Source organism: Bacillus sp. VA13 (assembly GCF_055710085.1).
This window is the reverse complement of sequence record NZ_JBVQPP010000004.1, coordinates 403,701-461,371: the sequence shown is the minus strand read 5'-3', so window position 1 is coordinate 461,371 and position 57,671 is coordinate 403,701. Positions and strand designations below refer to the sequence as shown.

Sequence of the window (57,671 nt, the reverse complement as noted above, 5' to 3'; positions counted from 1 at the left end):
TACTTTGATGTGAAACCGAGTATGATGACTGTCGCGAAAGGGTTGGGCGGCACGGGATTCCAGGTTGCAGCCACCCTGACAGAGGAAAAATACACGGGATTAGCCGGCCACAATCACTCATTTACTTATGGCTCGAATGTGATGGCTTCTGCAGCTGCTTGTAAGACAATCGAAATTATGCAGAGGCCGGGCTTCTTAGAAAATGTAACAATTGTCGGGAAGTACATTATGGATTCCTTAGAGCATATGAAGAAAGAATTTACATTTATTGCTGACGTCAGAGGCGTAGGTTTGATGATCGGTGTTGAAATTGTAAAAGAGAATAATGAGCCTGATGTAGAGCTGACCAATTATATTGCCAAGCGGGCTATGGATTATGGATTAATTTTACGGACTTCCCGTTACGGATTCGGAAATGTATTTAAAATCCGTCCGCCTCTCACGATTACGCTAAGTGAGGCTGAGGTGCTTTGTTTTAAACTTCGTAAGCTATTGGAGGATATCAAGTGAAAGAATATATTATAGAGCTCGGAAAATTTGTTTATGAAGAAGTGAAGGGACAGAAAGGAACACTGAAAAACCGGTTAGTTAATGGATATTCCCCCGGTGGTGATGCACAGTTTAACATTGATGCCGCTGCTGAGAACGCTGTACTGGAATATGTGAAAAGCAAAGAGGAGTCAGTCGCGTTTTATACTGAAGATGGCGGTCTGAAGATATTTGGAGACAACCCTCAATATATTTTGATCGTTGATCCGATTGATGGCACCCGTCCGGCAGCTGCGGGACTTGAAATGTCTTGTATTTCTATCGCATTAGCAGGATACAAGCCTGATGCAAAAATTAAGGATATTGAATTTGCTTTTCTGCTGGAGCTGAAAACAGGTGCCTATATGTACGCGGATGTTTATTCTGAGGGAATCTATTATGAGGGCTATCGCGGCACCCTGCCGAATCTAAGCAAAGTAAGAGACATTAAACATATGTTCTGGAGCCTTGAGTTTAATGGGCACCCCGCGCACCTGATGATTAATGCGTACGGTCATTTGATTGATCAGTCAGCCAATAATGGCGGCGTATTTGTTTTCAATAGCGCTTCTTATTCTATCTCCAGAATTATTACAGGGCAGATGGATGCCTATGTGGATATCGGTAATCGTTTATTAAAGGATGATCCTGCACTGCTGAAAGATTTTCAGGATGTGGGGAATGGACAGGTTCTGCATCTGTTTCCTTATGATATTGCCGCAAGTGTGTTTTTGGCGAAAAAAGCAGGAGTTGTCATTACTGATGCGTATGGAAAGTCCTTGGATGATACACTTCTGACGGATCTTAGCTACAATAACCAGCAGTCATGCATTGCTGCGTCAACGAAGGAGTTGCATCAAAAACTGCTGGATCAAATTCGCTGGGACAGAAAGGAAGAGACATATGAAAGCGTTGGTCTGGACTCCTAATGATCGGCTTGAATTGCAAGAAGTAGAAGAACCTCAAATCAAAAAAATGAACGATGTGAAAGTTAGAATATACGGGACAGGCATCTGCGGAACGGATTTAAATGTTCTAAAAGGAAAGATGCATGCGACTCACAATATGATCCTGGGTCACGAATCTGTTGGAGTAGTGACAGAAACGGGGCCTGAGGTTAAAAACGTTAAGCCTGGTGATCGCGTGGTGATCGATCCGACTCAGTTTTGTGGGAAGTGTTATTATTGCCGGAAAGGTTTAACTTGTTATTGTGAGACGTTTGAAGACTGGCAGCTGGGATTAGGGTCGCATGGCACTTTTGCCGATTATTACGTAGGCGAGGACCGTTTTATGTATAAAATCCCGGACGATATGGAATGGGAGCGAGCCACTTTAATTGAGCCGCTTTCCTGTGTATTAAATGTGATAGAGCGGGCTGCAATAAAACCTGACGATTCTGTATTGGTGTTAGGGTCGGGGCCGATCGGGCTGCTTGTTCAAATGATGGTGAAAAAACTATCAAGGCTGACCGTTGCGACTGAGGTTGGTGATTACCGAACTGAAGCAGCAGGCCTGATATCCGATTATGTTTATCATCCGCAGGATTTAACGGTGGACGAGGTCAGACGCATTAATCAAGGGAGAAAATTTGATGTGGTTTTTGACGCGATCGGCAATCAGCTTGATTGGGCGTATCCATTAATAGACAAGGGCGGAAGGCTTGTGCCCATGGGATTTGATGATACGTATGAGATGAAAATCAGGCCTTTTCAGCTGCTTTCTAATGGCGTAACGATCGTTGGAACCGGAGAGGCTCGCCAAATTATGGAGGATGCGGTATCATGTGCCGCGGACATGCCTCAGCTTTCTGAACTGATTACGGTGAAAGCCCCGCTTGAGAACTATGAGGCTGCCATCCAGGAATTGATGGGCATAGATCCGTTGTCAAATGAGAGAAAAGATATTACTGCAGTTAAAACGATTCTTGTTTCTCATCCGGATATGATATAATGTAGCGATGGCTCAAACTTAGTTTGAGCCATTATTTTCTTCAACATTCATCTTGCGTATTTGATCAAAATTTAATATGATACTCTTTGTATAATAACTCCTTGCCTCAATACAATATACTCAACGTTTCCCCTTTTTCTCCGATCGTTTTCCTTTTCATTTTCTCCCATAAAATAAAGATAGCTCCCAATACATCAGATACGGTGCGGATTTATTTTTTAAAAAGGAGTCGTTATATTTGAATAATAGTTTTACATTAAAGCAGCAATGGTTCGGGAATATCCGAAAAGACATTCTTGCTGGCATTTTAGTTGCGTTAGCATTAATACCTGAAGCAATTGGCTTTTCTATTATAGCCGGTGTTGATCCGATGGTCGGTCTTTATGCGTCATTTTGTATAGCCATTATTATTTCTATTTTTGGCGGCAGACCAGGCATGATTTCAGCTGCGACTGGCTCAATGGCGGTCGTTATGGTGTCGCTGGTTGCTGATCATGGGCTTCAGTATTTATTTGCGGCTACGATTTTGACAGGAATTATTCAGGTGATTTTAGGTATCAGTAAAATTGCAAGATTAATGAAATTCATCCCGCGTTCTGTGATGATCGGGTTTGTGAATGCGCTGGCGATCCTTATCTTCTCTGCGCAGCTTCCTCAGTTTGAAGGTGCTTCTTGGAGCATGTATGCGATGCTTGCCGGGTCGTTGGTTATTATTTATGTGCTGCCGAGGTTTACGACTGCGGTTCCGTCTCCGCTTGTCGCGATTATTGTGATGACGATTATTGCGGTCACTTTCCATGTGGATGTGCGGACGGTCGGGGATATGGGCAATATCTCTAGTTCATTGCCTCATTTCTTAATCCCTGATGTTCCGTTTACCTTTGAAACGCTGCAAATCATTTTTCCTTATTCGATTGCTTTAGCGTTTGTTGGATTGCTGGAATCTTTGCTGACAGCACAGATTATTGATGAAATGACGGATACAGACAGTGACAAAAATAAAGAGAGCCGCGGGCAGGGAATTGCGAATATCGTGACTGGGTTCTTTGGCGGTATGGCTGGCTGCGCTATGATTGGACAATCTGTCATTAATACAAAAGCGGGCGGACGCGGACGCTTGTCAGCATTTGTTGCCGGTGCTTTTCTGATGTTTTTAATTGCGGTGTTAAGTCATGTCGTAGTGAAGATTCCGATGGCTGCGTTAGTGGCTGTTATGGTTATGGTTTCTGTCGGCACATTTGATTGGACTTCTTTAAAAGGCCTCAAAAAAGCGCCGCTCACAGACTCGATTGTCATGGTTGTGACTGTGATGACGGTTGTTGTAACGGATGATTTATCTAAAGGCGTATTCGTCGGAGTTCTCTTAAGTGCCGTGTTCTTTGTGGCAAAAATCTCTAAGTTGAAAATTGTTTCTCATGCAGAGGATCAAAAGCTGAGAACGTATCAAGTGAAGGGACAAATCTTTTTTGCGTCAGTGACTGATCTTATGAATGCATTTATTTATCAAGAGGATATTGAGCGAGTCGTGATTGACTTAACTGAGGCCCACGTATGGGATGATTCAGGAGCGGCAGCGCTTGATAAGATTGTTGCGAAGTTTAAAGAACAGGGCATTGAAGCTGAATTAAAAGGTTTAAACAATGCGAGTAAATCTCTTATGAAACAGATGGCATAGTAGAGAAGCCCAGATTAACGTGATCTGGGCTTTTTTATATAACATACGGTTGAACAGCATTGATATAATAGAGAGAACAGAATTTTTAAATAGGGGACTTGCATATGATGCTTCAGAAGCTGAACCGTATATTGGGGAGGGTGATGCCGCTTTTAACGCCAACTAGTGTGGTGCTGGGTGTGCTGCTGTCTCAGTTTTTAAATGGATATGAAAGCGCTGTGCCTTGGATCTTTGCTTTTATTACGTTTGCAGGCAGTTTGAGCGCTAACTTTCAATCTTTGAGACATGCATTGTCTCATCCTCTCCCTATGATTCTTGCATTATTTGTTCTTCATATTTTTATGCCGCTTTTTGCTTGGGGCAGCGGCCACCTTATCTTTAAAGGCGATCCTTTGACTATCACTGGCCTAACATTGGCTGTTGTGATTCCTACTGGGATTACAAGCTTGATTTGGGCAGCGATGTACAAAGGGAATGTGGGTTTGACGCTTTCGATTATTTTAGTTGATACGGTGCTGTCGCCGTTGATCGTTCCGCTGAGCCTTTCATTGCTCGCCGGCGCTCAGGTTCATATGGATGTGTGGGGAATGATGAAGGGGCTGATTGTGATGGTTGTGATTCCTTCTTTCCTGGGTATGCTGTTTAACCAGATGTCATCTCCAGAAAGAACTGCATCTGTGAGTAGTGCGCTGTCTCCTTTTTCAAAGCTTTGCCTGATGGCAGTGATTGCAATTAACAGTTCTGCGATTGCCCCTTATTTCAAAGCCGTTGATTTGAGATTCGTAGGAATAGCGGCGACGGTTTTCTTTATCGCGTTAACAGGCTATGCCGCTGCTTGGCTGATCGGAAAAATGATGAAAAGGCGCCAGGAGGAAATTGTATCTCTTATTTTTACAGGAGGCATGAGAAATATCAGTGCCGGCGCAGTTCTTGCCGTTACGTTCTTTCCGTCTCAGGTTGCCGTTCCGGTAGTGATCGGCATGCTGTTTCAGCAGATACTGGCTGCTTTGTTTGGCTATATGCTGAATCGTTTTGAATTAAAACCTGTATTGCAGAAAGCATGAAAAAACCGCTCAATTCTATGAGCGGTTTTTTCCGTATAGCCATTCGAGCGCGATGATGAACTGTTGGCAGAAGTACTTGCGGTGGTGCACCGCCCCTTTTTCAATTGAAAGACATAGCTGATCTTCAGTGAAGCCTTTTTCTTTTAAGCTTTGATGCACTTGCTTTGTATTCTGCAGCATATGTCGCTGAATGGATTGTTTTTCACGGCCTTCTTCACTGCCGACAGACATAAAAACACATGCAGTGCTGGGCTCTAAAGAAGATAAATGAATGGTTTCCAGTGCGTTCTCATACCAGTAGGAGCCTGAGATAGAGCCTATTTTTCCAAAAACAGACGGATACTTTAATAAGGAAAACAATGAAATGAGGCCGCCTAATGAGGCACCTATCATTCCTCTTAATTGCGGTTCCCTGGTGACGTTCCAATTTTCTTCGATAAACGGAATGAACCGGTTTGTTATGTCAGACAGATAGTCATATCCTATGCCTCCGAAGTCCGGGAACCGATCACTGAGTGATGCAGCCGGCCAAGGGGTGTATTCATCCAGCCGGTTTTCGGATTCTATACCAATCAGTACGAGCTCAGGGAGCCTTCGCTGTTGGAATGTGCTTTCTAATAATTCGATTTGGTCTTGAAACAAAGAACTGCCATCTTGCACGTAAACAGCAGGAAATCTCCTGCTGTCTGGGCTGTAGGAAGGAGGGAGGTACAGCGTGAACTTCCTTTTGCCGGCTTTATGCTCTGAAAGAGATCCGTTCAAGCATTCTCCCCCTTTTTTTGCTTGAAAAGCAGATATAAGAAATAAGGAACACCGAGGATCGCTAATATGATGCCTGCGGGCACTTCCGCGGGCTGGAAAAACAGTTTTCCGGCAAAGTCTGCGCTTATCACAAGCAGCATGCCGATTAAACCGCTCAGTGGCAGGATGTCACGGTGTTCGACACCAGCCAGTCTCCGTGAAATATGGGGAGCGATTAAGCCGACAAACGCCATGCTGCCTGCTACGGAGACACATGCGCTGATGATTGCTACGCAAGCGACGAGCAGGATGGTTTTTTCTTTATTTGATGAAATACCCAGGCTTCTGACTGTATCTTCATCAAAACGAATGGTGTCGAGCAAGCGGGATTTTGCGATAAGAATGGGTATAAACAGCAGCATCCATGGGAGAACGGCTGTGATATACGTCCAGTTGGCAGACCAGATGCTTCCGTTTTTCCACACCATGGCCATTTGATAGTCTTGCGGGTCCATTTTTAATGATAAAAACAAAGACAGGGCGCTGAATCCTGAATTGATTGCGATTCCTACCAGAATAATTCTTCCTGAATCTAAATTGCCTCTGTGCCATGCAAATATGTATATCAGGATCGCCGCAATCAGTCCGCCTATCAATCCGAAGATCGGCATTCCCATCGCCGCAGCTATGGATGTTACTTCTTTCTGGCCTTGGAACAATAGCATAAACGCGACAATCCCGGCTCCCGCTCCTGCGTTAATTCCGAGAATTCCCGGGTCCGCAAGTCCGTTACGTGTGATGGCTTGGATGACGGCGCCTGCAATGCCAAGACCGAGTCCGATAATAGCCGCCATGACAACCCGCGGCAGTCTTAAATCGAACAGCAAAATTTCATACTGCGGATTCGGATCAATCTGAAAAAGAGTGGAGAGCAGCTCAGCCGGACGAACAGAAAATGATCCGCTCGTTAAGCTGAAATAGCTGACAACGAGAATCAAAGCGATGAACACGGCATATTTTTTAGCCATTTTGCTCCCCTCCTTTTCGTTTGATCAAATAAAGGAAGAAAGGCACGCCGATAATGGATGTCACGACTTCAATCGGTGTTTCAAACGGGTAATTGATAAATCTGCTTGCCAGATCACAAAGGGTTAAAAAGACTCCGCCCAAGATGCAGGAACACGGAATCAGCCTGCTGTAATCAGAGCCGACGAGAAATCGCGTGATATGCGGAACAACCAATCCGACAAACGCAATTTTTCCGGCCAGCGCTACTGCACTGCCGGTTAAAATGATGACTGAAAGCATCGCCATGATTTTAATGGTCTTTTTCTTTTGCCCCAGACTTTTAGAAATGTCGTCGCCTAATGATACAGCGGTCACCTTTTTGCTGAGAGAAATGGCCATTACAATGCCAATTAGGAAAAACGGAGCGGCTAGCTTCAGGAAATCCGGACTCATTTGGTGAAGTCTGGCGCTGTACCAGAAACTGAGATCCTGTGAAATTTGAAAATATATCGACATGGCCGCTGATAAACTGCTGAGCAGCATGCTTGTGACTGTGCCGATGATGGCAAGCTGTACGGGGGAAAACCCGTTAGGCATCATGGCGGCAAGGCTGAATACTAACACAGCTCCTAATGCTGAGCCGATAAAAGAGTAAATGATCATTTCAAACGAAGACGATTGCGGGAGCAGAACCATACAAAGCGTGATGATAAACGCGGAACCATCCGAAACGCCCATAATGGAGGGCGAAGCTAAATAATTGCGCGTAATGCCTTGCATAAGCGCTCCAGAAACAGCAAGGGCTGCCCCTATGAGCAGAGCGCCGGCAGCCCTTGGAATCCGGGAATGCCATATAATTTGATGGTCTGTGTTTCCCGGATCAAAATGAATAAGAGATGTAAAAACAATATCTGTGCTTAGATGCTTTGCGCCATATAGGATCGAAAGCAGCAGCGACAGTGCAATAGCAAATGGAGAAGTAATCAATATGATACGTGTCCACTGTTTTGAATACATACAAAAACCTACTCTGAATTAGTTTTGTGTCAATTTTTCAGCAGCCGCTTTCAGGAAGCGGACTTTGCTCCAAGCTGTGCCGCCTTGTGCGAGAGGATCCACTGAGTTGACGTACACATGATCTTCCTTGACTGCTTTAAGGCTTTTCCAGATTGGATTTTTCTCTAAATCTTTTAAGGCATCAGGTTTGTCTGCATTTTCATCATCAGAAAATTGGACAAAGATATGGTCCGGATTCATTTCACTTAATTTTTCTAATGAAATCAGCTCTTGTGCTTTTGCAGCTTTTACTTCGTCCGGCGCTTTAAGGCCTAAATCACCATATAGTGTGGAGTTGAAGTACACCTGTTCAGGGTAAATGTAAATGTTGCCTTGTCTGATTCTGATGACAAGCGCTTTTGAATCTTTTGCTTTTTCGTTGATTTTTGTTTTTGTTTCTTTTAGATCCTGTTCATAGTCTGCAATGATTTTTTTCGCCTTTTTCTCTTTTCCAGTCAGCTGCGCAAGCAGCATCATGTTTTCCTTCCAGTTTGAAGAGATATGAGAAACTGGGATTGTCGTGCCGGCTGTGCTGATTTTTTGCAGCGTTTTTTCCGGAAACTTTGTTGAAGCAAGGATTACATCTGGCTTCATTTCAAGAATCTTTTCAATGTTTGGCTCCATTTTTTCTCCGGTTGCTTCGGCTTTATCAGTGATGTCTTTGAACATATCAGGGAATTTGCCGGAGAATGAAATCGCGCCTTGCGGATGAACGTCAAGCAGTTTCGCGTCTTCCATTGATTCTACGCTTCCCGTAATGGCAATTTTGTCTGTCGGTACAGTTACTTCATATGTTTTATCCAGGTATTCAATTTTCTTCTTCTCAGACGCTGTGCCGCTTGCCTTGCTGGCAGTCGAATCATTTTTGCTGCCGCAAGCTGCCGCCGTCAGCGCAAGAAGCAAGATTAATAAGGTAAGAGATATCTTTTTCATCTATAGAGCCTCCTGTTCAATTGATAACTATTATCAATTGGAATTATAGAGAATGAACAGATATAACACCATGGACAAATTCCAAATTTATCATGGACAATCACCGGATAGTAAAGAAATGGTTTGCTGAACGATCCGTTCGTGCCCGCAAGCTGAGTATTCATTCCAAGGGTCAAGGGATAGAAGATAAACACGGTTATTCCGTACCGCGCTTAGGTTTTGCCACGCCTCTGTCTGTAGCAATTGCTGGTAATAAGCAATGGTTTCAGGCTCTTTAAATAGAAAAAGCATTATGCAGTCAGCTTGGTAATTTGCGATATTTTCTAACGAAATGGCTTGATCTGAAGACGTGTCTTCCGTTTTTGCCGAACAAAATCCTAAATCTCCGAAGAAGACTTCTTGGACGCTTCGAGTATGTGCCAGATAGAAGTTTTGCTTATGCAGCCTCAGAAAGAGAAAACGCCGCTCTTGGGTGTGCTGAAGTGTTTTTTTGGCGGCCGCCGCCTGCTGGTCATAAGCTGTGAGCCACTTTTCTGCTTCAGACTCTTCCTTTAAGAATGAGGCAGTTTGCAGAAAGTGAGTTCTCCAGCTTTCTTCTGAAGGAAGGTAAATGACTTCTGCGATGCGATTCAGGCCATTTTGTTCTTCTGGTGAAATAGAATCCATGCTGAAAATCACATCTGGTTCAGTCTGAGATAACGTGTTCAGGTTTTCTTCCCACTTTTCATTAAACCGGTATGCGCTGAGCTGGACGGGTATATCTGTCGAATAATGCTGATAGTAGTAGGACGTCCATTTTGGATGCAGCGCGGCCGCAAACGGTATGTGATTCAGAGGGATGAGATGGCCCATTGTGCCCCTTCCGTATGCAGCAATTTTTTTTCGGCGTTTTTTCATATAGCTTGTAGGTGAACAGCCTGTATGCTTTTTAAAGATTCTGCTGAAATAAAATTCATCTTGATAGCCTGTTTGGTGGGCAATTTCCTTCAATTTGCAGTTAGATCTTGCCATGAGCCGTTTTGCTCGGGTGATTCGCGTTTTTGTGATGAACTCTGTTACGCTCTGACCTGTCCATTTTTTAAAACTTTCGCTGTAGTGTTTAGCGCTGATTCCTGCCATTTGCGACAGCTGAGCAAGTGTAATTTTTGTATCGGCATGGGTTTCGATGTATTGTTTTGTTTTTTCGATTGCTGAATGTGTATCCGTCTGTTCAGATAAACTGGCAGTAAAGAGGTCATAAATCAGGCTTTGTACTTCAATCACACATTTTAGCTGAGAAAGTTGAGACGATTCATTCCATAGCACTGCAAGCTCTTGAAGCCGGACTGCAAGATTTTCTATATGTGAAATATTCACAAGCTTCAGTTTGGCTAATTCCGTTTCTGTACAAGGTGTTAAGATATCTTGCCCGGTTTCCTTGACATAGCTTTGAAGCCTGATCAGACAGGCATCTATATGATGACCTTCGGCTGCAGGCGTAAAGCCAAAGGTCTCGTTAGGCGGACAAACATAAAGTGTCTTTTTTTGCAGAGGGCTGATGTTTGTTCCGATTGAAATATGGCCGTTTCCTTTTAAATGAAAGATCAGCACGAATGAATCGGCTAATTGCTGCTCTGAGAAGAGATCACTTGATTTTTTTAGATATTCAATTTGTATGGGATGATAAATCACTGTATGTTGCAAGAGTAGACCACCTTTTCAGAAACATTTAATTGATAATCATTTTCAATAAAATTGTACCAAATAAATGAAAGTTTTCCTATATAAAGCGGGTGGGTTTTTGTCATGAAAAAAACCCTTACTCAGATATAAAAGTAAGGGTCTTTTGTTCGGTAAGAAAATGTTACACGTGTAACATACGATGCTTACGTCTTAATAGATAAGATATTTCTTTCTTGTTTTGCTGAATTGTTGGAGTGGTTTTTCATAGCTATCTATGATGTCTTCAATAGATGTACCGTTTTCTATTTTTGTCCTGATCCAGCCGTTGCCTGCCAGTTTATCAAATGAACCTGTTGATAGGAACTCAAAATGTTCAGGATAGAGGTCGTGTATTGTTTTAATGAGTGACAGTCCTGTTTTAACCGCTTCAAACTTTTCTCTGTCTGTCACATAGAGCTGCACACCGTGGCAAAGCGTTCCTTGATGTTTAGAAAATGTCGGCGTAAAGGAAGCTGCCCTGAATGTCACGCCCGGCAGATTGAGGCTGTTTAATGTTTCTTCAAGCTCTGTACTTTTGATAAAGGGAGCCCCAATCAATTCGAATGGCTTTGTTGTACCTCGCCCTTCGGATAGATTTGTTCCTTCAATCAGCCCGGTTGCAGGATAAACAAATGTGCTCTCCACCGTCGGCATGTTAGGTGAAGGGAGGACGAAAGGCAGTCGGGTATCGTTAAAATCCATTTTTCGTTTCCAGTGTTTCATTTTCACCACTTTCAGATCGGCATCGATGTCAAATTCCTTGTTGAACAGTAAAGCCAATTCGCCTATGGTCATTCCATGCTTTAACGGAATGGGATACAGTCCGACAAATGAGGCGTATTCAGGTTCTAAGACTGGTCCTTCAATATGACTCCCGCCTTGAGGATTCGGGCGGTCCAGCACCATAAAAGGAATGCCGTTTTCTTTAGCGGCTTCCATTGCGTATGCCATTGTATAAATGTACGTGTAGTAACGGGTCCCGACATCCTGAATGTCAAACATAAGAACATCGACATTTTTCAGCATCTCTGGAGTCGGTTTCTTCGTTTTTCCGTAAAGGCTATATACGGGAATCCCGGTTTTTTCATCAATGTAAGAGCCGACTTCGTCTCCCGCCTGAGCGTCGCCGCGGACGCCGTGTTCAGGACCGAATAAAGCTGTTAGTTTGATATCAGGGTTCTCGTAAAGAATATCGACACTGCTTTTCAGAGATGCGTTTACGCCGGTTGGATTGGTGATCAATCCGATTCGTTTTCCCTTGAGCTGTTTTTTATAATCCGGGAAAAGCGTGTCTATGCCGGTCTGGACTTTAGGTTTTTTAGCCGTTTGATTTTTAGAATCGGGTGATGCTGAGGCAGCTGTTATCGTTCCAATCATCATGAGCCCTGTGAGAAAAGCGAATATTGTTTTTCTCATGTGTCCCTCCTTATTAGAGCGGTTTTCCCGTTTTGATATTTAATCCGTAGCCATATGGATAAAGGATGTCTCCCGGTTTCGTGACTGACGGAATGTCAACTGGAAGTGTGCCTTTGGGTTTTGCCTGGCCGAATATCGCCATAACTCCGGCGGGAATATTTGGTTGTAGATAACGGCCATTCGCGTATCCTTTAAAGCCATAGACAGCAATGAGTGCCTTAGCTTCTTCAAAATTGGCGGCATCATATGGGTTGCGAAGGCTCATTAAGACAAATGGTTTGTTGTGCTGCAGTGCGGCTTTCATCACAGCTCTCGGAAATACGGTGGCCCACTTGCTTGAATCTGATATGGTATCGTCGATGACACCGTCGTTGACGACAGGGTCATTTTTCACGACATAGGAGCCGGTAATGATATAATCAGCCTCTTTTACTTGTTTTTCATGCTCGGCATTAAATACTTGGTTGGCAAAATTCATTTTGCTGAGGGACACGGGTTTGATTTTCTTTCGCTTGACGAGATCGCGAATGGTTTGTTCAATTGAAGCAATTTGTTCTTCGTAGGGCGCGACAATTAAGATTCGGCTGTCTTTTTTAGACTTGAACGGCAAGGTGTGCTGTTCATTTTTTAATACCGTCACTGCTTTTTCAGCTATTTTTTTCTCCGCTTTCAGGTGACGCTTGCTTCCTACGATTTTCTGGGCTTTGGCTATTTTTTCTTTTATGCTGTCGTCGTTTCGATCTGGATACATACCGCGTTTTATTTTCAGGGAAATGATTCTTTCAACCGATTTGTTGATTTGATGTTCAGGAATGTCTCCGTTTTTCACTGCTTCTTTTAAAGCTTGAATAACACGTGCGTATTTCTGTTCTTCTTTCAGAGAAGTAACTGAGGCAGGCATTAATGCAATATCGACACCGGCTTTTATAGCCATGACTACAGCCTCTTCCTGGCCGAAATGATCTGCGATTGCTTTCATATTGAGAGCATCAGTAATGATGACGCCATTAAAGCCCATTTCCTGACGAAGAAGACCTGTCATCACTTTTTTCGAGAGTGTAGCCGGCACCAGAATGTCCGATCCATCGAGTTTGCTTTTGTATGTGGTGTCGTCAAAGGCAGGAAATTGAACGTGTGCTGTCATCACCATATCAGCACCGTCATCGATTGCTCTTTGAAAAGGATAGAGCTCGACCTCACGAAGCCGTTCTTGGCTATGGGAAACAAGCGGCAATCCGTAATGGCTGTCAACGTCAGTGTCTCCATGTCCCGGGAAATGTTTGAGGGCAGAGGCGATATCTTGCCGCTGCAAACCCTTCATCGTATATAAACCGAGTCGTGCTGTCAGTTCTCGATTAGAGCTGAATGACCGTACGCCGATTACCGGATTATCAGGATTATTATTAATGTCCATTACAGGGCTAAAATCTGTATTAATGCCTAAGGCAGAGAGCTCCTTTCCAATAAGGGTGCCGGTCTGATAGGCATTGATTCTGCTTCTGGCTGCGCCTAGCGCCATATTCCCTGGGAAATTAGTGCCCTCCCCTAATCTCGTTACGATGCCGCCTTCCTGATCAATACTCAGCATGAGCGGGATTTTAGGGCTCGCCTTTTGGTAAGCGTCTGTCAGCTGTACAGTTTGCCTCGTTGTCTTTACATTTTCTGCAAAAAGGATGACGCCGCCGAATTGATACTTCTTGATAAGGTCGGCGACTTCCTCATTCATTTCTGTAAGGGCTTGCGGAGAGGACTCGCCTTCCTTTTGCCAATTTCTGAAATCTGGCATCAGCATCTGGCCGAGTTTTTCATCTAACGTCATGCGATTGACAATCTGCTTGGCGTCGGCTGAGCCGCTGGATGAAGCGGCTTTTGTCTGACTGGTGCCAAAAAAACATGAAAGAAAGAGAACGGCTGAAAGGATAAGCGGAAATACAGGTTTCATATAAACTTCCTCCTATCGTCGAATCATTCATTCCATCGCTTCATAGATCGCGGTAATGACGCTCCCATAACTGCCTGTTGGAAATTGATCCCCCTCAAACACATTTGGATTTTCCTCTGGATCAGCAACTGGTGAATGCTTTTTGTTTGTTAATAAGGCAATGCCTAAATTGTATGTTGGATCAATGATAGTAACTGTCCCTGTCCAGCCGGTATGTCCGTAAGCATTTTCGCTGGCATAAGGGCCAAACATCCATTCCATGCTTTTACTTCCGTTTCGACGCCAGCCAAGAGCGAATGTCGGATCTGTTGCTGAAGGTGCTGTAAATAGGTCGGTTGTTTTCTGATCAAATAAAGAAACGTTTCGGTATGATCCTTTGTTTAACATGACCTGCAGCAGAATGGCCATATCATCTGCATTTGAGAACAATCCGGCATGGCCAGACACGCCATCCATTGAGTAAAACGCTTTTTCGTCATGCACTTCTCCTTGCAGCGTGTTTGTACGGATGCTAGGGAAATGAATAACGCCGTCCCGTGTATTGCCCATACGTTCAGTAGCTGCGAACTGCTTTGGTTTAAAGCCTTTTTGCAGCGGATTGTACAAGGTATGCTTCAGCTTCAACGGCTTGTAGAGCTCTTGCTCCGCGTAGACATCAAGCGGTTTGCCTGTGAGTTTTTCGACAATACAGCCGAGGAGCATATATCCAATGTCACTGTACACGTGTTTTGTTCCTGTTTGATAATCGAGCGGAATTTTCGTTAAATATTCAATCGTTTTGTCCCGCTCCTGAGAATAGTACATCCCGGCTTTTTCCGGCGTGTAAAAGTAAAAGCTTGAGGGGAGTCCTGATTGGTGCTGGAGGACATCAATGACTCGAATCTTGTCTTTTCCTTTAATAAGGTCTCCCGGCTGATCCTTGAAATCTGGCAAATATGCAGAAACCTTTTCATGGACATCGAGTTTTCCTTGGCTGACTAAGCGCTGCAATGCAAAATTAGTTGCGTACATTTTTGTATTTGAGGCCAAGTCAAACATCGTGCGGGTTTTCATTTTTGCCGGACGGCTCAGCAGTTCTGATCCTTCGTACTTTTTACTGTAGCCGTATGCTTCTTTTTTTATGATGCGGCCATCCCTCACGACGACAAGAACGGCGCCTGGAAATCCTGCTGCAATATCCCGTTCTATCATCTGATCAACCTTCCTTAGTTTCTTCGACGAGAATTGTGCAGTTTCTGCATTTATGGTTTTCGGCTCAACCAAGTTGTCTGCTGTTTGCGCGAAGGTTTCGTTTGGCGTCAATATAGATAGGGTGAAAATGGCACTGAATAAGAACAGTATCTTTGTTTTCACTGGCTTGCTCCTTTCCGTGCTTCTATCCGTTTACTATCCCAGAAACAGAAACCATTTAATCGAACTGGGAAGCCATTTCTTCTTTATATCCGAATGCATAGGTCAATAAAAAGCCGGCCGCATAGGAAATAAAGAGTCCGATGATATATAGGATGATTTGCGAAGACAGGACGAGAAAGGAAAGCGGCAGCCCGGAAACACCAATGGCAATGGTGGCTACCTGAAAATAAGCTTGAAAGGCGCCGCCGATTCCAGCACCTAAGCACGCTGTTAAAAACGGACGGCCAAGTGGCAGCGTGACTCCGAAAATAAGCGGTTCACCAATACCAAGCAGCCCCGACGGAAGCCCACCGGCGATTGCTTTCCTCAATGTTGATTTTTTCGTTTTCACAAAGATGGCAAAGGCGGCGCCTACCTGTCCCGCGCCTCCCATAGCCAAAATAGGAAGCAGAGGATCATTGCCGATTGAATTGATCAGTTCCATGTGCACAGGCGTCAAGCCTTGATGCAGTCCGGTCACGACGAGAGGTAGGAAGGTAGCGCCCAGAATAAAGCCTGCAGCGATGCCGCCGATGTCCAGGATGGACAGAAGGCCGGATGTAATAGCATCAGAAATGAAGCCGCCTAAAGGCATAAATATGACATACGTTACGATTCCGGTGATTAACAGTGAAACGGTTGGGGTGACAATGATATCAAGTGATTGAGGAATAAAACGGCGGATAAATTGTTCGGTGTAAGCAATGAATATGGCTGCGAAAAGAACTCCGATCAGACCTCCCCTGCCCGGAAGAAGCTGTTCCCCGAATAAACTGATCTTTGCGATCTCCGGATTCGTAATCAAGATCCCCGCCAGAGCTCCAAGAGCGGGTGTCCCGCCAAATTCTTTCGATGCATTAATGCCGACGAGAATGCCGAGATAAGTGAACAATCCTGATCCGATGACTGTCAGGATAACAGCGGTTTGTGATTCTGCAGAGAGCCAGCCGGCTTGAATGATTGCTTTGGTAATCCCAGTGATTAAACCGGAAGCGACGAGTGCGGGAATAAGAGGGATAAAGATGCTGGCAATTTTACGTAAGAAAAGTTTAAAAGGAGTGGCGTTTTTTCGGTTTATGTCGGCTTTCTTTTTGGCCGCAGCTTCTTTGACGTCGACACCTTCTTCTGCTGACACGAGCTTTGAGAAAGCGGCTGTGACATGGTTGACGACTCCTGTGCCGAGGATGATTTGTATGGTTTCAGCTTCGACGACCCCCAATACGCCGTCAAGCTCTCTTAAAGCCTGAGCATCTGCTTTGCTTTCATCGTAAGGCGTAATACGCAGGCGTGTCATGCAATGCGTATACGAGGAAATATTGGATTTTCCTCCGCATAGTTCAAGGATTTTCTTTGCGAGATGATCGTAGTTATTTTCTTTGCTCATCAAAACCCCTCCTCTTCCAGATGCCTTATTTTTTTCTCATAGATTGTATGGCTGCTCTCGTTTTATCGATATAGCCGGTTGTTTCTTCATACTGCTCAGCCGCCATGCCTAAAAACAAAACATCAATCATAAAAAGCTGGGCGAGGCGGGAGGAAGTGGCTGCACTTCGAATCAGGGCTTCGTTGGAGTGCGCTGTGTACAACGGGACATCAGCCAGCGCGGAGACGGATGTCTGGCTGAATTGTGTCAGACTGATCGTTGTGATGCCTTTTTCCTTAGCCATCGTGAGCAGTTCAATGATTTCCTGCGTCTCTCCCGAAAACGAAATAGCGAATACGATGTCATCCTTATCTGCATTTGCGATTAATGATGCCACAAGATGAGTGTCTGTGAACGCGGTTGCTTGTTTATGAATGCGAAGCCACTTTTGCTGGGCGTCCTTGGCGACAATGCCGGAAGCCCCGACCCCGATAAAATGCACGGTTTGAGCTTTGAGAAGCAGAGAAACCGCTCGTTCAAGCTCTTTGTAGTCCATCAGGTCTGAAGTATCCTGAATGGCTTGAATGGCATTGCCGGCCGCTTTTTCAGAAATGGAGGACAGCGGTTCGTGAGGCGCAATGTCCCGATAGCCTTGTACAGCTGGCTTTGCCAGATCGCCTGCCACTCTCATTTTTAAATCTTGAAATCCCTTTAGTCCGAGTGATTTGCAGAGCCTGATGACGGCAGCGTCACTTGAATTGGCTAAGGCACTGATTTCACTGACAGTGCTTTCTATAGCTTTGTGGGGATGAGTTAGGATGTAATCTGCAAGTTTACGCTCGGATGGAGGGAGCTTGTGCTTCATTGATTGGATGATCGCTAAACCGCCTGTTGCCATTCTTGGTCTCTCCTTATCTTGAATGGTAATTTTCGATTGCTTTGTCTATAAAACCGTTTGTTTCATCAAGCAATGTTTTAGCTTGTTCCTGATCTGTGCTTGTTTTGAGCATGACGATTGCTGTTTTGACGTGATGATTGGCTTGTTCCAGAGTGTGTCTGGCTGTGTCGTATGAAGCGTTTGTGAGGCTTTGGATGATGCTGATGGCCCGTTCTTTTAGTTTTTTGTTGCTGACATTGACGTCTACCATCAAGTTTTCGTAAACCTTGCCGATTTTGACCATGACTGCCGTGGATATCATGTTTAGAATCATTTTATGAGCAGTTGCGGCTTTCATACGTGTTGATCCTGTAATGGCCTCAGGTCCGACGACAACCTCGATGCTGTGATCCGCCGCCTTGCTGATGGCGGAATTTTCATTACAGGTAAGGGCGATGGTGTGGGCTCCGACTTTACGGGCGTATGTTAGGGCGCCTGCGGCATAAGGTGTACGGCCGCTTGCTGCGATGGCAATGACGGTGTCGTTTGAAGTGAGTTGTATGTTTTTTAAATCTTCGGCTCCTGCTTTTTCACTGTCTTCAATGCCCTCTGCTGCCTGCAAAAATGCTTTAGGCCCGCCAGCCATGATTCCGATAACCTGATCTGGGCTTACGCTGTAGGTGGGAGGACATTCAACAGCATCCATGACACCGAGTCTGCCGCTTGTACCGGCGCCTGTGTATATAAGCCGGCCTCCATTTTGAAACGAGTCGTAGGCGCAGTCTACAGCTGTTTTGATATCGGGGAGAACCTGCTGAACGGCGGCTGCGACTTTCAAATCTTCGTTGTTGATCATTTTGAGGATGCCGAGTGTGTTTGCTTTGTGGATTTCAGCTGTTTGGCTATTGCGTGATTCCGTTGTAAGACGGTGAAGGTTTAATGATTTTGACATGAGGAGGCCCCCTGTTTAAAAATAATATATTTTAATATTCAGTATATTCATTTCTGTTATGATATTTCAACTATGTTTTAAAATTTTTGAAATTTTATTTCACCCAAGACTATAAGAAGTAATGAAGGATCAGCTGCTCTCCAAGCGGTCCGATTCTTCGCCGTCCTTTATCAAGGAACCCGCTTTTCATATAAAGGTGCTTTGCGCGTGTGTTGAGATGATTGACGGCCAAAATAATTTCATCGCACCATGGAAAATAACCGCTCACAAAAGAGGGAAGCTGAAGCATTGCTTTTTTTGCATAGCCTTTTCCGTGATGCACTGCGTGTAAGGACAGAGAGCTGAGCAGTAAAGCGAATGGATTGTTAGAATACGGAGCAAGCGTTTCTTTTGATGTATGTAAAATGAAAAAACCGACAGGCAAATCGTCTTTTAAGATGACAACCGGATACCGGTCCCGTATGCTCAGGGCCTGAGTCAGCACCTCTTTGGGGAGAGAGGTAAAGCGTTTTTCATCGTTTTTTAGAGTAAATGATTGGAGCTCCGGCAAATGTTCAGGCTTATAGAAGGATAAAGAAATGTCTTGAGTCATGTGGTTGCCCTCCTTACAATATGTCGTCTAACTGGTTTTCCGAAATGACATGGTAGCCCGCTCGTTTTAACAGTGCGGCGGTCACTCCGCTGCCGGCGATTTTTTGGCCGGAGAATGTGCCGTTATAGATAAAACTGCTTCCGCACGACGGACTGTTTTCTTTTAATATGACGGCAGAGGCATTGATTTCTTTTGCGTAAGCTAATGTTTTAGCGGCGCCTTCCATATATAATTCTGTTACATCTTCTCCTGAAGCTGTCACGATTTTTGCGGTTCCATTGAGAACATCCTCGCCGGTGCCTCCGATGATTTCTGCAGGTTCACGAGGAGTTGAAAAGCCGCCGAGAAGCTCAGGACAAGCCATGACTGCTTCATTTTCATCGATGAGTTTTCTGATTTTCTCTGATGCGGCGTGAGAGCCGTTATATCTGCATTCAATGCCGCCAAGGCAAGAGCTGACTAGTATCATATTGGTTTCTCCTCTCTTGATTCGCTTGTCTCTATCATAAAAGAAATGATAAATGTTGGGAGGCTTTTTCAGTTAAAAAAGGAGTTAAAAAGTTTGAAAATAAAAAATTTAATTTTTCTCTTTACAAAGGGGGTGTAACCTGTATATAATAACTTTTGTCAGCTCGACGAGAACACAAACGGCCCGTTGGTCAAGCGGTTAAGACACCGCCCTTTCACGGCGGTAACACGGGTTCGAATCCCGTACGGGTCACCATTTGGAGGATTAGCTCAGCTGGGAGAGCATCTGCCTTACAAGCAGAGGGTCGGCGGTTCGAGCCCGTCATCCTCCACCATCTTGCCGGTGTAGCTCAATTGGTAGAGCAACTGACTTGTAATCAGTAGGTTGGGGGTTCAAGTCCTCTTGCCGGCACTCTTTTCTTACATTAATATGGAGGGGTAGCGAAGTGGCTAAACGCGGCGGACTGTAAATCCGCTCCCTCAGGGTTCGGCAGTTCGAATCTGCCCCCCTCCACCATTATTGGGCTATAGCCAAGCGGTAAGGCAACGGACTTTGACTCCGTCATGCGTTGGTTCGAATCCAGCTAGCCCAGTCACAGACACCTTTGACCAAAAGGTGTCTTTTTTTCTTTTTAAAATCATTCCAACTTCTAACTGTTCAGTCTGTATAATAATTTTAAAAAAATGTTAAGGTAGTTTATTCACGAATTACCATCTACACCCTGCCAAAAATTTGATAAACTTATTTTATAAAAAAATTGAAACCTTTTGAAACGAAGCTCGTATACATACAGACCGGTGAAGGCAGAGGTTAGATAAATATGGAAATGATGATTAAAAAGAGAATTAAACAAGTCAAAAAAGGCGACCAAGATGCATTTGCGGACATCGTAGATATTTACAAGGATAAAATTTATCAGCTTTGCTACCGTATGCTTGGCAATGTGCATGAGGCAGAGGATATTGCACAGGAGGCTTTCATCAGAGCGTACGTTAATATCGACAGTTTTGATATTAACCGGAAATTTTCAACTTGGCTTTATCGAATTGCGACCAATTTGACTATTGACCGCATTCGCAAAAAGAAGCCGGATTATTACCTCGATGCAGAGGTGGCTGGTACGGAAGGCTTGACCATGTATTCACAAATCGCCGCAGATGGGGTTTTGCCTGAAGATGCAGTTGTGTCGCTGGAGCTCTCAAACACGATTCAGCAGAAAATTTTAAAGCTTCCTGACAAATACAGAACAGTTATCGTATTAAAGTATATTGACGAACTCTCATTAATTGAAATCGGCGAGATTCTGAACATTCCTGTGGGGACTGTGAAAACGCGGATTCACAGAGGCAGAGAGGCTCTCAGAAAACAATTAAGGGATCTTTAAGTGGGGTGATGAAATGAGCTGTCCTGAACAAATTGTGCAGCTTATGCATATGCATCTTGATGGAGATATCCTTCCAAAAGATGAACACGTATTAAATGAACATCTGGAGACATGCGAGAAATGCAGAAAGCATTTTTATGAGATGGAAAAATCTATAGCGCTCGTCCGGAGCACATCGCATGTCCAAGCCCCCGCGGATTTTACCGCTAATGTCATGGCAAAATTGCCTAAGGAGAAAAAAAGAGCTTCTGTGAAAAGATGGTTCAGAACCCATCCCGTTATCGCAGCTGCTGCGGTATTCATCATTTTGATGGGCGGAGGATTTTTTAACAGCTGGCATAATGACCAAAATTTCAGCGTGTCCAAGCAACCGAATCTTGTGGTGCATAACCACACTGTGATCGTGCCAGAAGGTGAGACGGTCAAAGGCGATGTGACTGTCAAAAACGGCAAGCTGATCATTAAAGGCAAAATAGACGGGGATGTAACTGTCGTAAACGGCGAAAAGTATATGGCCTCTGCTGGACAAGTCACCGGTCAGATTGAAGAAATCAATCAATTATTCGATTGGACATGGTACAAGATGAAGTCTGCGGGGAAAAGTGTAGTCAATGCATTAAATCCGAAAGGAAAAGAGTAAAGCGCGTCAGTCGCTTTGCTCTTTTTTTACGGGCTGAGAGGGCTGGCACATTTCACTTGCCAAATCGAAATGTGGTATAATGGGCTCGCTATGTAAAGTACATATGCGTAACACGTACAACACAAAATACGAAATGACTGAAATCTTGGAGGACGAGGAAATGGCTTTTGAGGATATCCCTTTTTTGCAGTACCTCGGCAATGCCGTTGATATTCTCCTTGTTTGGTATGTGATATATAAATTGATTATGGTGATACGCGGCACGAAAGCGGTTCAGCTGTTAAAAGGAATTGTAGTGATCGTGCTTGTTCGTATGGCCAGCCAATATTTGGGCCTCAGCACGCTTCAATGGCTGATGGACCAAGCGATAACATGGGGATTTTTAGCAATTATTATTATTTTTCAGCCTGAGCTGAGAAGAGCGCTTGAACAGCTTGGCCGCGGCCGCTTTTTTTCAAGGAGCGGCACGCCTGTGGAGGAAGCGCAGCAGAAAACAATTGAGGCCATCACAAAAGCAATCAATTATATGGCGAAACGCCGTATAGGCGCCCTGCTGACCATTGAGCGGGATACCGGAATGGGAGATTATATTGAGACTGGCATACCTTTGAATGCCAAAGTCAGCTCTGAGCTGTTGATCAATATTTTTATTCCAAACACTCCGCTTCATGATGGTGCAGTGATTATGAAGAATAATGAAATAGCCGCGGCCGCCTGTTATCTGCCGCTTTCAGAAAGCCCGTTTATTTCAAAAGAACTGGGGACGCGGCATAGAGCGGCTGTCGGCATCAGTGAAGTAACAGACAGTTTGACGATTATTGTGTCTGAAGAGACCGGCGGCGTCAGTGTGGCGAAGAACGGAGACCTTCACAGAGAGCTGACGGAAGAAGCGCTGAAAGAAATGCTTGAAGCCGAGTTTAAGAAAAACACCAGAGACACTTCTTCTAATCGCTGGTATTGGAGGGGCAAGAAAAATGGATAAATTCTTAAACAACCGCTGGGCTGTGAAAATTATTGCTCTGCTTTTCGCGCTCTTGCTTTATGTGGCGGTTAACAGCAATCAAGCACCGACTCCGAAAAAACCGGGTGAATCTTTCTTTCCGACATCAACAATTGATGAAGCAACACTGACCGATATTCCGGTCAAAGCGTATTATGATGATGAAAATTACGTCGTGACAGGTGTTCCGCAAACGGTTAATGTCACGATAAAAGGCTCGACAAGCGCCGTGAAAAAGGCTAGACAGACCAAGAACTTTGAAATATATGCCGACATGGAAAATTTAAAAACCGGCACACATAAGGTGGAGCTAAAGGCCAAAAACGTGTCAGACGGGCTGACAATCTCAATCAACCCGTCTGTTACGACAGTGACCATTCAAGAACGGACGACCAAAAGCTTTCCTGTAGAAGTGGAGTACTACAATAAAAGCAAGATGAAAAAAGGCTATTCTCCGGAGCAGCCGATTGTCAGTCCGAAAAATGTGCAGATTACCGGATCTAAAAATGTGATTGATAATATTTCTCTTGTAAAAGCTTCAGTGAATTTGGAAAACGCAGATGAAACGATTGAAAAGGAAGCGAAAGTGACTGTCTATGATAAAGACGGAAACGCGCTTCCTGTCGACGTAGAGCCTTCGGTCATCAAGATTACCGTTCCGGTAACAAGCCCGAGTAAAAAAGTGCCCTTTAAAATTGAACGGACAGGAAGCCTTCCTGACGGTGTCAGCATAGCGAACATTGAATCAAGTCCCAGTGAGGTAACGGTTTACGGCTCACAGGATGTGTTGGATTCTCTTGAATTTATTGACGGCGTCAGCTTAGATTTAAGCAAAATTAACAAGGATTCCGATATCGAGGCAGATATTCCGCTTCCTGACGGCGTCAAAAAAATCTCGCCGTCAAAGGTGACTTTGCATATAGAAGTAGATAGTGAAGCGGATCAGAAGTTTGAGAATGTCTCTATTAAGACTGTAGGGCTGAGCAGCTCGCAAAACATTGAATTTCTAGATCCTGAATCGCAAGCGATAGACGTGACGGCTAAAGGCTCTCCCGCCAATATAAAAAAACTGGAGAAATCAGATATTGAATTGTATGTGAATGTTTCAGATTTAGATGACGGGGAGCATAGCGTGAAGCTTGAAGTCAACGGGCCTCAGAATGTAACCTGGTCCTTGGGGCAGAAAAACGCCAAAATCAAGCTGACATCTAAAAAAAGCAATACATCAACTAATGACAACAGCAGCAATACATCAGGAAACCAGGATGACACAGATAAGCAAACGAATGATCAAAAGAACAACCAGCAAGAAGATACAACGAACACTGATAAAAACAGCAATGATCAAAAACAAGACGAAAATAAAGATCAAAACCAAGATCAGGATGAGGACGAATCCACTGCGGATTCACAATCCACATCAGAATAAAAAAGGAGCGATTATAAAATGGGCAAGTATTTTGGAACAGACGGTGTAAGAGGTGTCGCCAATAGTGAGCTTACACCTGAGCTGGCCTTCAAAGTCGGACGTTTCGGCGGATATGTGCTGACAAAAGACAAACAACGTCCGAAAGTGCTGATAGGCCGCGATACACGCATCTCCGGCCATATGCTGGAGGGAGCCCTTGTCGCCGGACTTTTATCCATTGGCGCAGAAGTCATGCGCCTGGGTGTCATTTCTACACCTGGTGTATCTTATTTAACAAAAGCGATGGATGCAGAGGCAGGCGTCATGATTTCTGCTTCTCACAACCCAGTGCAGGATAACGGCATCAAGTTTTTCGGGGGAGACGGATTTAAGCTTTCTGACGAACAGGAGGCTGAAATTGAGCGCCTGATGGACGAACCGGAAGATAGGCTGCCAAGGCCGGTCGGAGCCGATCTCGGTCTTGTAAACGACTATTTTGAAGGCGGGCAAAAATATCTGCAATTCTTAAAACAGACTGCTGATGAAGATTTCACAGGCATTCATGTGGCACTGGACTGCGCACATGGTGCAACGTCGTCCTTGGCGACACACCTGTTTGCTGATTTAGATGCCGATGTTTCAACAATGGGGACTTCCCCGAACGGATTAAACATTAATGACGGCGTCGGATCGACTCATCCTGAAGCGCTCAGCGCGTTTGTCAAAGAGAAAAACGCCGATCTCGGTCTTGCGTTTGACGGTGATGGCGACCGCCTGATTGCTGTCGATGAAAAAGGAAATATCGTTGACGGCGACCAAATCATGTACATATGCTCAAAACACCTGAAATCAGAGGGCCGTTTAAAGGATGATACAGTGGTTTCTACTGTAATGAGCAACCTTGGCTTCTATAAGGCGCTTGAAAAAGAAGGCATCAAAAGCGTGCAAACGGCTGTCGGTGACCGTTACGTAGTAGAAGCGATGAAAAAAGACGGCTACAATGTCGGCGGTGAGCAGTCAGGACATCTTATTTTCCTTGATTACAACACGACAGGGGACGGATTATTGTCTGCTATTATGCTGATGAACACATTGAAAGCGACAGGCAAGCCGTTGTCAGAGCTTGCAGCTGAAATGCAGAAGTTCCCGCAGCTGTTAGTCAATGTGAGAGTAACTGATAAATATAAAGTCGAAGAGAACGAAAAAGTAAAAGCTGTTATTTCTGAAGTTGAAAAAGAAATGAACGGCGACGGCCGGATTTTGGTCCGCCCTTCAGGCACTGAACCGCTAGTCCGTGTTATGGCTGAAGCGAAGACGAAAGAACTGTGCGATGAGTATGTCAATCGCATTGTTGAAGTCGTCCGGTCAGAAATGGGATTAGAGTAACGAAGCCTATGATCAGAGAGTGAACAAGACAAGCGAGGCTTACATATGATAATTGTGAAACATGAGGCAAAGTTGTTTAAAAAACAATTGACCGTTCATGGCACATGCTGTAAAATCAAGCTTGTCTTGTTCTTATTTTCTCTGAGGAAGAAAAGACGGGATTATTGTTTCATCTATAATTATAGCGCCCGAACTAAGCGCCCGAAAAAAGGCTTAGTTGACGAGGATGGAGGTTATCGAATTTTCGGCGGATGCCTCCCGGCTGATTATGCAGATCACAGCCGTAAGGATTTCTTCAAACCAAGGGGGTAACTCCTTGAACAAAGAGAAATCACATGATCTTCCAAAAACATGTAGGAGGGGACGATTGAAAGTCCCCTTGAAATTTGACTTTCTTCGTCTCCTTTTACAATCTTAGGAGGAAGAAAAATATGTGTGGAATCGTAGGTTATATCGGTCAGCTTGATGCGAAGGAAATTTTACTGAAAGGGTTAGAAAAGCTTGAGTACCGCGGATATGATTCTGCTGGTATCGCTGTTGCCAACGAACAGGGAATCCATGTGTTCAAAGAAAAAGGACGCATTGCGGATCTTCGTGAAGTTGTGGATGCCAATATAGAAGCGAAAGCTGGAATTGGCCATACTCGCTGGGCAACACACGGCGAACCAAGCTATCTAAACGCTCACCCGCATCAAAGCGCACTGGGCCGCTTTACACTTGTTCATAACGGCGTGATCGAGAACTATGTTCAGCTGAAACAAGAGTATTTACAAGATGTAGAGCTCAAAAGTGACACCGATACAGAGGTAGTCGTTCAAGTAATCGAGCAATTTGTCAACGGAGGTCTTGATACAGAAGAAGCGTTCCGCAAAACACTTACACTGTTAAAAGGCTCTTATGCAATTGCTTTATTCGACAACGAAAACAGAGAAACGATTTTTGTAGCGAAAAACAAAAGCCCTCTATTAGTCGGTCTTGGAGATACATTCAATGTCGTAGCATCTGATGCGATGGCAATGCTTCAAGTAACCAATGAATACGTAGAGCTGATGGATAAGGAAATGGTCATCGTCACTGATGATCAAGTTGTCATCAAAAACCTTGATGGTGACGTGATTTCACGTGCTTCTTATATTGCTGAGCTGGATGCCAGCGATATCGAAAAAGGTACGTACCCTCACTACATGTTGAAAGAAACGGATGAGCAGCCTGTTGTCATGCGCAAAATCATCCAAACGTATCAAGATGAAAACGGCAAACTGTCTGTGCCTGGCGATATCGCTGCCGCTGTAGCGGAAGCGGACCGCATCTATATCATTGGCTGCGGAACAAGCTACCATGCAGGACTTGTCGGTAAACAATATATTGAAATGTGGGCAAACGTGCCGGTTGAAGTGCATGTAGCGAGTGAATTCTCTTACAACATGCCGCTTCTGTCTAAGAAACCGCTCTTTATTTTCCTTTCACAAAGCGGAGAAACAGCAGACAGCCGTGCAGTTCTTGTTCAAGTCAAAGCACTTGGACACAAAGCACTGACAATCACAAACGTACCGGGATCAACGCTTTCTCGTGAAGCTGACTACACGTTGCTGCTTCATGCAGGCCCTGAAATTGCTGTTGCTTCAACGAAAGCATACACTGCACAAATCGCTGTTCTTGCTGTTCTTGCATCTGTAGCTGCTGACAAAAACGGCATTGATATCGGATTTGACCTCGTCAAAGAACTCGGTATCGCTGCGAACGCAATGGAAGCCCTTTGCGACCAGAAAGACGAAATGGAAATGATCGCCCGTGAATACCTGACTGTATCCAGAAACGCTTTCTTCATTGGCCGCGGCCTTGACTACTTCGTATGTGTCGAAGGCGCACTGAAGCTGAAAGAGATTTCTTACATTCAGGCAGAAGGCTTTGCCGGCGGAGAACTGAAGCACGGCACCATTGCCTTGATCGAACAAGGTACACCAGTATTTGCACTGGCAACACAAGAGCACGTAAACCTAAGCATCCGCGGAAACGTTAAAGAAGTTGCCGCTCGCGGAGCAAACACATGCATCATCTCACTGAAAGGCCTAGACGATGCGGATGACAGATTCGTACTACCGGAAGTAAACCCAGCGCTTGCTCCGTTGGTATCTGTTGTTCCATTGCAGCTGATCGCTTACTATGCTGCACTGCATCGCGGCTGTGATGTTGATAAACCGCGTAACCTTGCGAAGAGTGTTACTGTGGAATAATAAATGTTTAACCCCTTTGGATATTTTTTAACTAATAATAAAGTTGATTAAATAAGAAAGTCTAATATCCGTTTGCTTATAATTAAAATAAGTGAACGGATGTTTTTGTTTTTCAGGAGTGAGGGCAGTGAAAATCACGGTATAAAATTTAGAATTTTCTAATATCGATAAACGTTTGACACACTTATTTCAAGAACAAATTATTGATTCTATGAAAAAATATTATGGTAGAGAAAGTTGCAAATAGTTTTAGAAGAGTATGGGTTAAGATAGTGCATCTCACTATATTCAATATTTCCTCCGGTAACTAGAGATAAAGAGTGCGTCCTTTGTGGTGGGGCAACAATGGTAAAACCAACAAATCATGTACTACATATATAAATTTACATTAGGATATTGTATAAAGTGTGGGCATGAGGATGTTTTAACATTTACATAAATACTTTCCGTGTTCAATATATGGACTTTTTCATAGATCAGTTGCTAATAGTACGAAAAGGTATCAAGTAGGTGAAATAGCTAGGGTATAAACTGAAAATTCTTTGATAACTCCATGTGAGAGCCATAGTCAAAGTGCGATAGCTCAAGAACGGAAACTTTAGCATTATGTTGGAATACAGAACGTGAACATTATTTCTTATCAGATTTAAAATTTAAATATATTTTTGTTTATGTGATTGGGATGATAAGGTAAATTTAATGGGAGTTTTGTTTTTTTATCAAGACAATTAATTGCCAATTTTATATAATTGGATTATATAATTATTGAGAGGTAATGTGAATTGGCTAACATCATATATTTTTCAACAGTAAAGAATAAACTTAGAAATTTAATTAAAAATGAAAATGTTAATTTACCTAGGGGGTTTCTAAATAATTTATTAATATTTCTTTCTACTGCTTGTAATTATGAAGAGGAAGAGACTAAAATTCGTCCGAGAATTTTATTAGGAACAGCTATAAAATCATTTAAAAAATTTGTACCCAATAACTATGTCTTGAAGATTGCTGAAGGGAAAAGAGGGGGGAAAGACTTAAGTAAAATATTAAAGTCTATAGTGCCTTTCTGCAATAATGGTTGGATAGCGTATATTGATACAATGCCTATGGAAGCTGATGGGATAGAATATGGAATATTGAGATCCTTTAGTGGTCCAAAAGGATTATCATTTACAGAAATTATCTTTGAGGATACAGGGAATGATGTTCCATATGATAATGATTCAGGATTAATAGATATTGAAGTTTTGAGTAATTTTGAAATTAAATTCTTAGGGCTCAAAGGAAGCGAATTAAATATTGATTTTAGGCTGATAAGCGAAGAAAAAAACGAGGCATATAATGAATTAGTAGAAATGGCTACAGATATAACAAGCGATATTGTGAATAAAAGGATGGTCTATGATTCTAATAAGGTAATACTGAAATTATTGAAGACAGCCTCTCAAAAGATTCATGGGACAATCTGTTTAGTTGTTAAAGAAGGAATAGTTTTTCCTAATGAAATTCTTTCTGACGGAATATGGTTTGAAGAGCCAATAGACTTAGTTGAGGCGGCACAAGAGTCAATTGATGAAATAAGAGATATTTATTTAAGTGAGAAGTTTTACGGATTATCAGGTTTATTTATAGAGATGTTAAACATGGATGGAATAACAGTAATAAATACTAAAGGTCAACTTCTTGGTTATAATGCTTTTCTTAAATCATCGGATACTCAAAAAAAAATAGCTGGGGGAGCTAGAAAAAGAGCTGCCCAAGCGCTAATGGATTCGAGAGATGAACGAATTCGAGGAGTATACTTTCAGTCTCAAGATGGAAGTTCACTTTATAACAGGAGGACATCTAATGAGCAATGAATTAGAAGTGTGGAACTCACCTAATGGGGTGAATCTACCAGCAAATATATCAGAAGTACAAGATTTAATTCATTATAATAAGAGACTTTCGCCTAGAGAAGTCAGTCAAGTACAAAAAGCATATGATAATGAGCTGTATGATATGGCAGCAGAATATGTTTGGACTAGAGCAATAAATGTTCTGAAAGAAAGAGTATTATCATTGGGTGAAGACTTTGTATTGGAAATGCTAGGAAGATCTGAAACAGATTCATCCGAAATATCTGAAATTGACACCATAAATTTAGCTGCAGATTTAGGCTTTATTAATAAAATTGCTAAGATAAAATTCACACAGGTTAGTGAGGTGATTCATTATCATTCATCAAGAGATGCGGAAGAAGAAATGGATATTGTTGAAGTACAAAGAAGTATAAAGGCTTGTATGCAATACGTGTTAGGATTTGAAGAAAATGATTTTCAGTTTTCATTTAACGACTTTAGAAACACTCTGAAACAAGTTCTAATTAAAGAAACCGATGACTTATTTAAGGCGTTAATAAATAGTCCGTACTTTTATAAAAGAACAACATTAAGGACTTTCTTAAATCTTTCAAAGTCGAGCAAAGGTGGAGAGCTTGATAACGTATTAGCAAATATGTCTCTAATTATTCCAAAGATTTGGGATGATTTACTTTCAGATGATAGATATCCTATTGGGATAGCTTATTCAGAAGCAGTTAACCAAGGAGATAGGAAATTAGTTACTGCAATAAAAAATATTTTAATGAGAGTAAATGGATTTGATTATGTCCCAGAAAACTTACGCTCTTTATCTTTTATTGAGTATGCTAAAAAGCTGAGGGATACTCATTTTGCCTTTGATAATTTTTATAATGAACCAGCAGCAGCTAGAGTATTAGCTTCTATGGGAACTTCTATTCCAACTCCAGCCTTAGGAGTATGTATATCAGCTGTACTGCTATCAAAATTAGGAAATAATTATGGAGTATCAAGGGATGCACAAATTTATGTAGATGGAATTTTAAAGGGTTTAACCCCAGAAAGATGGCAATATTATTTGAATAATGTTTTACCAGGAGATGAAGATATATTAATAAAATTATCTACAAATGGTAAACCAGTAATGAGATGGTGTGAATTAGTAAAAGAATATAAGCTAAATCAATTAGAATATAAAACGACAATTATTAAAAAATTCATTGATGCTAGTTACAAAGAACGTTCTATTGAGGTAGTAAATGCTGCAAAGAAAATGTATGGGAAAATTAGATGATATGGATCTAATTGAGAAACATTTTTCTTAGAAGTTTGGATGAAGTGTTTAGAATTGTTGATAAATTAAATAAATAACTTTATTATTTCCGCACATATTTAGCCAAAGGAGTTTTTTATAAAAGGTCTATCATCCGTTCTTTTAGTGAACGGATGAACGGATGTTTTTTCACAGGTGATTTTGTATGGATCTCATTTAACTATGATAAGCACAGGTGCCTTACAGTAAAGCGCAGTAACGAAACATTTATTAAGGATTTAATACGACATTCTCCGTATTACAAAGGCTTCCAATGGACTATAATATGAGTTTTTGTTGACAATGTTTAAAATTTAGCATATCTTATACTTAACTTAATAATCGGCGCAGATGTTTTTTCTTTTGTTAAAATAATTAGGTCTTTAGCATTCTTTTAATATTTAATTTTTAATCTTGATTGGATGAAAAAGTATCCTAATATAAAAAAGAAGAGTAACATAAGTCGATTTATTTTATAATCAAGGGACTAAATAAAAGTTTTAACGATGATTTCTTTAGAAAAAAGTTAAAACATAGCATAAAGTAAAATGACCAATAATAAGGTAGCTCTTCAAAAAACTTCGCAGAAGTTAGTTGAAGTGAAGCCGACAATTTTCAAGATTCAATGATCTAAAATCATCATTGAAATTTTGAAGTTGTCGGTTTTTTTGTTGGGAAAAAATAGAGATACTTAAAATTTGTATTAAATTATAGAAAAATAGGATCTGGTTTAAAGGTCTTTTGAGCAATAACGACATTTAAAAAGGGAGAATTTGAAATGTTAGTTTCACTGAATTTGTCATCATTGTTAACATTATTTTTTATTATGCTGATTGCTTCTGGGATAAGTGGATTATTGTTTTTACATCCACGCGTACCCTTGAGTTTTGTTCGCATTCATATTGGGATCTTGGCTTTACCACCGTTGGTTTCCTTAGTGATTCTTGCCAATAGGAGTGTGAATGGAAATATTGGCCCTTGGCACTTAGATTCCTTAGCTTGGTTAATGACTTTCTTTGTTTTGGCAATTGGTCTCATCATTCAGCGTTTTTCTGTACGGTACTTAATGGGTGATCGATCTTATCGCAAATATTTTACGCTTTTTACTTTCACTACAGGTGCTGCTTCACTTGCATGGTTAAGTGGTGATCTCCGCTTGATGGTTATATTTTGGGGAGCAACTCTTGCCGGTTTAACCTTACTTATAAGATTAAACAGTGCTTGGCAAGTGGCTAGTGAAGCAGCCAAGGTTTCTGGCCGATTATTTTTGTTAAGTTGGTTTTCTTTGTTTTTGGCGATAATGTGGCTTTTTTATGCCACAGGTCAATGGCAGTTATCATCGGTTTTAACAAATGAAAGTTTAGCTGAGCTGGGGGAATGGAAGAGAACAGGGATTCAGCTATTGATTGTATTAGCAGTAATCATTCCCGCAGCTCAATGGCCATTCCAGAGATGGTTAATTGAGTCTATTGTTGCTCCAACTCCTGTTTCTGCGATTATGCACGCAGGTTTAGTAAATGCAGGCGGGATTATACTAGCTCGATTTTCACCTCTATTTAATGGTGGTATAGCTTCGATTATTTTACTTCTGCTTGCTAGCATCTCTGTATTGATTGGAACTGGTATTAGTTTAGTCCAGGTTGACTATAAACGCCAGTTAGTAGGCTCCACGATTGGACAAATGGGGTTTATGCTCATTCAGTGTGCATTAGGAGCCTATATAGCAGCCATTATTCATCTTATTTTACATGGTTTATTCAAAGCTACGTTGTTTTTACAAGCTGGTTCAGCAGTAGGGCGTCATGAAGGATTGGCTCGTGCTAATAAAGGAACATCCTATTTATGGATCATGGCTGGTTGGATTTTATCCTTAGCTATAGGTGTTGCTTTTTGGCTCGTTGCTCCTGGAGAAGGGTATCAATTCATTAGTGCGCTAATTTTAGGGTGGTCATTGTCCGTTTCTTGGACTCAGCTCGTAGCTTTTGGTGAGGGAAGAATTGGCCGAATTGCTGGCTTAACATTTTTAGGAGGAGCAGCCTTTGTATATTTTATCATTCATAACCTCTTCTATAAGTGGCTGCATACAACCGTTTTTCAAAGTGTTCAACCTCCAATGCCAGCTGTCATGATTGTCGTATGTCTCTTGCTATTTGGCAGTGCTTTAGGTACGTGGGTTGCTCGTCATCGTTCTTCCGTTTTTTTCGCGGTACTCTATCTTTGGTTAGTTCGATTAGGTGAAGCAAAACCAAAGTCAGTAGAGAGTCACCCAGACTACCTTAAACAATATATATCATAAGGAGCTAATCTGAGATGGGCATTACATCCGTATTAACGAAAGAAAATGTAAAAAAGAAAGATACAGATATTGATGTTCAAGAAAGGGATCTTAACGTTTTCATTGAATCTGCCAGCCGAGTGATTGCACCACTTTGGCCTATTTCTACATTTGCTGCACGTAATCCGTGGATGGGACTTGAAAACCAACCTTTTGATCAGGTTGCAAGTTGGTTGAAAAATACTCGTGATGTTGATATATATCCTAGTGCGTCTATGATCCGTTCAGCAAAGAATAAAGGTGAGATAGATGAAGATTTTGTAAAAATGGGGCTGCAGCGTTGGCTTGATTCACATTCCTTTAACATCCCGCGGGACGTGGCAGAACGATTTTGTCATGCTGGATTAAAATTAGAACCACTGCCTTCCACCCTTTTATCATCACATCAGCTGGAGAAATTGGTGAATGAATGTAGTGGACTGAAGACGGATCATATCGAGAATTTTTTTATGCAACCAATAAGTTCGTATATAGAGAATCAAGACGGAGAAAGGTTAGTTAATATACTTGATCATCATGTTATCAAGTGGTGTAAATTATATCTGGATGACTCTCAAGCAGGTTGGACAATGCCTAATCGTGAGGAAGGTTTCTATCGTGCCTGGCAGCATCTCATTCAATATGATCCAGCACTTAGTAAAAAGCAGCGTAAAAGATTAAAAGATTGGCCACAAGAGGCGCATTTGGCTTTACAAGAAGCCTTATTCGCACTAGAAATCCCAGAATCAAAAATCCAGACTTATCTTGAAGGTCATTTACTTTCCTTACCTGGATGGGCAGGGATGATGCTTTGGCGCTCCCAACAATCGAGCCATGAACATGCACTCCTAACAGAATATTTAGCGGTTCGAATATCCATGGAGTGGGCTCTGATAAAGCCATATTTGCCTTTGACAAATGAACCATCTGAGAAAAAAATTTCGATTGCTCCCCTTATAGCAGCTTGGATTCATTGGGGTGGGCATACATTAGAGGAATGGTCTCAGATGCCGGCCAGTGAACAAAATGAATATTTATCATTTGCCTACAGCTTTGATGAGAAACTTCGCAGGAAACTTTGGCTAGAAGCTTGGGAACAAACACACACAGATCGATTAAGTCAAAAGATCGTCTCGAAACAACGTGAAACCAACGATAAAAAATCTGCATTAGCTCAATTAGCATTCTGCATCGATGTCCGATCAGAACCTTTTCGTCGTCAACTAGAAAAAGAAGGCCCGTTTGAAACGATTGGTATTGCTGGTTTCTTCGGGGTGCCGATTGCAACTTGTGAACTTGGCAGTAAACATAGTCATGCCTCCTTGCCGGTCATACAAAAACCACAAAATAAAATAAAAGAGTTCGTAGATGACGAGGTACTCGAAAAATACAACCAACGCAAGCAAGCAGTTCATTCCGTAAGCCATACATTTAAAACGATGAAACAAAATGTACTTACGAGCTTGCTTCTACCTGAGTTAAGTGGACCTTGGCTTAGTCTGCAAATGGTAGCACGCAGCTTTGTACCAAGAAAAACGGATCGTTTCATTCGTCATCTCCGTGAGACTTGGTTACGTAAACCTGATACAAAACTCTCGCTTCATCATGATTATGACACAGAGGCAAAAATACCTGTGGGTTTTACTGAAGAAGAAAAAGTGAACTATGCTCGGCAAGCACTAAAAATGATGGGATTAACAGAGAATTTTGCACCCTTAGTCGTGATTTGCGGGCATGGTAGTCAAAGTACCAATAATCCTTATGCTGCGGCTCTTGATTGTGGTGCCTGCGGTGGAGCGGCCGGTGGATTCAATGCAAGAGTTTTAGCTGCTTTATGTAATCTTTCAGAGGTAAGAGAAGCTCTTTTAACTGAAGGAATTAAAATCCCTGAAGATACGGTTTTTGCTGCCGCTGAACATAATACAACGGTGGATGAATTACATTGGCTTTATGTACCAGAACTTTCCGAAACTGCACAGGAAGCATTTGACCGTATCGAAGCTATTATGCCGAAAGTGAGGCATAACGTAAATGCAGAACGTCTAGCCCAATTACCGAATTTCCAATCGAAACTTAAAAATCCGAAGGCAGAGGCACACCGATTTGCGGGAGATTGGAGTGAGATACGTCCGGAATGGGGATTGGCTCGTAATGCCGCTTTTATTATCGGCCAACGTGAACTAACTAAGGATTGTGATTTGGAAGGTAGAGCCTTTCTTCATAATTATGATTGGAAGCAGGATGAAAGCGGTGAACTCCTAGCAAATATTATTGCAGGGCCTGGAACTGTGGCCCAGTGGATTAATTTACAATATTACGCATCAACGGTAGCACCTCATTATTATGGCAGCGGAAATAAAGCAACTCAAACCGTTACTGCAGGTCTCGGAGTTATGCAAGGGAATGCAAGTGACTTGTTAGCAGGACTGCCTTGGCAATCCGTCATGCAATCAGACCATGAGGCTTATCATTCTCCTCTACGTTTGTTGATCGTCATCCAAGCACCTAGAGAACATGTAGAACGATTATTAAATAAAGACTCAGTATTTCTGCAAAAAGTTCAAAATGGATGGGTTCGACTGGCTAGTGTTGATCCAGAAGGACGGTGGGAAAACTGGTAACTGCTAAAATAATCATCTCAAATGGATTTGTTACTCAATCAAAAAATGAACACATAAGAAGAGGTGGGCTATATGAATGTAGATAAAAATAAAAAAGTATTATTTTTGACGGACATGGAAAACGGGCTGGAGCCCATTCTACAAGAAGTGACTCATACTCCAGCAGAAAATATGTTGACGATACAAAGCTATGGTGCCGATATCTCACATCCTTACGGAGAAATCATGAGGTCTGTTATTATTGCAATTTATCAGGAAGATGTTGAGGAGGTTTTTGTTGTAGGAACAAAAGATAAGAGAACTTCCACAGATCATGTACGAACTCAACTTGAAACAATGAAAGATAAACTACAAACATTGGATTATCTTTTTCAAAATTGCAGGCCTGAATTTTCAGGCGGTACATTCGATAAATGGCTAAATGGAAATGAAAATAGCAGTGACGCTATTGAAAAAAGTGTTGATATCATTCGTCATCATCCATTAGTGCCGTCATATGTTAAAGTTCGAGGTTTAATCGTTAATCAAAAGGATGGACAATCCTCAATTGAGGAGGTCCCTGCTATTAAAACAGCGTCAAGCGTTACCTGATCATTGCTTGTCATGATGAAATGATAGATGTGCACCCATGTATTGAAAAAAGCAGTTCTAAGGAGAATGTATGGACTCTAATTTAACTGATTTTGTAATGAAAACAATAGAGGAAATGAATCCGTTTGATCGTGAAAATATAGAATGTATGAAAAAAGTAATTAGAAAAGCAATTGATTTTTATCATTTAAAATCGTATGAAGAAGTTGAGGAAACTCATGTAGGAAGCGTTCGATTTTTGCATGTACACTCTATGATGGAAGAAAATATGTTATCCAAAATTGTAGTGGTCACAAGAAACGGTAAAACTGATTTGGATATTGAAGGTGTATATGAAGGACATGTTGTAAGAGAATATTAATGAGACGAAATAACAATAGAAGATGCCAATTTTTTTGCCAGGAGATGTTTTATATATGAAAAAGTCGAAGGGTTCTTTTGAATCAGAGATCAGTAAGTCCATTACTCAATGGGAGAAGGATTATCTTGGGCGTGGGTCTGTATCTGTTAAGACTGATATACTGCGGGATATGATCATCGTTAATTTAAAAGGAATTTTAACACCAGCTGAATATGCAGTTTGTGGATCTAAAGAGGGTATGTTATCTATCAAACAAACTCGTTCGGAGTTAGTTGAATCAGGTATAGAAGGTCTTAAGGATATTATCCTAACGATAACTGGAGAAGAAGTGAAAAGTTTTCATACTGATTTAAGCTCTCGGACAGGTGAACGAGTGATGGTATTTAAATTGTGTAATGATCTAGAGAAAAATTTGGAAAAGATCTTATAATATAAAAAAAGTGAAATGTTTATGAACACTACTATTCAAGCCTGATAGAGGGCTGAAACATTCTGGTTATTCATATGTTGTAATATTTTACTTTTTTAAACAAGACGGAATTTATTGTGAATTGAATATTACCTGCCGCTTCTTTTGTTTTACAGTTATGGCATCATTGATGATTTTTTATTCATAACCTAAGCGGACGTGAAGAGATATCAATTAATAATACACTGTCTTGTTATTCCTGTCGAAAGATCTAACATCCGTCTTTGTTACGAGCGGATGTTTTTTTACATCTATTTAAAATACATGAATTTGATGCTGGTGATTAGTCACTTGAACATATTAAATTCATTTTAACTGAAAAACATCCTTGTCACCTGCCGGGTTCTCCCAATAGTTTAATGACATGATTATGAGACCAATTTCGTAAAGCTTGATGATAAATTTAAGCGGGGAACAAAATTGATATGCTGTCTTCAGTTTCATTTAACGGAATTAGTCAGAGATAAACCTTTAATTATGTATATCCAAAAAACGTATTGACGTATCGTAATTTAACGATATAATAATCGTATGGAACCAATTGAAGTATTCAAAGCCTTATCAAATGAATCAAGGCTGCAAATTTTGCAATGGCTGAAGGAACCGGATCGTCATTTTGCGCCCCATGAAGGGATTGATATGAACACAATCGGGGTATGTGTCAGTCAAATAACAGACAAATTGAAAATGACGCAATCGACAGCTTCTCAATATCTTACCATCCTTTTAAGAGCCGGCTTGATTAAGGCGGAGCGTATTGGAAAGTACACATATTACAAAAGAGATGAAGAAGCCATTGGGAAACTTGCTGACCTTCTTAAAACAGAGATATAAAAATAAACATCAAAAGATGTTTATTTTTACACCATACATATCGACATATTGCGATGTGTTTATTTTTTATAATAACATATCGATAATTCGTGATATGTTTATTAATAATTAAGGAGTGAACGTTTATGTCTAACACTTGGAAAATTTATATTTTAGCCATTGTCAGTTTTTTAGTTGGAACTTCAGAGTACATCATTTCCGGAATTTTGGATCACATTGCTCATACACTAGGGATAACCTTGGCTGCCGCGGGCCAGCTCATTACAATTTTTTCACTTGTATATGCTCTTTCCACACCCGTACTTATGGCGTTGACAGCAAGTATGGATAGACGCAGATTGATGATGTATGCCCTCGGTTTGTTTGTGTTTGGCAATGTCCTGGCTTTTGTACTTCCTGGTTATGGGTGGTTTATTGCTGCTCGGATCATTATGGCGATGGGAGCAGGTGTGGTTGTTGTCACCGCATTAACGATTGCCGCTAAGATTGCATCGGAAGGGAAGCAGGGCAGTGCCATCGCTACGGTCGTGATGGGATTTACCGCTTCTTTAATCATTGGTGTTCCGCTTGGAAGAATGATAGCAGTAGCATTAGGCTGGAAGTCTGTATTTGGTGCAATTGCTTTGTTGGGATTGATCGCAATGGCCGTTATATTCTTTACTCTTCCGCATACTGAAGGAGATAAACCTGTACCTTTGCTTCAACAGCTTGCTCTTTTCAAAAAACGGAAAGTGGCGATGGGATTATCAATCACTTTCTTCTGGCTCGGGGGATATTCTGTTGCTTATACCTATTTGTCACCGTATCTCTTGAACATCTCAGGTATAAACGGCAAGCTGCTTAGCGGTGTTTTGCTTATATTTGGAATTGCCAGTTTGGTTGGATCGAAGTTTGGGGGATATAGCACCGATAAATGGGGAGTTCCCTTTACACTCATTGGCGGGATGACATTGCATATCGTCACACTGATTCTGCTGTCATTTGTCACCCATTCCTATATCGGAGTGTTGGTGATTCTGATATTATGGTCGTTTGCCGCATGGTCTACCGGTCCGACACAGCAATTTCACCTGGCTACAATAGAACCGGAAATGTCAGGTGTTTTGCTTAGCATTAATCAGTCAATGATGCAATTAGCCATGGCAGTCGGAGCAGGAATAGGAGGGGTTTTTGTAGAAAACGTATCATTGGGCTCGATTACCTGGATTGGTGCATTAGGGGTTATGATTGCAATTATTGCATCATTGATGATTTTTCATTCACAACCGAAACAGACGCTAAAAGATATCAATCAATAACACACTGCGTTGTTTTACTTCATAAAATTCAATGGGTTCATTTTAAAAAATCTAACATCCGCTCGTAAATACAAGCGGGTGTTTTTTTACAAGCTGTTCAAAGTCCATCCATATGCCTTCCAAGGGCAGACATCGTTCTGTATGTGTCGAAGGCGCACTAAGCTGAAAGAGATTTCTTAAGGCTTTGCTGGCGAGAGGTGAAGCACGGCACGATTGCCTTCATCGAACACTGGCAACACAAGAGCACGTAAACCTAAGCATCCGGGGAAATGGCAGAGAAGTTGCCGCTCGCGGAGCAAACACTTGCACCATCTCACTGAAAGGCCTAGACGATGCGGATGACAGATTTGTATTGCCGGAAGTAAATCCAGCACACAGCAGATGCGAGATTACATTTAAAATGGCAGCCGAGTTTCTTATAGTAGTAGGACTGATACTAACTGATAAACTAGTTAACACTAGTATATGATGTCAAAATGGTCAGTTTGTTAGGCGTTTTATTAGCTCCTTACAGGAATATTTACAGTGTTTGTGGTATTTATACGTTAATTGGAAGTTAATGCGCTTACTGATATATCTTTGTGGGAAATATGCTGAGTGTCTGTTATCAAACGAGAGAGGGGCTCTTTTATGAAATCAAATGGGGATGAATTGTCGCTGTCTGTTCAGAATTTAGCGAACACAAATGAGATCACGATTGTTCAAGCGATAGGGGAGTTAAAGAAATCAGGAAAAGATGCAATACCTGTTTTGGTTGAGGCCTTAAAAGAGGAAGGCTCTTTGCGTAATATCGCTGCGGCTGTTTTAGGTGAGTTTGGGAAAGATGCGGGTGAAGCGGCGGAGGAGCTGTCATGTTTATTAAAAAGTCATGCAGAAGATACAAGAATGGCTGCGGCCATTTCACTCATGAGAATTGGGAAGCCTAGTCTGCCGTTTGTCATCAAAATCGCTCAAGAAAGTGAAGGGCAATCAAGCTTTTGGGCATCCTGGTGTATTGCATGGATCGATCCGTCTTGCATTGAACCGAAGATGTATGAATGCCTAAAACGCGAGCATGAACATCCTTCAGGAATGGTTGCTCCGTTTGCAGCTGAAGAGGCATTAGGAAAGCTGATTGCTTTTCAGCTTAAAGATAAGGAGGATTGAAAGTAGGATAGTAGGTGTTGTAGTTTTGTATCGATAAGCTGTAAAAATGAGAATGAGGAACTGTTATTCCTATTTAGTTCCCGTGAAATTAGGGGAAATGAAAGGACGATAGAAATTCTTATTGGAGGTTGGCAGCCTTTTCTAAGTGAAAGATATGGAGAGAATTTCGAGGCTGCCGCTTATTTTTATTCTTATTTTTCCTGAAAAAGTTTAATCTTTCACTGACAGGACAATACATTCCTTAATGAGTTCCCACCTATCAAGAGCATTTATGGTGAATTCTGATGCGATCACTACGACTAGATCTTTCTCCGGAACACAGCAAATCACATTCCCGGCATCGCCTAGTGCTGAGTATGAGAAAACGCCATCCTCATCACGAAGCCACCATAGATAACCGTAGTTATTGGCGTTCAGCGCTGTTGATTCGTCAATCCATGATGCGGGAACAATCTGCTGATTGTCCCAACAGCCGCGGTTTATATACAAAAGACCAAAACGCGCCATATCCCGCGGAGTCAGCGTAAGCCCCCATCCTCCGGTTGAGTTTCCATCCGGGTCGTTCACCCACCCCCTCACATGTTTACCGAATAAATCGTCAAAGCCGAATGATTTCATTTCATAATTCGGGATTTCTTTCATGCCACTTGGTTTAAACAAGTGTTCGTTGGCAAATTCGCGGGCGTTTTTGCCTGTGCTGCGGGTGACGATGGCTGACAGCAGATGCGCGCCTGCGGTGGAGTATTTAAATGTGCCGATTGTGCCTTCTTGACCCAGCATATTCAGCGTATAGGTGATCCAATCAGGCTGCATGCACATCTTGTCGAGTGGTTCGTGCCAGTCTTCAAATGGATAGGGAGCTGTCATCGTGAGAAGGTGGCGTATGGTGATATCTTGTATTTGTTTATTAGGAGGACCCGGGACATATTCCGGGAAAAAGTCGAGTGCGTTTTGGTCGACACTTTTGATGTATCCTCCATGTATCGCAATTCCAATGAGAGCCGATAAGATACTTTTGGTTACTGATGCTACATGATGCGTATCAGTCGGTCCATAGCCATGATAATAGCGCTCATAAGCGATGTGTCCATTTTTCACAACTACAATAGCGTTAATATTGCTGTATCGGGACTTTATTTCAGGGTCAAGCTCAGACAGTTTTTTGGCGTCCATCCCCAAGGCTTGCGGGTCTGCAGTTGGCCAGTCGTTTCTTTTCATGACAGTTACCTCTCTTTTTTCTTGATTGGAAAATACACTTCAGTCACGATATCCTCTGGCACACCAGCTTGCTGGTGATCGGTTACATACACTTCATACGGTGATTGGGCCAAATCATAGCCTTCATCATCGACCCATTCCCTCAGCTTAGCGTATACCGAGGTCAATTCTGCATATGGGCCCTTTAAAACAGACTTTGCGCAAAGGCTGCCGTGCAGATATCTTGTCTCCCTTACCGTCTCCTCTATTGGAATCGCAAACTCTGTATCATTGCCGGCAGGGTTGTACTCAGGGCTGTGATAAATGGTCATGGGCGTGCCGAGCAAGGTAAGTTTATCAACGGCAATTCTTTCATATAGCCAACTAAAATACTTCTCATACCCTAAGGCGTAGTCATCACTGCTCATCATTTGGCGTATATAAAGGATGTTCATTGGCTGGGTTTCGGAAAGCTCTACTTCTATATCGTCAAGCCACGACATCATTGATTTACCCATATCTGCACGCAGAATGTCTTGGTTCAATTGTGTAAGCGTATATTCATAAGCATGGATCTTTGCCTGTACTTCTTTTCTTTTTCTCTGAAGTCCGAAAATTAGTTTTTCTTCTGCCTGGTTCTCTTCTACATTGATCATGGTTTTAATTTCTTCCAGAGAAAAATGATACGACTTTAAACGGTTAATCAAGAGCATTTCCTTCAGCTGCCTGATAGAATAATATCGATATCCATTTTCAGGATTAATGTCTTCGGGGTGAATGAGCCCGATTTCATCATAGTATCGCAGTGTTTTTGTTGATACTTTGCATATCTTTGAAAATTCACCGATCGATAGCAAGCGATCACCTCCATGCTCCAAATGTACACCTTTCCGTAAGGGCAAAGTCAAATGTTAAAATAAAATCTTTCCAAAGTTAATCAGAAATTTATTTTCATATCGTATCCTTTCCGTATCACGTGAAAGGAGCATCATATGAAAACATTATGGAAAGTCTTAAAAGTCTTTTTTGGCAGCTTGGCTGCTTTGGTTTTACTTGTATCCGTCTCCGTTTTTATTTACCACCATTATCAATTAAATAAGGAAGCAGCACTGTTAAAAGGCAAAGGCACAGTAGTCGATGTTGATGGTAAAAAGATAAATGTATATGAAGAGGGAAGCGGGAAGGATACGTATGTGTTTATGTCCGGTTCGGGGATCGCTGCGCCTGCTTATGAGATGAAAGGTTTGTACAGCAAGTTTTCAAAAGAAAATAAGATTGCTGTTGTTGATCGGGCTGGTTATGGATACAGTGATGTGTCTCACGATGACAGAGATATTGATACGGTACTGGAACAGACGAGGAAAGCGCTTATGAAAAGCGGAAATAAGCCTCCTTATATTTTAATGTCTCATTCCATATCCGGGATTGAAGCCATTTATTGGGCTCAGAAATATCCTAAGGAAATCAAGGCCATTATTGCGATGGACATTGGATTGCCCCAGCAGTATGTCACGTATAAATTGAGCAGGATCGACAGACTGAAAGTGAGAGGGTTCCACCTGTTAACCTCGATTGGTTTTCATCGGTTTATGCCTTCTGCTGTATATAATCCTGAGGTGATTCGGCAGTCGTTTTTAACTGATGAAGAAAAAGAAATCTATAAAGCCATTAACTTTAAGCAATTTTTTAATGCAGATATGGAGCATGAGCTTTTACAGTCTTACCAAAATGGCAGCAAATCTGTGAATCTGCCGGCGCCAAAAGAAACTCCCGTCTTGATTTTAGATGCGGTCTCTGACCAAAATAGAAATTCAAAGTATGCCATACAAAACCGAAAAGATTATGAAGCGTTTGCGGCTCAATTCAATACAGCCGAAATAAAGGAACTAAGGGGAACACACAGTATTTATTTATATCAGCCTGATCAAATATATAAACTTTCCATGGAGTTTATGAGAAAGGTTCGCTAGGATGAAGGGTTATCATATTTTAATCGTGGAAGATGATGTGACGATTGGTGATCTACTGCAAAAGATTTTGCAGCGTGAGGGATATCATGTGATGTGGAAAACAGATGGAGCGGATGTGCTTTCGGTGATTCAGAAGGTGGATTTGGTCATTATGGATGTGATGCTGCCGGGTGAAGACGGATATCAAATGTCTGCTAAAATCAAAAAGCTGGGGCTGCGCATTCCGGTCATTTTTCTCTCGGCCCGCAATGATATGGACAGCAAGCTCCAAGGTTTGCAGATCGGTGAGGATTATATGGTAAAGCCTTTTGACCCGCGAGAGCTGCTATTAAGAATGCAGAATATGCTTGAGCATCATTATGGCACTTTTACGCAAATCAAACATTTGTATATTGATGCGGAAACCAAAAAAGTGTTCAATGAAAGCCTGCATGATGAGGTGCTGTTTACTGCGATTGAGCGGAAAATTTTCTTTTATTTATATGAAAATAAAGACAGCACCCTGACAAAGGAACATTTCTTTGAATATCTGTGGCAGCTCGAAGACAGAAACCCGAATATCGTCAATGTGCACATTAAAAAAATCAGAGGCAAAATCAAGGATCAAGCGGGTGAGATTATTGAAAATATATACGGAGAAGGGTATCGGCTGAATACCGTTGTGAAGAAATGAAGCTAAAGACAAAATATCAGTTGTTATTGTTTACAGCCGTCATTAGTGTTCCGGTACTGTTGCTGGCGGTTAGCATTTTGATGTCGGTGATTTATGACAGGATGTTTAAACCGATGAATCATGGTATGCCTTTTCACAGGTCGTTTGCGTATCCCGCAATGATCGTTGTATTTTTGCTATCACTCTTATTGTTAGCTTTTTTATTTTCAAAGTCGATTCATTCTCTGCTGCATAAAATCAATCTGTTAAATCAAACCATTCGACACCTGGCGAGTGATCAAAAGGTGCCAGATAAAATAGAAGTGAAACGTGCTGATGAAATCGGGGAACTGATCAAGTCGTTCAATTTGTTAATTGAACGAACGACATACCGTGAACTGGAACTAAGGCAGCAGGAGGAAATTAAAAAGGAGCTTTTGCAAAAACTGCGGCATGACATTAATACACCTTTAACCGCTCTCAGGCTGCAGTTATTTTATTTGGATGGCCAATGTCATGATCAGGCCGTATTTGTATCATTGTATCAGCAAATCCACTATATCGCGGAATTAACAAATGAATTCAATCTATATTCCGCTGAGACGTTAGAAAGTTCTTATATCATAAATGAAGAAGTGAGTCTAAACGAGCTGTTAGAAACAGCAGTTAAAAAGTGGGATTATTTATACAGTATGAATGGGATTGGGCTGCACTATAAGCCGGCAGATCAAGATGTGATATGGATGAGCAACCGGTTATGGATGCAAAGGCTGTTCGATAATATTTTTCAAAACACGTTAAAGCATTCAAAAGCTAAAAAAATGGAAGTCACGATTGAACATGGGACTGTTTCTATTTGCGATGACGGTATTGGATTTGATCGGAATGAGAACAGTGAGGGGCTTGGATTAAAGATTATTGATGATATATGCAGGCTGCTTGCGATTACTTATGAGTTGCAGACAAATGAGAATGGAACGAGGTTCTTGCTTTCAAAAGAGTGACCCCGCTGATGTTTTTCTTTCTCCTATAAACTCTATATAATAGGAAGAAAGAAATGGGGTGATCAGCGTATGTTTAAAAAAATCATTAAAACGATCAAGCACCTCTCAAGCAGCTCGAGTGATCGCTATCGCAAACACCGGCATTACAGCAGCAGCCGGGGCCGGCATTACCGAAGCTACAGCAGCAGCTCAGGCAAAAGAAGACATTACGACCGTTATGGCGGCAGTCATCGCTACAAGCGCCGGAGCTACAGCAGCAGTTAATCTCAAAAAAGTTCTTGTTCCGTCTTGGGACAAGGGTTTTTTTATGTGACTGATTGAATCGCGCGGTTCAGGTCTTCGCGAATCAAAGCGGTGTGCTGGTACTCTTCATCGATGCCCAATAATTTTTTCAGCAGCAAGGTTACTTCTTTCGTCAGCGTTAATTCCTCCAGCCAAGTGCCGTTTTTCTTCTTTTTTCCTTTATATTGAGAGTACAGCAGGAATAACAGTGTTTCTCCGAGATCGAAGAAGTCATCCTGTTTCCTCACCTTTACTTCCTCCGTTTCTTCAGGAGTCAATTGCTTTGCAAGGCCGAAATCGATGAGGCAGAGCCTGCCGTTATTGATGATCATATTAGGCGTTCTGATGTCACTGTGAAAAATCAGGCGTTCATGCAGGTATTCTACAATCTCAAGCAGCTGTGAAATCAGCTGTAACGCCATAAGCTCTGTAAACGGCTGTTTTCGAAAAAATAATAATTCTTCTATATTATTTCCCTCAACCAGCTGCATGACATAATAAGCCTGTCCGTCTATGATGAAATCTTCTATGAAGGCCGGGATTTGCGGGTGGTGAATACTTTTGAGCAGTTTTATTTCCTGCTGGAACCGGACTCTTTCTTTTTCCTTTTTCGCTTTTGTCGGCCGGAGCTGTTTTAAGACATAAGATGTTTGAGTATGGACATCGGTGCACAAATAAACCAAGCCATAGCCGCCCATTCCGAGGCATTCTTCGATTCTGTATTGATGATTTAGGATAACGCCGTCCTTTAGAGGGCGGTCAAAAAGTAGCTTTTTGAGCTGTTTTAATGCCATGTCTGCACTTCCCTTGGTTGTACTGATTACAGTTTATCAAAACAATTGTATTCTAGGCTAAAAATAAAAAAGAGCCGGCTCATGGAATTTGAACCAGCTCAGTATGAATTAAAACTGCTTTGTGACATCGTATTCATAATCTATTTTTGCTTTTACATTACTCATCGTCGATCTAGCAGTCGCTAATGTATTATATTTAAAACTCCATACCTTAGCGACACTGAGTTGATCTGACAATGATATATCATAAGACCCTGACGTCGAGCTATTCACAAGTGCACGGCGCCATTCGTTATTTTCACTCGTCATGATGAAGTGGCGTGTATTTCCCTGGCTTGGTGTTTGAGTGGCGGTTGTTTGGACTCTAGTTACAATGGCATCGCGCGGTATTCCAGATTGGTTTGTTAAATCAACCTTGATCACACTGGAGTCAGAACCTGAGGGGCTAAGGGTAGTATTTCCTTTATTTTCAGCAACGCCGCTGAATTGGAACGTTCCGCTGCCGGATTTGATTCGGTCTTCAATTGAAAGTGTGAAATACATGTTCCCGGTATAGGTGCCGCGTGACACTTTCACATAGAAGGTATCCGTCGTGTTTTGGGCGTCAGCATTGGCATAAATAAAAGAAGAGAACGTATTAGGATTAATCACTTCTGTGCCTTGTGAAACAGGTGCTCTGTTCTTATCGTAAATTTCAATTTTCATCCCTGTGTACGCGCTCTGGTATGTACTTCTCACGTATACTTTTTCTCCCTTATAAGCTGTAAAAGTGAAATAGGCTTCATCTTGTCCGGCTTCCAGTATCGTTGTATCGATATTCTTATATTTCCAATATCCGATTGGTGCTGCGGTATCAAATGAATTGTTTCCTGTAATAGCAGTGACTCCGGCAGCTGATGCCGAATAAGTAAAGGTGAATAAGACAGCCAGCATAATAACGAATGGAAAGAGCCATTTTTTCATCATGTAAACAACCTCCTTTTATTTCCATCATACATAATAACGTTTTAAGTGTAAATAAATGTTTTTTGAGGTTAATATATACATTGGCGTTGCCGATAAAAAGAGTAAGAGAGAATTGTTCAGGAGGGAACCCAATGCGTCTGAATCGGCAATTTATCCGTACCCAGCTGATGGCACAGAACATATTGAATAGGAATGCGGCTGTTACACGCGAGAATACGTCTGAAAATACAGCAGCGGTGCTGGAAAAGGCATACAGCAGGCTTGAGTCACGATCTTCAAATGAGGGAATCAAACAGTTCAATTATTCTAAAACCAGCGTGGCGGGAAACAGCGGGACTTTCAGCAAAGTGTATCAATCTGCGAATGATCGAACAGTGATAGATACAGGGGAGGAAACAGTGATTCAATCCAAGAACCCCTATGTATCTGAGAGTGATATCAGAATCAAAATACTAGATGAAAAATACAGCAGGATGAATGCGATTAACAAAACGAAGTCTGATCCATTAGGCTATATAAAGGATAAGTACCAAAATGCAAAGTCTCCTTATTACAGAAGTGATCTGTCAGCTGCAGAAAGACAGGCTGCTTACGATAATGAAACAGAATGGCTATTCAAAGGTAAGGCCCAAAACTATAATCTGCAGGATGCCGCATTTCGCAATGTCACGTTTAATGGGGAAGTGGAGGCTGAGAATGCTAAGGTGTATCAGCGAAGCCAGGTTAACCAGCAGCTGCAAGTGCTGTTGAACCGAAACCATATTCACATTCCGCAGGGGACAGAGCTGACGTTTACGATTACGCCGATTGACTATAAGGTACAGGTGAGCGGGACAGGCGATCAGGCACTGATTGAGCAAATTGAGCAAGTGCTGCAATCTGGAGACAACAGCAAAGAGCTATTTTTACATATCATGAAAAGCCTAAGCAGTGATTCAACACAATTTTCCGAAGAGGCATATCAAAAGTATCAAGCTGCTCGTGAGATGTATGAAGTCACAGGCTATCATTTGAAGGATTTAGAAGTGATTGATGGGCGGTACGTAACGCCTGATGGACGTGACTTATTAGACGTATATAAAGAAGAGCTTGAAAAAGATCCTGTGCAAAAACAAACGGCTTCTTATGCTATATCCCACTATCGTTCAGAGCTCAGTAAAATGGCGAAAGCCGGGTATGATGCCATTCCGGATTTTATCCTATCAATTGATTACAGCAATGGATCTCTGAGAGATGTGGGGCAAAGCAAGAGCTATGGCACCGGAGATACCGATTGGCTTAAGACATTAAGGCACCAAACGGGTGTGAGTGATTAGAAAGCTGTTCATTGTGAACAGCTTATTTTTTATGAGAATTTAAGGTAGAAATATGTTATTCATATTTAAATCATTTCATTATATTTATATAAAATATTTTAAGCGAAGTTTTAATTAAAAACTCTGAATAATGTGTTTGCCTGAAAAAAACAATTGTATTTTCTAGAGAAATTTATTATGATGAAATAAGTAATTTTGGAGATTATATAACAATTCTAAGTTTGAATTTTCTGATTGTTATAACTGATTGGTGAGAAAGATGTGGAGGCAAGCAGGCCTGCTGTTTTCTCATTTTCGAGTATTTTGTAAGAGGGGGAAGAGGAATGGCAAATAAAGAATTAAAGAGGGGCCTGGGCGCGCGTCATATTCAGATGATCGCCTTGGGCGGTACGATCGGTGTCGGCTTGTTTATGGGCTCAGCCAGCACCATTTCATGGACTGGCCCGTCTGTCCTTCTGGCTTATGCAATATGCGGAATTTTTATCTTTTTTATTATGCGTGCGATGGGTGAAATGCTGTATGTCGAACCGAGTACGGGTTCTTTTGCGACATTCGGCCATCAATATATTCATCCGCTGGCAGGTTATATGACAGCATGGAGCAACTGGTTCCAGTGGATTATCGTCGGCATGTCAGAAATTATCGCTGTCGGTTCATATATGAAGTATTGGTTCCCGGATTTGCCTGCTTGGATACCTGGTATCGTGGCAATGGTGATTCTTGGTGCGGCGAACTTAATTTCTGTTAAGTCGTTTGGCGAGTTTGAATTTTGGTTTGCGATGATTAAAATCGTGACGATTATCTTGATGATTATTGCGGGATTCGGGATTATTTTCTTCGGGTTTGGCAACGGCGGAGATGCGATCGGCTTGTCGAATCTGTGGTCTCATGGAGGATTCTTTGCAGGCGGTTTCTCTGGATTCTTCTTTGCGCTGTCTCTCGTCATTGCGGCCTATCAAGGGGTTGAGCTGATCGGGATTACAGCCGGTGAAGCGAAGGACCCGCAAAACACGCTAAGAAGTGCGATTCAAAGTATTATCTGGCGTATTTTGATTTTCTACATTGGCGCTATTTTTGTAATCGTGACCGTGTATCCTTGGGATGAGCTCAACTCACTCGGAAGTCCGTTCGTGTCTACGTTCTCGAAAATCGGAATTACGGCAGCGGCCGGCATTATTAACTTTGTCGTCATTACTGCGGCAATGTCCGGCTGTAACAGCGGTATTTTCAGTGCAGGACGCATGCTTTATACACTGGGTGTAAATGGACAAGCACCGAAATTCTTTAAGAAGATTTCACGCAATGGTGTGCCGTTGTATGGGACAATTGCGGTGCTGATCGGTTTGGCTGTCGGTGTTGTGCTGAACTATATCGCGCCTCCGAAGATCTTTGTCTATGTATACAGTGCAAGTGTGCTGCCGGGCATGATTCCTTGGTTTATCATTTTGATCAGCCACATCGGATTCAGAAAAGCGAAGGGCGATGCATTAGATAAACATCCATTCAAAATGCCGTTTGCACCTTTCACAAACTATGTGACGATTGCTTTCTTGCTGATGGTTCTGGTCGGTATGTGGTTTAATGATGATACTCGTATCTCTCTGATTGTAGGCGTGATTTTCTTAGCGCTTGTGGTCATTAGTTATTATGTGTTTGGGATTGGCAAACGTACGCAGGCCAATTTGACCAAAAGCGGCCGAGCGGCTGAATAACCATAGAAAAAGAGACATTCACGGATGTCTCTTTTTTTATTTTTCGTGTATGGATTTTCCCCATTTTAGCAAGCTATAGGATAAAGATAGCAGAAGGAAAGGTGTGCATAAAATGGATGTTACACTCGGTTATTTGCGCGAATCACTTTCAAATCATCTTGAAAATGAAGTCTGCCAGCAGATTTGCAAGAAGATGCTGGCGAAGCGGTATGTGAATGAAGAGGAATTTGTAAAAGACTTAGATGACAATGAAATGTCTTTTTTGAACCATGTATTAGAAAAAGAAATTAAGTATGCGCAGAATGAACAGGATCAAAAACGGGCCAAGGAATTAAACGAGGTGTATGAATTACTGCTTTGAAAGGCGGGGAAGAAATGGGAGCAATTGAACGAAGCGGATATACATTTCAGCCGGAGTTTAGCGTCGTCCGACAAAATGGAGCCATCCATGTGTACCATCACGGAGAGTTTGTGGAAGAAATCGAATTTGAATTTAATGGGGAATATCCCGATCATGATTTGATTGAAGAGCTTGTGAATCATTATTGTTTCGAGCATGACATTTAGAGCCCTGCCTTGGGCTCCTTCATTTATGATGTGATCAGGCCATACTTTTTCAGGATATCCACTGTGATGTTTTTGGCTTTTGTACCGGAATCATCGACATTGGTGACAAAAATATACGAGCCATGCTCTGTTTTGATGAATCCGACAAACCAGCCTAATCCCATATCTGTCAGGCGGGTTCCGGTTTTTCCGTAGAGCGTGTAGTGCTCTCCTTCCTCTTGAATCATCATGCGCTTGACGGTTTTCATCACCGATTTGTCAAATGGAAGCTCCTCTTTTACAAGCTTCTCCAAAAAGGCCTCTTGTTCCAGCGGAGATATTGTCAGCGAGCTTTGCAGCCAAAACTGGTCGATCCCCCCGCTGATATCCTTATTGCCGTATGACAGAGTATGAAGCCATGTTTTCATCCTTTCATCACCGATATCTCTTGCTAATGCTTGATAATACCAGATGGCGGATTCCCGCATGGCCGAGCCTAGCGTATGGTCGCGTTCCATGATTCGAATTCGCGCTTGACCCCGTCCCACCGTTTGACATCGTATTCATCCCGAACAGCTTTTACCTGTAACCCGATTAAGGCGTTCACGACTTTAAAGGTGGACTGCGGAGTTTGTCTTTTGTTTGCCCGTTCTCTGTTGTAGACAAAGGTCTTGTCCTTTTGCACATCGTGAAGAATGAAGGTTCCGTCCGTATCCTTGAATTCGTCATCGACATTCATTTGGCCGACATTCAGATGTTTCTCATGGGCAGACGATGATGCCTGAACGGAAAAGCCGCCGACCCCTGCAATACTCAACACAAGCACAACATATATCCATTTCTTCATTTTGTTCCCCCTTTGTTTTGATCAACTACCTTTTCTCTATTTCTTTTGTTCTTCCTTTGAAAAATAAGAAAAAAGCGCTTAAATTTGGTTTTGTAAACAAATACTGTTACTGGGTTTATATTCGGAAGATAATGTGAAAATAGAGGGTAAAAAGGAAGGCAGGGTAATCATATGAATGAGCAGATTCCACATGACAAAAGTCTTGATAACAGCCTGACGCTGATGCAGGAAGGATATTTGTTTATTAAAAACAGAACAGAGCGCTATCACTCAGACCTGTTTCAGGCCCGTTTATTGGGAAAAACCTTTATTTGCATGACCGGTGCTGAGGCAGCGAAGCTGTTTTATGATACGGAGCGGTTTCAGCGGCAGAATGCTTTGCCGAAGCGGGTGCAGAAAACGCTGTTTGGCGTAAATGCGATTCAGACGATGGATGGCGACGCGCATATCCATCGGAAGCTGCTTTTTCTGTCATTAATGACACCGCCGCATCAAAAGCGTTTGGCTGAGCTGATGACAGAGGAGTGGGAAGCGGCAGTCACGAGATGGGAGAAGGCGGATCAGGTTGTGTTATTTGAGGAAGCAAAAGAAATCCTATGCAGGGTGGCGTGCTATTGGGCTGGCGTTCCGCTGAAGGAAACGGAAGTCAAAGAGAGAGCGGATGACTTCATTGATATGGTCGACGCGTTCGGTGCTGTGGGGCCGCGGCATTGGAAGGGAAGAAGAGCAAGGCCGCGTGCGGAAGAGTGGATTGAAAGAATGATTGAAGATGTTCGTGCCGGCTTGCTGAAAATACCTGCCGGAACAGCACTGCATGAAATGGCGTTTCACACACAAGAAGATGGCAACCAGCTGGATTCCCGGATGGCCGCCATTGAGCTGATTAATGTCCTGCGGCCTATCGTCGCCATTTCTTACTTTCTTGTGTTTTCAGCTTTGGCGCTTCATAAGCATCCGAAGTATAAGGAATGGCTGCGTTCTGGAAGCAGCCGGGAAAGAGAAATGTTTGTGCAGGAGGTTCGCAGATATTATCCGTTCGGCCCGTTTTTAGGGGCGCTTGTTAAAAAGGATTTTGAATGGAATAACTGTGAGTTTAAGAAGGGCACATCGGTACTGCTTGATGTATATGGAACGAATCACGACCCTCGTTTATGGGACAACCCTGATGAATTTCGGCCTGAACGATTTGAGGAGCGGGAGGAAAATCCGTTTGATTTGATTCCTCAAGGTGGCGGTCACGCGGAGAAAGGGCATCGCTGTCCAGGGGAAGGCATTACTATTGAAGTCATGAAAGCAAGCCTGGATTTTCTCGTCAAACAGATTGAATACGACGTTCCGGAACAATCGCTGCATTACAGTCTCGCGAGAATGCCGTCATTGCCTGAAAGCGGTTTTGTGATGAGCGGAATCAGACGGAAAAGTTAAATATAAAAGCTCTCTTCCTTATCGAAGAGAGCTTTTTCATTACTTCTTTTTTTCATCGTAATATTGGACGGGATACATAGAACCTTCGGATACCATTTTGTTGTCCTCAATATCTTGCGGGTGCGGATGTCCTGCTTTATCGACTGGGAACGTTTCCATATCCGGCTGTTTGGTCATTTTCATTTTCATGCTGTGAATGAATTCTCTAGCTTTTTGGCGATTTGACGGGTCTTTTAATAGATAAGAAGTGATGCCGACGGTTGAAACAGCGAGACCTGAAAGTAACAGTTTTTGTTTCATGGTGATACTCCTTTCTATTTTAAGAGTAGTGTTTCCTGTATCATTCCCGTTTTGGGTATGGCTAAACCTTTGCCAATTTTCTTAGGGAAACCGTTCAGCGGCTGTGCCTGCTATTCTTTGGGCAGGTATACTGAAAGCTCTGTGGGAAAGAATAACTGTGATGAGAAAACCTTGCGCTATCACGCAAGGTTTTTTGTAGTCGATTGGTCATGTTCATCGCAAAAATGTTACACCAATGTAAACGTTTAATAGGACCATAAGGCTTATTGTTAAGTTATTGTAAATTAAGCGGATGTTTTATTTACAATCATCTGAACTTGAAACATAATCGAAGAGAGTTTGCTGAATAATGTCTAAACAGAGGTGAACATGTTGGCGATTGACATACAAACATTACTGTTCGAATTTCTCGGGGGTCTCGGTATTTTCCTGATTGGGATTAAGTTCATGGGAGACGGACTTCAGAAATCGGCTGGAGATAGATTAAGAAATATTTTAGACCGTTTTACAAGCAATCCGCTAATGGGCGTATTGGCGGGGATTATTGTGACGGTTTTGATTCAGAGCAGTTCCGGAACCACGGTTATCACCGTTGGGCTTGTCAGTGCGGGCTTTATGACGCTTCGCCAGGCCATTGGCGTCATTATGGGAGCCAATATTGGAACAACGGTTACCGCGTTTATTATCGGAATCGACATAGGGGCCTATGCGTTGCCGATTATTGCTGTCGGCGGATTTTTACTGTTTTTCTTTAAACATAAAAATGTACAAAACGCGGGTCAGATAGTGTTTGGGTTCGGGGCTCTGTTTTATGGGCTGGAGTTAATGAGCGGCGGCATGAAACCGCTCCGTTCACTTGAGGCCTTTCATGATTTAACGGTTAGTATGAGCTCCAATCCGGTTCTAGGTGTTGTCATTGGGACTTTGTTTACGGTTCTCGTGCAAAGCTCCAGCGCCACGATTGGTATCCTGCAAGGTTTATTTTCAGATGGTCTGATTGATATTAACGGTGCGCTGCCGGTGTTATTCGGTGACAATATCGGAACGACGATCACCGCGGTTCTTGCGTCTTTAGGTGCATCTGTTGCAGCGAGACGTGCTGCGGCCACTCATGTGCTGTTTAACCTTATCGGGACAACGATTTTCCTGATTTTGCTTAAACCATTCACAGCATTGATCTTATCGCTTCAGACATCGATTGGGCTTGATCCGAAGATGACGATTGCATTCGCACACGGAATCTTTAATACGACCAATACGATTATACAGCTTCCTTTTGTCGGGATATTGGCTTTGATCGTAACAAAACTGATTCCGGGCAAGGATTCAATGGTCGAATACAAGTCGCATCTTGATCCGATTTTTATCGAGCAATCCCCATCTATTGCTCTTGGACAAGCAAAAGAAGAAGTGCTGCAAATGGGGAATTTTGCGGTGCAGGGGCTGGAAGTTACAAAACAGTTTTTAGTGACAAAACAGCCAAAATACGCGGCAAATGCTTATCAGATAGAGGATGCGGTTAACAATCTTGATCGGAAAATTACCGATTATTTGATCGAGCTTTCTTCAAGTTCTCTTTCAGAGCACGAGTCTGAGGAGCATCATATGCTGATGGATACCGTCAGAGACATTGAAAGAATCGGCGACCACTTCGAAAATGTAATTGAACTGATTGAATATCAGCAGGCGCATCGTGTGGTTATCACTGAATCTGCCATGGCGGATTTAACGGAAATGATGGATTTGACGATTTCTACTGTGAAAGCGTCCATGGAAGCATTGCACCACAATGATGTGAAGATAGCTGAGCAAGTCATTGAAAAAGAAGATGAAATTGACAAAATGGAACGGAAGCTTCGCAAAAAGCATATTATCCGTCTGAATGAGGGGCTGTGCACCGGACAAGCGGGCATCGTCTTTGTCGATATGATCAGCAACCTTGAGCGTATCGGCGATCATGCGGTGAATATTGCAGAAGCTGTTATTGGTGAAAATCGATAAGAAAAAGCTGAGAATCCTAAGATTCTCAGCTTTTTTTGTAGTCTTTTTTAACGTGCTGGAAGACATCGGGGTAGTTTGTAAACACTCCTGTCACTCCCCAGTCAAGCAGGCGGCGCATATCTGCTTCTGTATTGACCGTGTAAGGATGAAGCAGGAGGCCGTGACTGCGGATCATGCGGACGTTTTCTTGATTTAAGGCTTTATAACTCGGTCCCGCACCGACAGCGTATGTTTTGATGTCCTCTAGGCCAGCATCTGTCATGGACGCCATTTGTTTGGCATCCAGTAATTGTACGGTAGGCAGGTTTGGCTGTAATTGATGGACTTTTACCAGGCTTTCTTTGCTGAACGATTGAATGATCACTTGGCCGCGGTTAGCGTGTTTGCCCAGTAATTTATGCTTCTGCAATGAAGCGAGCAGTTTTTCTTCCATACCTGGATAAGTGTCGGGCGATTTTGTTTCAATGTAGTAGTTCGCGTGTTTTCCAAAACGGTCTAATACTTCGTCTAATGTAGGAACTGTAAGACCGGCGTACCGTGGTTTTGCTTTTTCCGGATAGGCTTCATTAAACCATGAACCGGCGTCAAGTTTCTTAATGTCTGCGAGCGTATGGTCTTTCACCCAGCCTGTTCCGTTTGTGGTACGGTCCAGTTTTTCATCGTGCATGACAATCAATATGCCGTCTTTTGTCATTTGCAGATCCAATTCAATATAATCTGCTTTCACTTTCTGAGCGGTTTCGTAAGACAGGATCGTATGTTCAGGCACATATCCGGAAGCCCCTCTATGCGCAACCGTCAGGATACGGTCAGGTGACAGCAGGTTTCCTTTTGACGCTGCCGACACTGGTGTTACCATAAATGAGAGTAAGCCCAGCGACAGAAGAACCAAGGCTAGTATTCTATTTTTTCGCATGATTTCTCCTCCTTATAGATAAACAGTACCTGTCTTTCATATTAAAAAAATGATGTAAACGGCGTGTTAGAAAATGATTAATCTTTTATGTTTCTTTCTTAAACGTGCTCCGCCCGTTTTCCTGTATTCCACGTCAGAGCCAAGAAGACGATAGCAAGAATGCAGGAAGAAATCAGCATGATAAAGCCGCCGTTCCAATCAAACTGGTCAACGACAAAGCCCATAATGGCGTTTGCGAAGGCAGATCCGCCAATGTATCCGAAAAATCCGGTCAAACCGGCTGCGGTTCCTGCCGCTTTTTTCGGCGCGAGATCAATTGCTTGCAGGCCGATCAGCATAACAGGTCCGTAGATTAAGAAGCCAATGCTGATCAGGGCGATGTTGTCTACGAGCGGATGGCCCGCGGGATTCAGCCAATACACCAATACGGCAATGAATACGCCCGCCATAAACAAGACGCCTGCCGGTGCCCGGCGGCTTTTGAAGAATCGGTCACTGATCCAACCGCACAGGATCGTTCCCGGTATGCCGGCGTATTCGTAGAGAAAATACGACCAGCGCGAATCTTCAGGAGAAAAGCCTTTTGCTTCTGTTAAGTAAGTAGGCGCCCAGTCAACCACGCCGTACCGCACGAAATAAACAAATACATTGGCAAACGCGATGTACCAAAGAAATTTATTGTTCAGCACATATTGAAAAAGAATTTCTTTTGTTGTTAATTCTTTTTCCTGATTTTTAAAAGCGTGTTTTGGATAGTCATTCCGATACTCTTCAATTGGCGGGAGTCCGCAGGATTGAGGCGTATCGCGAACCAATAAAACAATCAAAAATGAAATGATAATGGCGATGATGGCAGGGAAGAAAAACACGCTTTTCCAGGTCACGAACATCGCGATGCCAAGAGTAACAAGCGGTGCAAGAATCCCGCCACCTATGTTATGGGCGACATTCCAGATCGACATTTTGGTGCCCCGTTCACTAATGGAAAACCAATGGGCCATCGTCCTTCCGCATGGCGGCCAGCCCATTCCTTGAAACCATCCGTTGATAAACATAAAGATAAACATGATGGTGACGCTCGAAGTCACCCAAGGCATTGAAACAAATAGGATATTAACAATTGCTGATAAAAATAGGCCTGTCGCGAGAAAATACCTCGGATTACAGCGGTCAGACACCATGCCCATGATGAATTTGCTGAAGCCGTATGCAATGGACACAGCGGCCAGCACCAATCCCAGTTCC

49 protein-coding genes, 5 tRNA genes and 4 pseudogenes (2 of these 58 cut by a window edge) are annotated in these 57,671 nt (G+C 42.4%); 37 read left to right on the top strand and 21 right to left on the bottom strand.

Annotation, left to right across the window (positions count from 1 at the left end; genetic code table 11):
* From AC0C66_RS17580 to AC0C66_RS17560, 5 genes are all read left to right on the top strand, one after another.
* On the top strand, nucleotides 1-510 hold the final stretch of the coding sequence (locus AC0C66_RS17580; protein WP_472973646.1) for an aspartate aminotransferase family protein. 759 nt of this gene lie to the left of the window's left edge; 510 of the gene's 1,269 nt are visible here — the last part of the coding sequence; its start codon lies off the left edge, out of view; it ends in the stop codon at nucleotides 508-510.
* Entirely contained in the window at nucleotides 507-1,457 is a 951-nt protein-coding gene (locus tag AC0C66_RS17575; RefSeq protein WP_014112430.1) for an inositol monophosphatase family protein, read from the top strand. The genes AC0C66_RS17580 and AC0C66_RS17575 overlap by 4 nt, the downstream gene beginning before the upstream one ends.
* Nucleotides 1,432-2,478, top strand: coding sequence for a zinc-dependent alcohol dehydrogenase (locus AC0C66_RS17570; protein WP_472973645.1), 1,047 nt, complete (start codon nucleotides 1,432-1,434; stop codon nucleotides 2,476-2,478). The genes AC0C66_RS17575 and AC0C66_RS17570 overlap by 26 nt, the downstream gene beginning before the upstream one ends.
* Before the next feature lie 238 nt (nucleotides 2,479-2,716).
* Nucleotides 2,717-4,153, top strand: coding sequence for a SulP family inorganic anion transporter (locus AC0C66_RS17565; protein ID WP_061186943.1), 1,437 nt, complete (start codon nucleotides 2,717-2,719; stop codon nucleotides 4,151-4,153).
* 143 nt (nucleotides 4,154-4,296) lie between these two features.
* The gene (locus tag AC0C66_RS17560; protein ID WP_072181801.1) at nucleotides 4,297-5,217 is read left to right on the top strand and encodes a bile acid:sodium symporter family protein; all 921 of its coding nucleotides are present in this window, start codon (nucleotides 4,297-4,299) and stop codon (nucleotides 5,215-5,217) included.
* 15 nt (nucleotides 5,218-5,232) lie between these two features.
* Here AC0C66_RS17560 and AC0C66_RS17555 read toward each other — a convergent pair whose 3' ends face one another.
* From AC0C66_RS17555 to AC0C66_RS17495, 13 genes are all read right to left on the bottom strand, one after another.
* On the bottom strand, nucleotides 5,233-5,979 hold the full coding sequence (locus AC0C66_RS17555) for an alpha/beta hydrolase (protein ID WP_087987868.1): 747 nt from the start codon (nucleotides 5,977-5,979) through the stop codon (nucleotides 5,233-5,235).
* Entirely contained in the window at nucleotides 5,976-6,986 is a 1,011-nt protein-coding gene (gene feuC / locus AC0C66_RS17550; protein ID WP_061186944.1) for an iron ABC transporter permease FeuC, read from the bottom strand. The genes AC0C66_RS17555 and feuC overlap by 4 nt, the downstream gene beginning before the upstream one ends.
* Nucleotides 6,979-7,983 carry a FecCD family ABC transporter permease gene (locus AC0C66_RS17545; protein WP_061186945.1) on the bottom strand — a complete coding sequence of 335 codons (1,005 nt, stop codon included), beginning with the start codon at nucleotides 7,981-7,983 and terminating at the stop codon, nucleotides 6,979-6,981. The genes feuC and AC0C66_RS17545 overlap by 8 nt, the downstream gene beginning before the upstream one ends.
* A gap of 18 nt (nucleotides 7,984-8,001) precedes the next feature.
* On the bottom strand, nucleotides 8,002-8,955 hold the full coding sequence (gene feuA / locus AC0C66_RS17540) for an iron ABC transporter substrate-binding protein FeuA (RefSeq protein ID WP_072181799.1): 954 nt from the start codon (nucleotides 8,953-8,955) through the stop codon (nucleotides 8,002-8,004).
* A gap of 90 nt (nucleotides 8,956-9,045) precedes the next feature.
* Complete coding sequence (btr, locus tag AC0C66_RS17535; RefSeq protein ID WP_072181798.1) at nucleotides 9,046-10,638, bottom strand: bacillibactin transport transcriptional regulator Btr; 1,593 nt, start codon at nucleotides 10,636-10,638, stop codon at nucleotides 9,046-9,048.
* Between the two features lie 189 nt (nucleotides 10,639-10,827).
* Nucleotides 10,828-12,072 (bottom strand): exo-beta-N-acetylmuramidase NamZ family protein, encoded by a 1,245-nt coding sequence (locus AC0C66_RS17530; protein WP_072181797.1) that lies wholly within the window; start codon nucleotides 12,070-12,072, stop codon nucleotides 10,828-10,830.
* A gap of 13 nt (nucleotides 12,073-12,085) precedes the next feature.
* Nucleotides 12,086-14,014: a glycoside hydrolase family 3 protein gene (locus AC0C66_RS17525; protein WP_472973644.1), complete on the bottom strand. Its 1,929-nt coding sequence runs from the start codon at nucleotides 14,012-14,014 to the stop codon at nucleotides 12,086-12,088.
* A gap of 27 nt (nucleotides 14,015-14,041) precedes the next feature.
* The gene (amiE, locus tag AC0C66_RS17520) at nucleotides 14,042-15,367 is read right to left on the bottom strand and encodes an N-acetylmuramoyl-L-alanine amidase (RefSeq protein WP_461845790.1); all 1,326 of its coding nucleotides are present in this window, start codon (nucleotides 15,365-15,367) and stop codon (nucleotides 14,042-14,044) included.
* A 55-nt stretch (nucleotides 15,368-15,422) separates the two neighbouring features.
* A complete protein-coding gene (locus AC0C66_RS17515; protein WP_072181794.1) occupies nucleotides 15,423-16,790 on the bottom strand; it encodes a PTS transporter subunit EIIC in 1,368 nt (455 codons plus the stop codon).
* Between the two features lie 25 nt (nucleotides 16,791-16,815).
* Nucleotides 16,816-17,667, bottom strand: coding sequence for a MurR/RpiR family transcriptional regulator (locus AC0C66_RS17510; protein ID WP_014112444.1), 852 nt, complete (start codon nucleotides 17,665-17,667; stop codon nucleotides 16,816-16,818).
* A gap of 13 nt (nucleotides 17,668-17,680) precedes the next feature.
* Nucleotides 17,681-18,598, bottom strand: a complete 918-nt coding sequence (gene murQ / locus AC0C66_RS17505) for an N-acetylmuramic acid 6-phosphate etherase (RefSeq protein WP_072181792.1) — start codon at nucleotides 18,596-18,598, stop codon at nucleotides 17,681-17,683.
* 109 nt (nucleotides 18,599-18,707) lie between these two features.
* The gene (locus AC0C66_RS17500) at nucleotides 18,708-19,190 is read right to left on the bottom strand and encodes a GNAT family N-acetyltransferase (protein WP_072181791.1); all 483 of its coding nucleotides are present in this window, start codon (nucleotides 19,188-19,190) and stop codon (nucleotides 18,708-18,710) included.
* Between the two features lie 13 nt (nucleotides 19,191-19,203).
* A complete protein-coding gene (locus AC0C66_RS17495) occupies nucleotides 19,204-19,659 on the bottom strand; it encodes a 2-thiouracil desulfurase family protein (RefSeq protein WP_014112446.1) in 456 nt (151 codons plus the stop codon).
* A 180-nt stretch (nucleotides 19,660-19,839) separates the two neighbouring features.
* On the opposite strand from AC0C66_RS17495, the gene AC0C66_RS17490 reads away from it, so the two are divergent.
* The 22 genes and pseudogenes from AC0C66_RS17490 to skfG all read left to right on the top strand — a co-directional run bounded on the left by AC0C66_RS17490 (nucleotide 19,840) and on the right by skfG (nucleotide 40,498).
* Nucleotides 19,840-19,914 (top strand) — tRNA-Glu (locus AC0C66_RS17490).
* A 3-nt stretch (nucleotides 19,915-19,917) separates the two neighbouring features.
* Nucleotides 19,918-19,993, top strand: a tRNA-Val gene (locus AC0C66_RS17485).
* 4 nt (nucleotides 19,994-19,997) lie between these two features.
* Nucleotides 19,998-20,070: transfer RNA gene (locus AC0C66_RS17480), tRNA-Thr, on the top strand.
* Between the two features lie 20 nt (nucleotides 20,071-20,090).
* Nucleotides 20,091-20,175, top strand: a tRNA-Tyr gene (locus tag AC0C66_RS17475).
* Nucleotides 20,176-20,179: 4 nt separating this feature from the next.
* Nucleotides 20,180-20,251, top strand: a tRNA-Gln gene (locus AC0C66_RS17470).
* 228 nt (nucleotides 20,252-20,479) lie between these two features.
* The gene (gene sigW, locus AC0C66_RS17465; protein ID WP_003223646.1) at nucleotides 20,480-21,043 is read left to right on the top strand and encodes an RNA polymerase sigma factor SigW; all 564 of its coding nucleotides are present in this window, start codon (nucleotides 20,480-20,482) and stop codon (nucleotides 21,041-21,043) included.
* A 13-nt stretch (nucleotides 21,044-21,056) separates the two neighbouring features.
* Complete coding sequence (rsiW, locus tag AC0C66_RS17460; protein WP_072182582.1) at nucleotides 21,057-21,683, top strand: anti-sigma-W factor RsiW; 627 nt, start codon at nucleotides 21,057-21,059, stop codon at nucleotides 21,681-21,683.
* Nucleotides 21,684-21,843: 160 nt separating this feature from the next.
* Nucleotides 21,844-22,665: a diadenylate cyclase CdaA gene (cdaA, locus tag AC0C66_RS17455; RefSeq protein WP_003223651.1), complete on the top strand. Its 822-nt coding sequence runs from the start codon at nucleotides 21,844-21,846 to the stop codon at nucleotides 22,663-22,665.
* Nucleotides 22,658-24,112, top strand: coding sequence for a CdaA regulatory protein CdaR (cdaR, locus tag AC0C66_RS17450; RefSeq protein ID WP_072182581.1), 1,455 nt, complete (start codon nucleotides 22,658-22,660; stop codon nucleotides 24,110-24,112). Before cdaA ends, cdaR begins: the two co-directional genes overlap by 8 nt.
* A gap of 18 nt (nucleotides 24,113-24,130) precedes the next feature.
* The gene (glmM, locus tag AC0C66_RS17445) at nucleotides 24,131-25,477 is read left to right on the top strand and encodes a phosphoglucosamine mutase (protein WP_003223656.1); all 1,347 of its coding nucleotides are present in this window, start codon (nucleotides 24,131-24,133) and stop codon (nucleotides 25,475-25,477) included.
* Between the two features lie 431 nt (nucleotides 25,478-25,908).
* Nucleotides 25,909-27,711, top strand: a complete 1,803-nt coding sequence (gene glmS / locus AC0C66_RS17440; RefSeq protein WP_003223659.1) for a glutamine--fructose-6-phosphate transaminase (isomerizing) — start codon at nucleotides 25,909-25,911, stop codon at nucleotides 27,709-27,711.
* A gap of 782 nt (nucleotides 27,712-28,493) precedes the next feature.
* Complete coding sequence (locus tag AC0C66_RS17435; protein WP_088680189.1) at nucleotides 28,494-29,570, top strand: hypothetical protein; 1,077 nt, start codon at nucleotides 28,494-28,496, stop codon at nucleotides 29,568-29,570.
* Complete coding sequence (locus AC0C66_RS17430) at nucleotides 29,560-30,846, top strand: hypothetical protein (RefSeq protein WP_088680188.1); 1,287 nt, start codon at nucleotides 29,560-29,562, stop codon at nucleotides 30,844-30,846. The genes AC0C66_RS17435 and AC0C66_RS17430 overlap by 11 nt, the downstream gene beginning before the upstream one ends.
* Nucleotides 30,847-31,642: 796 nt before the next feature.
* On the top strand, nucleotides 31,643-33,160 hold the full coding sequence (locus AC0C66_RS17425; protein WP_088680187.1) for an NADH dehydrogenase subunit 5: 1,518 nt from the start codon (nucleotides 31,643-31,645) through the stop codon (nucleotides 33,158-33,160).
* Between the two features lie 14 nt (nucleotides 33,161-33,174).
* Nucleotides 33,175-35,799: a DUF2309 domain-containing protein gene (locus AC0C66_RS17420; RefSeq protein ID WP_461845792.1), complete on the top strand. Its 2,625-nt coding sequence runs from the start codon at nucleotides 33,175-33,177 to the stop codon at nucleotides 35,797-35,799.
* A gap of 72 nt (nucleotides 35,800-35,871) precedes the next feature.
* Nucleotides 35,872-36,406 (top strand): annotated as a pseudogene (locus tag AC0C66_RS17415) (carbonic anhydrase).
* 54 nt (nucleotides 36,407-36,460) lie between these two features.
* Nucleotides 36,461-36,751, top strand: coding sequence for a DUF6407 family protein (locus AC0C66_RS17410; RefSeq protein WP_014112454.1), 291 nt, complete (start codon nucleotides 36,461-36,463; stop codon nucleotides 36,749-36,751).
* Between the two features lie 55 nt (nucleotides 36,752-36,806).
* Nucleotides 36,807-37,181, top strand: coding sequence for a Na-translocating system protein MpsC family protein (locus tag AC0C66_RS17405; protein WP_014112455.1), 375 nt, complete (start codon nucleotides 36,807-36,809; stop codon nucleotides 37,179-37,181).
* 570 nt (nucleotides 37,182-37,751) lie between these two features.
* Nucleotides 37,752-38,054 (top strand): ArsR/SmtB family transcription factor, encoded by a 303-nt coding sequence (locus AC0C66_RS17400; RefSeq protein WP_014112457.1) that lies wholly within the window; start codon nucleotides 37,752-37,754, stop codon nucleotides 38,052-38,054.
* A gap of 125 nt (nucleotides 38,055-38,179) precedes the next feature.
* Complete coding sequence (locus AC0C66_RS17395) at nucleotides 38,180-39,352, top strand: MFS transporter (RefSeq protein WP_461845793.1); 1,173 nt, start codon at nucleotides 38,180-38,182, stop codon at nucleotides 39,350-39,352.
* A 133-nt stretch (nucleotides 39,353-39,485) separates the two neighbouring features.
* Nucleotides 39,486-39,725 (top strand): annotated as a pseudogene (locus AC0C66_RS17390) (glutamine--fructose-6-phosphate transaminase (isomerizing)); the annotation flags it as partial.
* Nucleotides 39,726-39,982: 257 nt separating this feature from the next.
* Nucleotides 39,983-40,498, top strand: coding sequence for a sporulation killing factor biosynthesis/export protein SkfG (gene skfG, locus AC0C66_RS17385; RefSeq protein WP_079288260.1), 516 nt, complete (start codon nucleotides 39,983-39,985; stop codon nucleotides 40,496-40,498).
* Nucleotides 40,499-40,708: 210 nt separating this feature from the next.
* Here skfG and AC0C66_RS17380 read toward each other — a convergent pair whose 3' ends face one another.
* Together AC0C66_RS17380 and AC0C66_RS17375 are read right to left on the bottom strand one after the other, a co-directional pair.
* Nucleotides 40,709-41,716, bottom strand: a complete 1,008-nt coding sequence (locus AC0C66_RS17380; RefSeq protein ID WP_079288259.1) for a serine hydrolase domain-containing protein — start codon at nucleotides 41,714-41,716, stop codon at nucleotides 40,709-40,711.
* A gap of 5 nt (nucleotides 41,717-41,721) precedes the next feature.
* Nucleotides 41,722-42,552, bottom strand: a complete 831-nt coding sequence (locus tag AC0C66_RS17375; protein WP_079288258.1) for a MerR family transcriptional regulator — start codon at nucleotides 42,550-42,552, stop codon at nucleotides 41,722-41,724.
* A 135-nt stretch (nucleotides 42,553-42,687) separates the two neighbouring features.
* Here AC0C66_RS17375 and AC0C66_RS17370 point away from each other — a divergent pair, with 135 nt between their 5' ends.
* The 4 genes and pseudogenes from AC0C66_RS17370 to AC0C66_RS17355 all read left to right on the top strand — a co-directional run bounded on the left by AC0C66_RS17370 (nucleotide 42,688) and on the right by AC0C66_RS17355 (nucleotide 45,642).
* Nucleotides 42,688-43,665 (top strand): alpha/beta hydrolase, encoded by a 978-nt coding sequence (locus AC0C66_RS17370; RefSeq protein WP_079288257.1) that lies wholly within the window; start codon nucleotides 42,688-42,690, stop codon nucleotides 43,663-43,665.
* Nucleotide 43,666: 1 nt separating this feature from the next.
* On the top strand, nucleotides 43,667-44,338 hold the full coding sequence (ybdJ, locus tag AC0C66_RS17365) for a two-component system response regulator YbdJ (RefSeq protein ID WP_090557451.1): 672 nt from the start codon (nucleotides 43,667-43,669) through the stop codon (nucleotides 44,336-44,338).
* Entirely contained in the window at nucleotides 44,335-45,321 is a 987-nt protein-coding gene (gene ybdK / locus AC0C66_RS17360; RefSeq protein ID WP_205635571.1) for a two-component system sensor histidine kinase YbdK, read from the top strand. The genes ybdJ and ybdK overlap by 4 nt, the downstream gene beginning before the upstream one ends.
* A gap of 58 nt (nucleotides 45,322-45,379) precedes the next feature.
* Nucleotides 45,380-45,642: pseudogene (locus tag AC0C66_RS17355) on the top strand (hypothetical protein).
* Here AC0C66_RS17355 and AC0C66_RS17350 read toward each other — a convergent pair.
* Together AC0C66_RS17350 and AC0C66_RS17345 are read right to left on the bottom strand one after the other, a co-directional pair.
* A complete protein-coding gene (locus AC0C66_RS17350; RefSeq protein ID WP_014112467.1) occupies nucleotides 45,627-46,397 on the bottom strand; it encodes a serine/threonine protein kinase in 771 nt (256 codons plus the stop codon). The pseudogene AC0C66_RS17355 and the gene AC0C66_RS17350 overlap by 16 nt on opposite strands.
* Before the next feature lie 108 nt (nucleotides 46,398-46,505).
* Entirely contained in the window at nucleotides 46,506-47,363 is an 858-nt protein-coding gene (locus AC0C66_RS17345) for a hypothetical protein (protein WP_072182589.1), read from the bottom strand.
* A 131-nt stretch (nucleotides 47,364-47,494) separates the two neighbouring features.
* Here AC0C66_RS17345 and AC0C66_RS17340 point away from each other — a divergent pair, with 131 nt between their 5' ends.
* The 4 genes from AC0C66_RS17340 to AC0C66_RS17325 all read left to right on the top strand — a co-directional run bounded on the left by AC0C66_RS17340 (nucleotide 47,495) and on the right by AC0C66_RS17325 (nucleotide 50,958).
* Nucleotides 47,495-48,679: a DUF4885 domain-containing protein gene (locus tag AC0C66_RS17340; protein WP_072182590.1), complete on the top strand. Its 1,185-nt coding sequence runs from the start codon at nucleotides 47,495-47,497 to the stop codon at nucleotides 48,677-48,679.
* Between the two features lie 323 nt (nucleotides 48,680-49,002).
* Entirely contained in the window at nucleotides 49,003-50,391 is a 1,389-nt protein-coding gene (locus AC0C66_RS17335; protein WP_088680180.1) for an amino acid permease, read from the top strand.
* 112 nt (nucleotides 50,392-50,503) lie between these two features.
* On the top strand, nucleotides 50,504-50,752 hold the full coding sequence (csgA, locus tag AC0C66_RS17330) for a sigma-G-dependent sporulation-specific acid-soluble spore protein CsgA (RefSeq protein ID WP_014112471.1): 249 nt from the start codon (nucleotides 50,504-50,506) through the stop codon (nucleotides 50,750-50,752).
* Between the two features lie 14 nt (nucleotides 50,753-50,766).
* Complete coding sequence (locus AC0C66_RS17325) at nucleotides 50,767-50,958, top strand: DUF5370 family protein (protein WP_041521120.1); 192 nt, start codon at nucleotides 50,767-50,769, stop codon at nucleotides 50,956-50,958.
* Between the two features lie 23 nt (nucleotides 50,959-50,981).
* On the opposite strand, the pseudogene blaOXA reads toward AC0C66_RS17325, so the two are convergent.
* A pseudogene (blaOXA, locus tag AC0C66_RS17320) lies at nucleotides 50,982-51,676 on the bottom strand (class D beta-lactamase).
* A 279-nt stretch (nucleotides 51,677-51,955) separates the two neighbouring features.
* Between blaOXA and AC0C66_RS17315 the strand changes: the two are divergent.
* Nucleotides 51,956-53,209: a cytochrome P450 gene (locus AC0C66_RS17315; protein ID WP_072181565.1), complete on the top strand. Its 1,254-nt coding sequence runs from the start codon at nucleotides 51,956-51,958 to the stop codon at nucleotides 53,207-53,209.
* 39 nt (nucleotides 53,210-53,248) lie between these two features.
* Here the strand turns inward: AC0C66_RS17315 and AC0C66_RS17310 are convergent, their stop codons facing one another.
* On the bottom strand, nucleotides 53,249-53,509 hold the full coding sequence (locus AC0C66_RS17310; protein ID WP_014112476.1) for a hypothetical protein: 261 nt from the start codon (nucleotides 53,507-53,509) through the stop codon (nucleotides 53,249-53,251).
* Nucleotides 53,510-53,881: 372 nt separating this feature from the next.
* Here AC0C66_RS17310 and AC0C66_RS17305 point away from each other — a divergent pair, with 372 nt between their 5' ends.
* Complete coding sequence (locus AC0C66_RS17305) at nucleotides 53,882-55,510, top strand: Na/Pi cotransporter family protein (protein WP_175304905.1); 1,629 nt, start codon at nucleotides 53,882-53,884, stop codon at nucleotides 55,508-55,510.
* A gap of 25 nt (nucleotides 55,511-55,535) precedes the next feature.
* Here the strand turns inward: AC0C66_RS17305 and AC0C66_RS17300 are convergent, their stop codons facing one another.
* Entirely contained in the window at nucleotides 55,536-56,426 is an 891-nt protein-coding gene (locus AC0C66_RS17300; protein ID WP_472973643.1) for a glycerophosphodiester phosphodiesterase, read from the bottom strand.
* Between the two features lie 98 nt (nucleotides 56,427-56,524).
* A protein-coding gene (gene glpT / locus AC0C66_RS17295; RefSeq protein ID WP_072181567.1) for a glycerol-3-phosphate transporter crosses the window boundary here: on the bottom strand, nucleotides 56,525-57,671 show its 3' portion. 188 nt of this gene lie beyond the right edge of the window; only the last 1,147 of its 1,335 coding nucleotides appear in the window; its start codon lies off the right edge, out of view — the gene reads right to left on this strand; its stop codon occupies nucleotides 56,525-56,527.

Coding starts and splice junctions, on each gene's coding strand:
- AC0C66_RS17345 (WP_072182589.1), bottom strand. CDS start 47,363: ATGATGAAAAAATGGCTCTTTCCATTCGTTATTATGCTGGCTGTCTTA.
- AC0C66_RS17530 (WP_072181797.1), bottom strand. CDS start 12,072: ATGAGAAAAACAATATTCGCTTTTCTCACAGGGCTCATGATGATTGGA.
- AC0C66_RS17335 (WP_088680180.1), top strand. CDS start 49,003: ATGGCAAATAAAGAATTAAAGAGGGGCCTGGGCGCGCGTCATATTCAG.
- AC0C66_RS17495 (WP_014112446.1), bottom strand. CDS start 19,659: ATGATACTAGTCAGCTCTTGCCTTGGCGGCATTGAATGCAGATATAAC.
- AC0C66_RS17410 (WP_014112454.1), top strand. CDS start 36,461: ATGGACTCTAATTTAACTGATTTTGTAATGAAAACAATAGAGGAAATG.
- AC0C66_RS17525 (WP_472973644.1), bottom strand. CDS start 14,014: ATGAAACCTGTATTTCCGCTTATCCTTTCAGCCGTTCTCTTTCTTTCA.
- ybdK (WP_205635571.1), top strand. CDS start 44,335: ATGAAGCTAAAGACAAAATATCAGTTGTTATTGTTTACAGCCGTCATT.
- AC0C66_RS17300 (WP_472973643.1), bottom strand. CDS start 56,426: ATGCGAAAAAATAGAATACTAGCCTTGGTTCTTCTGTCGCTGGGCTTA.
- AC0C66_RS17545 (WP_061186945.1), bottom strand. CDS start 7,983: ATGTATTCAAAACAGTGGACACGTATCATATTGATTACTTCTCCATTT.
- AC0C66_RS17395 (WP_461845793.1), top strand. CDS start 38,180: ATGTCTAACACTTGGAAAATTTATATTTTAGCCATTGTCAGTTTTTTA.
- glmS (WP_003223659.1), top strand. CDS start 25,909: ATGTGTGGAATCGTAGGTTATATCGGTCAGCTTGATGCGAAGGAAATT.
- feuA (WP_072181799.1), bottom strand. CDS start 8,955: ATGAAAAAGATATCTCTTACCTTATTAATCTTGCTTCTTGCGCTGACG.
- murQ (WP_072181792.1), bottom strand. CDS start 18,598: ATGTCAAAATCATTAAACCTTCACCGTCTTACAACGGAATCACGCAAT.
- AC0C66_RS17500 (WP_072181791.1), bottom strand. CDS start 19,190: ATGACTCAAGACATTTCTTTATCCTTCTATAAGCCTGAACATTTGCCG.
- cdaR (WP_072182581.1), top strand. CDS start 22,658: ATGGATAAATTCTTAAACAACCGCTGGGCTGTGAAAATTATTGCTCTG.
- AC0C66_RS17510 (WP_014112444.1), bottom strand. CDS start 17,667: ATGGCAACAGGCGGTTTAGCGATCATCCAATCAATGAAGCACAAGCTC.
- AC0C66_RS17400 (WP_014112457.1), top strand. CDS start 37,752: ATGGAACCAATTGAAGTATTCAAAGCCTTATCAAATGAATCAAGGCTG.
- skfG (WP_079288260.1), top strand. CDS start 39,983: ATGAAATCAAATGGGGATGAATTGTCGCTGTCTGTTCAGAATTTAGCG.
- AC0C66_RS17560 (WP_072181801.1), top strand. CDS start 4,297: ATGCCGCTTTTAACGCCAACTAGTGTGGTGCTGGGTGTGCTGCTGTCT.
- glmM (WP_003223656.1), top strand. CDS start 24,131: ATGGGCAAGTATTTTGGAACAGACGGTGTAAGAGGTGTCGCCAATAGT.
- AC0C66_RS17425 (WP_088680187.1), top strand. CDS start 31,643: ATGTTAGTTTCACTGAATTTGTCATCATTGTTAACATTATTTTTTATT.
- AC0C66_RS17350 (WP_014112467.1), bottom strand. CDS start 46,397: ATGGCATTAAAACAGCTCAAAAAGCTACTTTTTGACCGCCCTCTAAAG.
- sigW (WP_003223646.1), top strand. CDS start 20,480: ATGGAAATGATGATTAAAAAGAGAATTAAACAAGTCAAAAAAGGCGAC.
- AC0C66_RS17380 (WP_079288259.1), bottom strand. CDS start 41,716: ATGAAAAGAAACGACTGGCCAACTGCAGACCCGCAAGCCTTGGGGATG.
- AC0C66_RS17315 (WP_072181565.1), top strand. CDS start 51,956: ATGAATGAGCAGATTCCACATGACAAAAGTCTTGATAACAGCCTGACG.
- cdaA (WP_003223651.1), top strand. CDS start 21,844: ATGGCTTTTGAGGATATCCCTTTTTTGCAGTACCTCGGCAATGCCGTT.
- AC0C66_RS17325 (WP_041521120.1), top strand. CDS start 50,767: ATGGGAGCAATTGAACGAAGCGGATATACATTTCAGCCGGAGTTTAGC.
- AC0C66_RS17370 (WP_079288257.1), top strand. CDS start 42,688: ATGAAAACATTATGGAAAGTCTTAAAAGTCTTTTTTGGCAGCTTGGCT.
- AC0C66_RS17340 (WP_072182590.1), top strand. CDS start 47,495: ATGCGTCTGAATCGGCAATTTATCCGTACCCAGCTGATGGCACAGAAC.
- rsiW (WP_072182582.1), top strand. CDS start 21,057: ATGAGCTGTCCTGAACAAATTGTGCAGCTTATGCATATGCATCTTGAT.
- AC0C66_RS17420 (WP_461845792.1), top strand. CDS start 33,175: ATGGGCATTACATCCGTATTAACGAAAGAAAATGTAAAAAAGAAAGAT.
- AC0C66_RS17430 (WP_088680188.1), top strand. CDS start 29,560: ATGAGCAATGAATTAGAAGTGTGGAACTCACCTAATGGGGTGAATCTA.
- AC0C66_RS17405 (WP_014112455.1), top strand. CDS start 36,807: ATGAAAAAGTCGAAGGGTTCTTTTGAATCAGAGATCAGTAAGTCCATT.
- AC0C66_RS17310 (WP_014112476.1), bottom strand. CDS start 53,509: ATGAAACAAAAACTGTTACTTTCAGGTCTCGCTGTTTCAACCGTCGGC.
- feuC (WP_061186944.1), bottom strand. CDS start 6,986: ATGGCTAAAAAATATGCCGTGTTCATCGCTTTGATTCTCGTTGTCAGC.
- AC0C66_RS17570 (WP_472973645.1), top strand. CDS start 1,432: ATGAAAGCGTTGGTCTGGACTCCTAATGATCGGCTTGAATTGCAAGAA.
- csgA (WP_014112471.1), top strand. CDS start 50,504: ATGGATGTTACACTCGGTTATTTGCGCGAATCACTTTCAAATCATCTT.
- ybdJ (WP_090557451.1), top strand. CDS start 43,667: ATGAAGGGTTATCATATTTTAATCGTGGAAGATGATGTGACGATTGGT.
- AC0C66_RS17515 (WP_072181794.1), bottom strand. CDS start 16,790: ATGAGCAAAGAAAATAACTACGATCATCTCGCAAAGAAAATCCTTGAA.